Source organism: Streptomyces sp. NPDC089915 (assembly GCF_040684675.1).
Taxonomy (GTDB): Bacteria; Actinomycetota; Actinomycetes; order Streptomycetales; family Streptomycetaceae; genus Streptomyces.
On sequence record NZ_JBFBGN010000050.1, the window covers coordinates 1 to 44,713 of the forward strand.

At 73.2% G+C, this 44,713-nt stretch carries 40 protein-coding genes; 25 read left to right on the forward strand and 15 right to left on the reverse strand.

Annotation, left to right across the window (positions count from 1 at the left end):
* Positions 1–137: 137 nt before the first annotated feature.
* On the forward strand, positions 138–1,343 hold the full coding sequence (locus AB0O29_RS17235) for an SWIM zinc finger family protein (RefSeq protein ID WP_365152440.1): 1,206 nt from the start codon (positions 138–140) through the stop codon (positions 1,341–1,343).
* Here AB0O29_RS17235 and AB0O29_RS17240 read toward each other — a convergent pair.
* A complete protein-coding gene (locus AB0O29_RS17240) occupies positions 1,324–1,872 on the reverse strand; it encodes a hypothetical protein (protein ID WP_365152442.1) in 549 nt (182 codons plus the stop codon). The genes AB0O29_RS17235 and AB0O29_RS17240 overlap by 20 nt on opposite strands.
* Before the next feature lie 128 nt (positions 1,873–2,000).
* On the opposite strand from AB0O29_RS17240, the gene AB0O29_RS17245 reads away from it, so the two are divergent.
* Positions 2,001–2,681, forward strand: a complete 681-nt coding sequence (locus AB0O29_RS17245; protein ID WP_365152444.1) for a chaplin family protein — start codon at positions 2,001–2,003, stop codon at positions 2,679–2,681.
* Here AB0O29_RS17245 and AB0O29_RS17250 read toward each other — a convergent pair.
* A complete protein-coding gene (locus AB0O29_RS17250) occupies positions 2,674–3,333 on the reverse strand; it encodes a DUF2293 domain-containing protein (protein WP_365152446.1) in 660 nt (219 codons plus the stop codon). The two genes, AB0O29_RS17245 and AB0O29_RS17250, sit on opposite strands and share 8 nt — an antisense overlap.
* Before the next feature lie 141 nt (positions 3,334–3,474).
* On the opposite strand from AB0O29_RS17250, the gene AB0O29_RS17255 reads away from it, so the two are divergent.
* A complete protein-coding gene (locus AB0O29_RS17255; RefSeq protein ID WP_365152448.1) occupies positions 3,475–3,846 on the forward strand; it encodes a cupin domain-containing protein in 372 nt (123 codons plus the stop codon).
* 141 nt (positions 3,847–3,987) lie between these two features.
* Here the strand turns inward: AB0O29_RS17255 and AB0O29_RS17260 are convergent, their stop codons facing one another.
* On the reverse strand, positions 3,988–5,433 hold the full coding sequence (locus AB0O29_RS17260; RefSeq protein ID WP_365152450.1) for a WGR domain-containing protein: 1,446 nt from the start codon (positions 5,431–5,433) through the stop codon (positions 3,988–3,990).
* A 93-nt stretch (positions 5,434–5,526) separates the two neighbouring features.
* Here AB0O29_RS17260 and AB0O29_RS17265 point away from each other — a divergent pair, with 93 nt between their 5' ends.
* Positions 5,527–6,168, forward strand: coding sequence for a uridine kinase (locus AB0O29_RS17265; protein ID WP_365152452.1), 642 nt, complete (start codon positions 5,527–5,529; stop codon positions 6,166–6,168).
* Between the two features lie 24 nt (positions 6,169–6,192).
* Here the strand turns inward: AB0O29_RS17265 and AB0O29_RS17270 are convergent, their stop codons facing one another.
* Together AB0O29_RS17270 and AB0O29_RS17275 are read right to left on the reverse strand one after the other, a co-directional pair.
* Entirely contained in the window at positions 6,193–7,086 is an 894-nt protein-coding gene (locus AB0O29_RS17270; protein WP_365152454.1) for a PfkB family carbohydrate kinase, read from the reverse strand.
* Complete coding sequence (locus tag AB0O29_RS17275; protein ID WP_365152456.1) at positions 7,083–8,015, reverse strand: pseudouridine-5'-phosphate glycosidase; 933 nt, start codon at positions 8,013–8,015, stop codon at positions 7,083–7,085. The genes AB0O29_RS17270 and AB0O29_RS17275 overlap by 4 nt, the downstream gene beginning before the upstream one ends.
* Positions 8,016–8,172: 157 nt before the next feature.
* Here AB0O29_RS17275 and AB0O29_RS17280 point away from each other — a divergent pair, with 157 nt between their 5' ends.
* Entirely contained in the window at positions 8,173–8,547 is a 375-nt protein-coding gene (locus AB0O29_RS17280; protein WP_365152458.1) for a cupin domain-containing protein, read from the forward strand.
* Between the two features lie 15 nt (positions 8,548–8,562).
* Here AB0O29_RS17280 and AB0O29_RS17285 read toward each other — a convergent pair whose 3' ends face one another.
* From AB0O29_RS17285 to AB0O29_RS17295, 3 genes are all read right to left on the reverse strand, one after another.
* A complete protein-coding gene (locus tag AB0O29_RS17285) occupies positions 8,563–9,810 on the reverse strand; it encodes an MFS transporter (protein ID WP_365152510.1) in 1,248 nt (415 codons plus the stop codon).
* Positions 9,811–10,033: 223 nt separating this feature from the next.
* Positions 10,034–10,597: a methylated-DNA--[protein]-cysteine S-methyltransferase gene (locus tag AB0O29_RS17290; protein WP_365152460.1), complete on the reverse strand. Its 564-nt coding sequence runs from the start codon at positions 10,595–10,597 to the stop codon at positions 10,034–10,036.
* Between the two features lie 53 nt (positions 10,598–10,650).
* A complete protein-coding gene (locus AB0O29_RS17295; RefSeq protein WP_365152462.1) occupies positions 10,651–11,553 on the reverse strand; it encodes a glycerophosphodiester phosphodiesterase family protein in 903 nt (300 codons plus the stop codon).
* A 266-nt stretch (positions 11,554–11,819) separates the two neighbouring features.
* Between AB0O29_RS17295 and uvrB the strand changes: the two genes are divergently transcribed.
* From uvrB to AB0O29_RS17315, 4 genes are all read left to right on the forward strand, one after another.
* Complete coding sequence (gene uvrB, locus AB0O29_RS17300) at positions 11,820–13,961, forward strand: excinuclease ABC subunit UvrB (protein WP_365152464.1); 2,142 nt, start codon at positions 11,820–11,822, stop codon at positions 13,959–13,961.
* Between the two features lie 77 nt (positions 13,962–14,038).
* Positions 14,039–14,617, forward strand: coding sequence for a TerD family protein (locus tag AB0O29_RS17305; RefSeq protein ID WP_365152466.1), 579 nt, complete (start codon positions 14,039–14,041; stop codon positions 14,615–14,617).
* A 46-nt stretch (positions 14,618–14,663) separates the two neighbouring features.
* Positions 14,664–16,619, forward strand: a complete 1,956-nt coding sequence (locus AB0O29_RS17310; protein ID WP_365152469.1) for a TerD family protein — start codon at positions 14,664–14,666, stop codon at positions 16,617–16,619.
* Between the two features lie 271 nt (positions 16,620–16,890).
* The gene (locus AB0O29_RS17315) at positions 16,891–17,877 is read left to right on the forward strand and encodes a TerC/Alx family metal homeostasis membrane protein (protein ID WP_365152472.1); all 987 of its coding nucleotides are present in this window, start codon (positions 16,891–16,893) and stop codon (positions 17,875–17,877) included.
* Positions 17,878–17,892: 15 nt separating this feature from the next.
* Here the strand turns inward: AB0O29_RS17315 and AB0O29_RS17320 are convergent, their stop codons facing one another.
* From AB0O29_RS17320 to AB0O29_RS17330, 3 genes are all read right to left on the reverse strand, one after another.
* On the reverse strand, positions 17,893–19,209 hold the full coding sequence (locus AB0O29_RS17320; protein WP_365152512.1) for an MFS transporter: 1,317 nt from the start codon (positions 19,207–19,209) through the stop codon (positions 17,893–17,895).
* A gap of 144 nt (positions 19,210–19,353) precedes the next feature.
* Complete coding sequence (locus AB0O29_RS17325) at positions 19,354–20,010, reverse strand: MBL fold metallo-hydrolase (RefSeq protein ID WP_365152474.1); 657 nt, start codon at positions 20,008–20,010, stop codon at positions 19,354–19,356.
* A gap of 9 nt (positions 20,011–20,019) precedes the next feature.
* The gene (locus AB0O29_RS17330) at positions 20,020–20,715 is read right to left on the reverse strand and encodes a maleylpyruvate isomerase family mycothiol-dependent enzyme (protein ID WP_365152476.1); all 696 of its coding nucleotides are present in this window, start codon (positions 20,713–20,715) and stop codon (positions 20,020–20,022) included.
* A gap of 188 nt (positions 20,716–20,903) precedes the next feature.
* On the opposite strand from AB0O29_RS17330, the gene uvrA reads away from it, so the two are divergent.
* A complete protein-coding gene (gene uvrA / locus AB0O29_RS17335; RefSeq protein ID WP_365152478.1) occupies positions 20,904–23,840 on the forward strand; it encodes an excinuclease ABC subunit UvrA in 2,937 nt (978 codons plus the stop codon).
* Positions 23,841–24,057: 217 nt separating this feature from the next.
* Here the strand turns inward: uvrA and AB0O29_RS17340 are convergent, their stop codons facing one another.
* On the reverse strand, positions 24,058–24,711 hold the full coding sequence (locus AB0O29_RS17340; protein ID WP_365152480.1) for an NAD(P)H-binding protein: 654 nt from the start codon (positions 24,709–24,711) through the stop codon (positions 24,058–24,060).
* 65 nt (positions 24,712–24,776) lie between these two features.
* On the opposite strand from AB0O29_RS17340, the gene AB0O29_RS17345 reads away from it, so the two are divergent.
* Positions 24,777–25,388, forward strand: a complete 612-nt coding sequence (locus tag AB0O29_RS17345; RefSeq protein ID WP_365152483.1) for a TetR/AcrR family transcriptional regulator — start codon at positions 24,777–24,779, stop codon at positions 25,386–25,388.
* On the opposite strand, the gene AB0O29_RS17350 is transcribed toward AB0O29_RS17345, so the two are convergent.
* Positions 25,378–26,262 (reverse strand): carbohydrate kinase, encoded by an 885-nt coding sequence (locus tag AB0O29_RS17350; protein WP_365152485.1) that lies wholly within the window; start codon positions 26,260–26,262, stop codon positions 25,378–25,380. The genes AB0O29_RS17345 and AB0O29_RS17350 overlap by 11 nt on opposite strands.
* Before the next feature lie 82 nt (positions 26,263–26,344).
* Between AB0O29_RS17350 and AB0O29_RS17355 the strand changes: the two genes are divergently transcribed.
* A complete protein-coding gene (locus tag AB0O29_RS17355) occupies positions 26,345–26,776 on the forward strand; it encodes a Rieske (2Fe-2S) protein (protein ID WP_365152487.1) in 432 nt (143 codons plus the stop codon).
* Positions 26,777–26,817: 41 nt separating this feature from the next.
* Here the strand turns inward: AB0O29_RS17355 and AB0O29_RS17360 are convergent, their stop codons facing one another.
* Entirely contained in the window at positions 26,818–27,777 is a 960-nt protein-coding gene (locus tag AB0O29_RS17360) for a hypothetical protein (RefSeq protein WP_365152489.1), read from the reverse strand.
* A 234-nt stretch (positions 27,778–28,011) separates the two neighbouring features.
* Here AB0O29_RS17360 and AB0O29_RS17365 point away from each other — a divergent pair, with 234 nt between their 5' ends.
* The 13 genes from AB0O29_RS17365 to pgi all read left to right on the forward strand — a co-directional run bounded on the left by AB0O29_RS17365 (position 28,012) and on the right by pgi (position 43,703).
* Entirely contained in the window at positions 28,012–28,629 is a 618-nt protein-coding gene (locus AB0O29_RS17365) for a papain-like cysteine protease family protein (RefSeq protein WP_365152491.1), read from the forward strand.
* A 4-nt stretch (positions 28,630–28,633) separates the two neighbouring features.
* Complete coding sequence (locus tag AB0O29_RS17370) at positions 28,634–29,443, forward strand: hypothetical protein (RefSeq protein ID WP_365152493.1); 810 nt, start codon at positions 28,634–28,636, stop codon at positions 29,441–29,443.
* 142 nt (positions 29,444–29,585) lie between these two features.
* On the forward strand, positions 29,586–31,613 hold the full coding sequence (gene uvrC, locus AB0O29_RS17375; RefSeq protein ID WP_365152495.1) for an excinuclease ABC subunit UvrC: 2,028 nt from the start codon (positions 29,586–29,588) through the stop codon (positions 31,611–31,613).
* A complete protein-coding gene (rapZ, locus tag AB0O29_RS17380; RefSeq protein ID WP_365152497.1) occupies positions 31,610–32,557 on the forward strand; it encodes an RNase adapter RapZ in 948 nt (315 codons plus the stop codon). The genes uvrC and rapZ overlap by 4 nt, the downstream gene beginning before the upstream one ends.
* Positions 32,554–33,618 (forward strand): uridine diphosphate-N-acetylglucosamine-binding protein YvcK, encoded by a 1,065-nt coding sequence (yvcK, locus tag AB0O29_RS17385; RefSeq protein ID WP_365152499.1) that lies wholly within the window; start codon positions 32,554–32,556, stop codon positions 33,616–33,618. Before rapZ ends, yvcK begins: the two co-directional genes overlap by 4 nt.
* Positions 33,609–34,604, forward strand: coding sequence for a DNA-binding protein WhiA (gene whiA / locus AB0O29_RS17390; RefSeq protein WP_030237199.1), 996 nt, complete (start codon positions 33,609–33,611; stop codon positions 34,602–34,604). Before yvcK ends, whiA begins: the two co-directional genes overlap by 10 nt.
* A gap of 153 nt (positions 34,605–34,757) precedes the next feature.
* Positions 34,758–37,724: a M14 family zinc carboxypeptidase gene (locus AB0O29_RS17395; protein ID WP_365152501.1), complete on the forward strand. Its 2,967-nt coding sequence runs from the start codon at positions 34,758–34,760 to the stop codon at positions 37,722–37,724.
* A 209-nt stretch (positions 37,725–37,933) separates the two neighbouring features.
* Positions 37,934–38,941: a type I glyceraldehyde-3-phosphate dehydrogenase gene (gap, locus tag AB0O29_RS17400; RefSeq protein WP_365152503.1), complete on the forward strand. Its 1,008-nt coding sequence runs from the start codon at positions 37,934–37,936 to the stop codon at positions 38,939–38,941.
* A gap of 138 nt (positions 38,942–39,079) precedes the next feature.
* Entirely contained in the window at positions 39,080–40,294 is a 1,215-nt protein-coding gene (locus AB0O29_RS17405) for a phosphoglycerate kinase (protein WP_365152505.1), read from the forward strand.
* 6 nt (positions 40,295–40,300) lie between these two features.
* Positions 40,301–41,089: a triose-phosphate isomerase gene (gene tpiA / locus AB0O29_RS17410; RefSeq protein ID WP_365152507.1), complete on the forward strand. Its 789-nt coding sequence runs from the start codon at positions 40,301–40,303 to the stop codon at positions 41,087–41,089.
* Between the two features lie 121 nt (positions 41,090–41,210).
* On the forward strand, positions 41,211–41,444 hold the full coding sequence (gene secG / locus AB0O29_RS17415; protein WP_365152514.1) for a preprotein translocase subunit SecG: 234 nt from the start codon (positions 41,211–41,213) through the stop codon (positions 41,442–41,444).
* A 107-nt stretch (positions 41,445–41,551) separates the two neighbouring features.
* Positions 41,552–41,887: an RNA polymerase-binding protein RbpA gene (locus AB0O29_RS17420; protein ID WP_007263454.1), complete on the forward strand. Its 336-nt coding sequence runs from the start codon at positions 41,552–41,554 to the stop codon at positions 41,885–41,887.
* 163 nt (positions 41,888–42,050) lie between these two features.
* Positions 42,051–43,703: a glucose-6-phosphate isomerase gene (pgi, locus tag AB0O29_RS17425; RefSeq protein ID WP_365152516.1), complete on the forward strand. Its 1,653-nt coding sequence runs from the start codon at positions 42,051–42,053 to the stop codon at positions 43,701–43,703.
* A gap of 61 nt (positions 43,704–43,764) precedes the next feature.
* Here the strand turns inward: pgi and pgl are convergent, their stop codons facing one another.
* Complete coding sequence (gene pgl, locus AB0O29_RS17430; RefSeq protein WP_344154471.1) at positions 43,765–44,547, reverse strand: 6-phosphogluconolactonase; 783 nt, start codon at positions 44,545–44,547, stop codon at positions 43,765–43,767.
* Positions 44,548–44,713: the final 166 nt, after the last annotated feature.

Consider the following 44,713-nt stretch of genomic DNA (forward strand, 5'->3'; position numbering starts at 1 on the left):
ACCGTCGAAGACCGCATCGCCGAACTCCTCGAAACCAAACGCGCCCTCGCCGACGCCGTCCTCGGCACCGGCGAGACCGCCCTCACCGAACTCACCGACCGTCAGCTGGCCGACCTCGTCTCGCTGCGGAGGCCCGGATGATCACCGCGCGGGACGACCGCCGCCGCACGTTCGAGACCGTCCCCGCCGGGGTGGAGGCGGCCACCTGGTGGGGCCGGGCCTGGGTGCGCGCCCTGGAGGAGCGCGCTCCTGATGCCGCCCGGCTCGCCCGCGGCCGCGCCTACGCGGCCGAGGGCCACGTCGACGCGGTCACCGTCACCCCCGGCCGGATCGTGGCCTACGTCCGGGGCAGCCGGGTCCGCCCGTACCGCACGGAGCTGACCCTGGGCGCCTTCACGGACTCCGAGTGGGCCGAGGTGCTGGAGGCGGTGGCGGCCGATCCCGCCGCGCTGGCCGCCCTGCTGGAGCGGGAGGTCCCGCAGTCCCTCGCCGGGCGGATCCTGCCCGGCGTGGGCGAGCTCGGGGCGCGCTGCTCCTGCCCGGACCCGGCGCGGCCGCCCTGCAAGCACGCCGCCGCCCTCTGCTACCGGGCGGCCCGCCTCCTCGACGCCGACCCGTTCGTCCTGCTGCTCCTGCGCGGCCGGGGCGAGCGCGAGCTCCTCGACGACCTGGCCCGGCGCAACGCCGCCCACGCCGCGCGGGAACGGCCCGACGCCGCACCGGACTTCCCCGGCGTCCCGGCCCGCGCGGCGGTGGACCGCCGCGTCCTGCCCCCGCTGCCCGCCCCGCCCCCCGCGCCCGCGGGGGGGGGCGCGCCGCCCGCCTACCCGTCCGATCCGGCGGCCCCGGACCCGCTGGCCCTGGAGCAGCTCGCGACCGACGCCGCCGCCCGCGCCCTGGCCCTGCTCACCACGGGCGAGGACCCGATCGGCGGGCTCGGCCTGTGGCAGGACGCCGTCCGGCTGGCCTCCGCGCACCCGACGGCCGGCCTCACCGGAGCCGCCCGCGCCCTCTACCGCGACCTGGCCCGGGCCACCGGGCGGACCACGACCGACCTGGCCCGGGCGGCCGCCGCCTGGAGGCAGGGCGGGCTGCCCGCGCTGACCGTCCTCGACGAGCCGTGGGACCCGCCGGCCGGTCCCTTCGACCGGGCCCGTCCCGCCCTGCTCGCCGCGGGCCTGGGCTCCTTCCGCCCCGAGCGCAACCGGCTCACGGACCGCACCCGCCAGCTGCGGCTCGGCCGCGAGGGGCTCTGGTACGCGTACGAGTCCCGTCCCGGGACGGACGACTGGTGGCCCACCGGCCGCCCGTCCCCGGACCCGGTCAGCGCCCTGCGGGGCTGAGCCCGGCCGCCCAGGAGGACAGGGCGGCGAAATCGCGCTCGCGCAGGCCGTGCCGGGGCAGGACGCGCAGCAGCAGGGCCGGGGCCGGGTGGTGCGCGCTGACCCAGGCCCGGTCCTGTGGGGTGATCATGTCGTCGACCCAGGCGAAGGGGCGTCCGGCGGCCCATTCGAGGAGGTGGCGGGTCTTCCAGGAGAGGCCGTCCGGGTCCCGGGCGAAGAGCACCGGCCAGTCGACGACGGGCAGGTCGGCGGGCAGCCCGATGTGCGGGGAGATCAGGGAGTTGGCCTGGTGCGTCCAGGCGGTGGCCCAGGTGAGCTCGAAGGGCAGGGCCAGCAGGCGGGCGCCGTGCGAGGGGTGGAGGCGCACCCGCACGCCCCGCCGGGCGCGGCGGGACTCCGGGTCGCGGTAGGAGAGCCAGACGTCCGGGCGCATGCGGTGGCTCGTGTAGCCGCGCAGGCCCGCGGAGAGGGACCGGAAGGGGTTCAGCGGGCCGTCCACGTCCAGCAGGAGCAGTGGTCGTTCAGTCATGAGGTAGGCATTACCCAGTACACGATGGAGTGAAATGCCTACCGGCTCTATAACCCGAACGGGTTCACCGCGTTGTCTCCGGTACGGGCGCGACGCCCGTGCAACCCCTCCGGAAGGCAGGAAAGCCGATGCGTCTCAGTCGTCGGAACGGTGTGATCGCGGCGATGGCCGTGGGTGGCGGGCTGGCGGTGGCGGGCGTGGGCGGTCTCGCCCACGCCGACGCGGACGCGGGCGGCTCCGCCGGGCGTTCGCCGGGTCTGCTCTCGGGGAACCTGGTCCAGCTGCCGGTGCACGTCCCGGTGAACGTGTGCGGGAACACCGTGAGCGTGGCCGGCGTGCTCAACCCGGCCGCGGGCAACCGCTGTACCAACGCGGCCCCGGACGGCGGCCATCCCGATCCGAGGCCCTCCCATCCCGGGAAACCCGGGTCCGGCCAGGGGGGCGGGGCCCAGGCGGAAGGGCGCGGAAAGGATTCGCCGGGGGTGCTGTCCGGCAACGGGATCCAGCTGCCCGTCGATCTCCCGCTCAACGTCAGCGGCAACTCGGTGAGCGTCGTCGGCGCCGGCAACGGCTCCCACGGGAACACCTCCGTCAACGGCGAGACCCCCACCGGCGGCAAGCCGGCCCAGCCCCAGCCGCTGCCCCCGGTCGCCGAGCGGCCGGTCACCCCGCCGGCGCCGTCCCTGCCGCCCGGTGACACCTCGGCCCTCGCCCACACCGGGTCCGACGGGCTGGGCTACCTGCTGTCCGGCAGCGGCGCCCTGCTCCTCGGCGGGGTGCTCCTCTACCGCCGCTTCCGCGTCAGCTGACGGGCGCCGCGCGCCAGCCGTCGAGGATCGCGTCGATCCGCGCGGCCAGCCGGGCGCGGGCCTCGAACCGGTGCACGCCCGCCATCAGCAGCGCGTCGTACTCGGTGTCGGTGTGGCGCACGGCCGCCCGGACCGCCATCGACACCGCCTGCCCGTCCAGGGCCCGGCCCGCCGCCGTGCGGCCGACCCGGCCGCTGCCGCGCAGCGAGGCGTGGGCGGCGATCGCCCGCGCCCGCTCGGGCGGGCAGCCCGGGAACAGCCGCAGGATCTCGGCGGCGAACGCCGCCGTGAACCGGACGTCCTGGGCCGCCCGGCGCAGCCGGTCCCGCTGCCGGCGCCGGGCCCGGGCCTCGGCGTCCGCCAGGCAGGCCCGCTCGGCGCGGGCCAGGGCGGCGTCCTCGACCAGCAGCCCCTGCCGTTCGTAGCGCCGGCGCCCCCGGTGCCGGCGCACGACGACGGCCGACAGCGAACTGGCCTCCCGCGCCCGGCGGGTGAGCGCCGCGTCCCCGCGCGGCAGGTACACGAGGTGCCCGAGATCGGCGCAGTCCAGGCAGCGGGGCACCCCGGACTCGCGGACGACGTGCCGCAGGGGGCCCCGCCGGCACTCGGCGCAGTGGATCGGCCTCAGTGACTCGAAGACGACGAGACTCATGCCGTTGTGATACCGCCGACCGGACCCCATATCACCTTGTGGAGAAGGGTTATTGGGTATTCCGAAAATCTGTCCGGACCTGGTGACCTCCACCTAGCGTGAGCCGCCGAGGGCCGCAGGTGAGCCCGTGGAGGAGAGCACATGGGCGGACGGCAGGCGACCAGGGAACGGCTCCCGGGAACGAGGGTCCCCGCGGACCTCACGGGCCGGGAGGTCGTCATACCCCCCGGCGGCTGCACCGGCTGGCACTACCACCTCGTACCGCTGATGGCGGTCGTCGCCTCCGGCACCCTCACCCGGATCCTGGGCGACGGCGCCGTCGAGGTCCACACCGCCGGCGACACCTTCGTCGAACCCGAGGGCGACGACCACGTCCACCTCGGCCGCAACCTCGCCGCCGCCCCCGTCGTCCTCCACATCACCTGCGCACTCCCCGACGACGCCCCCTGGGCCGTCCCCGCCGCGCCCCCGCCGGGCGCCACCCCCTGCGGCTGCCCGGACCACACCCCCTGACCGCCCCGGGCGCCGCCCCCCGACGGCTCCCACGGCGCATCCCGCGACCGGTCACGCACCCCGCCCGGGCGCGGTGCCGTGGAGACCCCCGTCCACCACGGCACCGCCCCCGCGCGGGGCGGTACCGGCCCCGGCGGCCGGTCAGACCAGCCGGCGTATCTCCCCGCGGACCCGGTAGAAGCCGCCGCTCGCCGCGTGCAGCCCGTCCACCACGTAGCGGGCCCCGTCCTCCCGGATGCCGCGCGGGAACTGCACGTTCCAGCTCGGCTCGAAGCCGTCCGACACCACCTGCACCCGCATCCGCCCGCCCACCTGCACGCACTCGACGACCACGCCGCCCGAGGGGGCCGCGGCCACCGAGACCGTCGCCACCGCCGCGGGCGAGGCCGCCGGGGTGAACACCGGGAGCGCCGCGGCCGACTTCACGTCCACGGCGGTCGGCACGGAACCCCGCTGGGCCGCCGCGATCGCCGCCTCGCTCGCGTCCACGCACACCAGCGAGCCGTCCGTCGTCACCAGGTAGAGCCGCTCGTCCAGGTACTGCATCGACAGCGCGGAACCCCCGCCCGTGCCCAGCTTCCACAGCCGGCGCCCGTCGGCGTCGAAGCAGTACACCGAGGACGAGGAGTCACCCGCGAAGACGTGCCGGCCGTCCGGCGACGTCGCGCAGGAGTAGACCGCCGCGTCGCACGGGTACGAGGCCTCGACCGCGCCCGTCGCCTTCGACAGCCGCTGCACGGTGTTGCGCACCGTCCCCGCGTACACCGCGTCCCGCTCCTGCCAGCCGAACAGCACCCCGCCGGGCGTCCGCGTGTGCCACAACTGGCCCGTGCCGTCCGCCGCGTAGGCCGTGACTCCGCCGCTGTGGCCGTGGTACACCGCCCGCTCGTCCGCCCGGACCATCCAGGCGCCCCCGCCGGCGGACTTGCGCGACCACTGGTGCTCGTCCTCGTGGTCGATGACGGTCAGGCCGCCGTTCGCGTCCGAGACGTTGAGCACGCCCTCGTGGATGTCGAGCCAGTAGATGTCGACATCGGCCGCTATGCCGTACGCGCCGAACGGCACCTTGGACGACAGGTCGTACACCGTGCCGTCGTCACAGCCCGCGTAGATCCAGAACTCGTCGGCGACCAGGCACTTCACCCCGTCCGGCAGGGAGTACCGGGCGAGCACCTCGCCGCCGTGGCTGACGGTGTAGACGTCACCGGCCTGGTTGCCGACCCAGCAGCGGTCCTCGTCCACGTGGATGCCGAAGGCCGCCGAGCCGGTGCGGAACCGCCACAGCACCGGAGCCACCGCGCGGGCCGTCGACGGGGCAGACGCCACCTGGCGGCGGGTCACCGACCGCGCGGCCCGCGCCCCCCGCACCGCCGGCGCGTACCCCTTGCGGACCTTCTCGCCTATCTTCTTGGCCGCGGCCGCCCGGGCCTTCTCCACCGTCGGGAACGACGAGCTCTGCAGCTGGCCGGCCGCACCGATGCGGCCGTAGCGCACGGAGACGGCGAGGCCGTCGAGGGTCACCTCGTAGAACTTGTGCGCGGCGCCGTCCTCCTGCGACAGCTCCAGGTACGTCGTCTCCCGAGCCATGACAGACCCCTCCCCCAAGAGTCGGGCCGCCGGCTCCTGTCCGCCGGTGATCCCTCGTGAAAAACGCTAAGGGCGACCACTGACAATGGGCTGGTGAAGCTGGAAGCGATCACCTGGCAGCGGATGGCCGAGCGGCTCGCCGGCCACCTCGACGCGCCGCCCCCGGAGGGCGGCGCATGGCAGCGCGTGGGCGTCGACGGGGCGCCGGCGGCCGGCACCGGGGTGCTGGCGGGCGAACTGGCCGAAGCCCTGCGGCAGCGCGGGCGCTCCGCCCTGGTGGTGGCGGCCGGGGGGTTCCTGCGGCCGGCCTCGCTGCGGTTCGAGTTCGGACGGCAGGACGTGGACGCGTACCTCGGAGGCTGGTACGACACGGGCGCGCTGTGGCGGGAGGTCTTCGCGCCGACGGACCCTGACGGCAGCGGCCGCGTCCTGCCGGACCTGTGGGACCCGGTCACCGACCGGGCCACGCGCAGCCCGTACGTCGAACTCCCGGCGGGCGGGGTCCTGATCGTGCACGGGCCGCTGCTGCTGGGGCAGTGGTTCCCCTTCGACCTGAGCGTGCACATCAGCCTCTCGCAGGGCGCGCTGGCCCGGCGCACGCCGCCCGCCGACCACTGGACCCTCCCGGCGTTCGCCCGCTACGCGCGCGAGACGGACCCGGCGTCGGCGGCGGACGCCCACGTCCGGGCGGACGACCCCCGCCACCCGGCCTGGACCGGCCTCCGCCCCGCGTAGCGGACCCGGCTGCCGCCGTGCGGGTCAGGGGCGGCCGCCCAGGCGGGTTATCGCGCGGGCCGCCGCGCGGCAGCCCGCGCGGGCGGAGGCGGCCGGGTCGGCACCCGTGAGGCGGGCCGCCAGGAAGGCGCCGGTGAAGGCGTCGCCGGCGCCCGTGGTGTCCACCGCGTCCACCGGTTCCGCCCCGACCTCGGCCGTGATCCGGCCGCCCTCGGCGACGAGCGCCCCGCCCGTGCCCCGCGTCACCACCACCAGCGGCACCCGCCGGCTGAGGGCCTCGGCGGCCGCGGCCGTGTCCGGGAGGCCCGCCAGCAGCCGGGCCTCGTCCTCGTTCGGCAGCAGGACGGCGGCCCCCGCCACCGCCGACAGGAAGGCCTCGGGGCCCAGCCCCGCCAGGAACCCCGCCGAGGCGGGGTCCACGCTCACCGGCACCCCCCGCGTGCGCGCGGCCCGCAGCGCCACCAGGGCCAGCTCGCGGCTGGGCTCCGCGAAGAACAGGTAGCCGGACAGGTGGAGATGGGCCGCGCCGTCCAGCAGCGCGGGCGCCCAGTCGGCGGGGCACAGCCGCAGCGAGGCCCCGCTGTCCGTCAGGAACGTCCGCTCCGCGTCCGCCCCGACCAGCGCCACCACCGTCCCGGTGGGCTCGGCCGGGTCCACCACCAGCCTGGGCCGCACCCCCGCGTCGACCAGCGCCCGCTCGTGCCAGCGCGCCGACTCGCAGCCCACCCGGGCCAGGAGCCGTACCTCGGCGGTGCCCGTACGGGCCGCCCAGCAGGCCGCGTTGGCTCCGGCGCCGCCCGGCAGGGTGCGGATCCGGGCGGCGGTGTCGGTGGCCGGGGCAAGGGGCTCCCGGTGCACCGCCACCACGTCCGTGACCACGTCCCCGACGACCAGCAGCGCCCCCGGTGCCCCCGTCACGCCCGGGCCGCCCACGCCGCCGCGATCCGGGCCCCGAGCCGCACGTTGCCCCGTACCGCCGCCAGGTTCGCCTCCAGCGAGGCCCCGCCGGTCGCCCGGACCAGGTACTCCAGCAGGAACGGAGTCACCGCCTGCCCCGCGATCCCGCGCTCCCGGCACTCGGCCAGGGCCTCCGCGAGGACCCGGTCGTGCAGGACGGGGTCCAACTGGTCCGCCGCGGCGACGGGGTTGGCCACCACCAGGGCCGACTCCGGCCCGGCGACGGCGTCCTGGGCGGCCATCACCTCCGCCACCTCCTCCGGCCGCTCCACCGTCCAGTCGACCGGCTCGCCGGAGTCGGCCAGGTAGAAGCCCGGGAAGGCGCGGGTCCGGTAGCCGACGATCCCGACGCCGAGGGTCTCCAGCCGCTGCAGCGTGGCGGGCACGTCCAGGATCGACTTCACGCCCGCGCACACCACCGTGATCCGGGTCCGCGCCAGCAGCGACAGGTCCGCCGACTCGTCCTGGGTCCGCGCGAACTCCCGGTGCACGCCGCCCAGCCCGCCCGTGGCGAAGACCCGCAGGCCGGCCCGCGCGGCCAGGAGGGCCGTCGCCGAGACCGTCGTCGCGCCCGTGGCACCCGCGGCGAGGGCCGGGGCCAGGTCGCGGTGGCCGAGCTTGCGCACGTCCCCGCCCGCCGCGATCCGCTCCAGGCGGGCCTTGTCCAGGCCCGCGTACGCCACCCCGTCGACCACCGCGATCGTCGCCGGGACCGCGCCCTCCGTGCGTACGAGGTCCTCCAGCTCCAGACCCACCGCCAGATTGCGGGGCCGGGGCAGGCCGTGGGCGATGATCGTCGACTCCAGCGCGACGACGGGCCGGCGCGCGGCGAGCGCCTCGCGCACCTCTTCCGACAGGACCGGGACCTCGGATGCTCTGTGCTGTGGCATGTCCCCATCCATGGCACGGGACGCGCGCCCCCAAACGCGCCCCTCCCACTCCGGCGCGAAGCCGCCCCCCGGCTCGACGGAATGACGTGTGCGCCGCGTCCGCGCTGGACGCTCTGATCACCCCGTGGCCGGCGCGGCCGCCCTAGGCTGGCGCACCATGAGCACCAGTGACCACAGCGCCCCCGCCTCCTTCGCCGTCTCCGTCGTCGACGTCCCCGACGCCGAGCTGGAGGCCGAGGACCTCGACCCCGCGCAGATCCTCTCCGGGACCCCCGTGGTGACGGGCAGGGTGCTGTGGGAGTCCGAGGACGGCTCCCAGATCCGGGGCATCTGGCAGATCACCCCCGGGGTGGTCACCGACACCGAGGCCGACGAGCTGTTCGTGGTCGTCGCAGGCCGCGCCACCGTCGAGGTCGAGGGCGGTGCGACGCTGGAGCTCGGTCCCGGCTCCGCCTGCGTGCTCCGCGAGGGCGACAAGACCACCTGGACGGTCCACGAGACCCTGCGCAAGGCCTACCACATCAACCTCTGACGGCTCCCCGGCGCGCTACCGGGCGGCGGCCACCCGGTCGCGCCGGGCGGTGAACAGGGCCAGCCCCGCCATCGGCAGCAGCAGCGCGGCGCCGATGGCGTTCAGCCAGCCGTAGCCGGCCTGGGACATGACCAGGCCGGCGGCCGCGCCGCCCAGCCCCGCCGCCGCGTTCATCGTCAGGTCGCTCAGGCCCTGTACGGCGGCCCGCGCGGGCTGCGGCACCGAGTCGGTGAGCAGCGCCGAGCCGGAGACCATGCCGGCGGACCAGCCGAGGCCGAGCAGGAAGAGGCCGGCCGCGCTCTGGGCGTGGTTACCGCCGGCCGTACCGGCGAGCAGGGCGGCCATCGAGAGCAGCCCGGCCGCGAGGCCGATCACGGAGAACCGGCCGAGCCGGTCGGCGAGCCAGCCCATGACGGGCGAGAAGGCGAACATGCCCGCGATGTGCCCGCTGATCACCAGTCCGACCAGCTTGAGGCCGGCGCCGTGGTGGCCGAGGTCGACCGGGGTCATCACCATGATCGAGACCATGGTGGTGTGCGACACCGCGACGGTGAGCAGCGCGAGCCGGGCCCGGGGCGAGGCCTTGACGGCGGCGATCCCGGCGCGCAGCGAGCGGCCCTGGCGGGACTCCTCGCCGGGCGCGGCCAGCGCCCGCGCGGTCAGCAGCGGGTCCGGCCGCAGCAGGACGCCGAGCAGGGTGCCGGTGAGGACGAAGACGGCGGCGGCCCATACGAAGGGCCCCGCCGTCTGGGGTATGGAGGTGCCGGCGAAGCTGTCGCTGGCCGGGGCGGAGAGGTTGGGGCCGAGCACCGCGCCGATGGTGGAGGCCCAGACGACCACCGAGATCGCGCGGGCCCGCCGGTCGGGGGCGGCGAGGTCGGCGGCGGCGAAGCGGGCCTGGAGGTTGGCGGAGGAGGCGGCGCCGAAGGCGGCCATGCCCACCATGAGCAGCGGGAAGCTCTTCACGGCGGCGGCCAGCACGACCAGGCCGGCCCCGACCGTGCCGATCGCGTACCCGGCCAGCAGCCCCGCCCGGCGCCCCCGGGCGGTGGTCAGGGCGGCGAGCGGCAGGGAGACCAGGGCGGTGCCGATCACCGCGGCGGTGGAGGCGAACCCGGACAGGGCCTCGGTGCCGCTGATCTCGGTGGCCAGTACGGGGGCCAGCGCGATGCTGATGGGCACGCCCAGGCCGCCCAGCATCTGGCCGGCGATCAGCACCGCGGTGATCCGGCGCTGGATCCGGGGCAGCTCGGCGGCGGTCACGGGCGAGGCGGCTCCCCGGGCGGCGGGGGAGGCGGCGGGCGGGGTCGCGGGGGAGGCGCTCACGCCGGACACCCCCGTCGCGGGCACGCGGGCGGGAGGTCCGGGGCGAAACCGTGCGCGGCGGGGCCGCAGGCGGCGGGAGTAGTCACCGCCGCAGTGTCCCACCCCTTACCGCCCGGGGGAACCGGGCGGTAGCGGCCGGGCAAGATCCGGAAGAGACGGCCTAGAAGAGGGGCCGCGGGAGGACGCCCTCCAGCGCGAGCAGGGTCCGCTTGGCCTCCAGGCCGCCCCCGAAGCCCCCGATGCCGCCGTCGTTCTCCACCACGCGGTGGCAGGCCACCACCAGCGGCAGCGGGTTCGACCCCATGGCGTTGCCCACGGCCTGGGCCGCCCCCGGCTGCCCGACCCGGGCCGCCAGCTCCCCGTACCCGACCACCGAGCCGTAGGGCACCGAGCGGTCGAGCTCCAGCAGCACCTGGCGGTTGAAACCGGAGCTGAGCCGCCAGTCCAGCGGCAGGTCGAAGCGGCGCAGCGTACCGGCGAAGTACGCCTCCAGCTGGCGTATCGGCTCCGCCAGCAGGACCTCCCGGCCCGGGTCCGGCCGCCAGGCGTCGGCGCCGAGCCGGGAGACCAGGGAGTCGATCATCCGGCCGACCCGGTCCGGCCCGGCGTGGAACTCCACCCGGACCAGCCCCTCGGGGGTCGCGGCCAGGAGCAGGGGACCGATCTCGCTGGGGAGGACGGTCCATTCGAGGTGCGGCCCGCGCGGCCGCTCGGTGCTGTCCACGCCTCCACGGTACGGCCCCCCACTGACAGCTCCGCCCGCACCGCCCGCCGGGGCTAGAAGCCGCCCACGGCCCCCCGTACGACGTCCGGGGCGTTCGTGATGATCCCGTCCACCCCCATGTCGCGGACCTTGCGGGCCGTGGGCGCGTCGTCCACGATCCAGGTGTCCACCTCCATGGTCCTGCCGTGCGCCCCCCGGAGGCCGTGCACCGCCTTCACCCAGTCCGCCGAGATCGTCGTGTGCCACGGGTTGATCCGGTCCGTGAACTCCGCGTACCGGGGCAGGTCGGCCACGGCCGGGGTGCCCAGGAAGGCGGTGACCAGGTCCGGGCGCAGCCGGTGCACGATCCGCACGGAGTCGGCGCTGAAGCTCTGCACCACCAGGCGGCGCGCGACGTGGCTCTCGTCGAGCCAGCCCATCCCGTCCAGGAGCCCCAGCGTCTGCTCCTCGATCCCGGGGTAGAGCTCCGGCTTCTTGATCTCCAGCAGCAGTTTCTGCCGGTTCTGCTGGACCCGCTCCATGTAGGCGCGCAGCGTCGGCACCCGGGCTCCGGCGAAGCGCGGCGAGAACCAGCTGCCCGCGTCCAGCCGGGCGATCTCCGCCGCCGTGAAGTCCTTGACCCGCCAGGGCTTGCGGTCGGGGAAGACCTGCTCGGCGTCGGTGGTGCGGGCCAGGGTGTCGTCGTGGATCACCACCAGCTCGCCGTCCCTGGTCCGCTGGACGTCGTTCTCGACCCAGTCGAAGCCCAGCCGCATCGCCAGGTCGATCGCTTCGAGGGTGTTCTCGGGGGCGTACGCGGAGGCCCCCCGGTGGGCGTACACGGTGGGACCCAGGAGCCCCGTCGCGCCGGTGGCGGGTCCCGGCCCGGGGGTGGCGGCCGACGTCGCCCCGCCCAGCAGGGTCAGGGTGAAGCCCAGGAAGGCGGCGGCTGCCGCGGCGGCGGATCGGACGTACATGTGCGTTCTCCTCGGGTCGTGAGCCCTGTTCCTGCGTCAGACGGGTGCGGACCGGCAGTCGTTGTGGCTGTGCACTTCACGGCGGAGCGTTCCCCGCGATCATGGGCTCGCGGATCACACGGACGCCACCGAACTACGACAAACGGACCAGAAAGGAGGAGGCCCGCTCCGTCCGACGGACCCCTCGGGGGCCCGGCGCGGCCCCCGGACGGGTGCGGGGCGCGTGCGCGCGCCCGAGTGTCAGTGGGGGGCCGTACGGTGGACTCATGCGGCCCGTATCGAAGATCGAACGCACGGTGGCGCCTTTCGAGGTCGTCAGCCCCTACCAGCCCAGCGGCGACCAGCCGGCGGCCATCGCCGAGCTGGAGAAGCGCATCCGCGCGGGTGAGAAGGACGTCGTCCTGCTCGGTGCCACCGGCACCGGCAAGTCGGCGACCACCGCCTGGATGATCGAGAAGCTCCAGCGCCCGACCCTGGTGATGGCGCCGAACAAGACCCTCGCCGCACAGCTGGCGAACGAGTTCCGCGAGCTCCTGCCGAACAACGCCGTCGAGTACTTCGTGTCGTACTACGACTACTACCAGCCCGAGGCCTACGTTCCGCAGTCGGACACCTACATCGAGAAGGACTCCTCGATCAACGAGGAGGTGGAGCGGCTGCGCCACTCCGCGACCAACTCGCTGCTCACCCGGCGTGACGTGATCGTCGTGGCCTCCGTGTCCTGCATCTACGGCCTCGGCACCCCGCAGGAGTACGTGGACCGGATGGTCCCGCTCAAGGTGGGCGAGGAGACCGACCGGGACCAGCTGCTGCGCCGCTTCGTCGACATCCAGTACACCCGCAACGACGTGGCCTTCACCCGGGGCACCTTCCGGGTGCGCGGCGACACCATCGAGATCTTCCCGGTCTACGAGGAACTGGCCGTCCGCATCGAGATGTTCGGCGACGAGATCGAGGCCCTCTCCACCCTGCACCCGCTGACCGGCGAGGTCATCAGCGAGGACCGCGAGCTGTACGTGTTCCCCGCCAGCCACTACGTCGCCGGCCCCGAGCGCATGGAGAAGGCGGTCCGCGGCATCGAGGCCGAGCTGGCCGAGCGCCTCGCCGAGCTGGAGAAGCAGGGCAAGATGCTGGAGGCCCAGCGGCTGCGCATGCGCACCACCTACGACCTGGAGATGATGCGCCAGATCGGCTCCTGCTCCGGCATCGAGAACTACTCGCTGCACATGGACGACCGCGAGCGCGGCTCGGCGCCCAACACCCTGATCGACTACTTCCCCGAGGACTTCCTCCTCGTCATCGACGAGTCGCACGTCACCGTGCCGCAGATCGGCGCCATGTACGAGGGCGACGCCTCCCGCAAGCGGACCCTCGTCGACCACGGCTTCCGGCTGCCCTCCGCCCTGGACAACCGGCCGCTGAAGTGGGAGGAGTTCCAGGAGCGGATCGGCCAGACGGTCTACCTGTCGGCCACCCCCGGGAACTACGAGCTCTCCCGAGGCGACGGCTTCGTCGAGCAGATCATCCGCCCCACCGGCCTCATCGACCCCGAGGTCGTCGTCAAGCCCACCGAGGGCCAGATCGACGACCTGGTCCACGAGATCCGGCAGCGGGTGGAGAAGGACGAGCGGGTCCTGGTCACCACCCTCACCAAGAAGATGGCCGAGGACCTCACCGACTACTTCCTGGAGCTCGGCATCCAGGTCCGCTACCTGCACAGCGACGTCGACACCCTGCGCCGCATCGAGCTGCTGCGCGAGCTGCGCGCCGGCGAGTACGACGTCCTGGTCGGCATCAACCTGCTGCGCGAGGGCCTCGACCTGCCCGAGGTGTCGCTCGTGGCGATCCTCGACGCCGACAAGGAGGGTTTCCTGCGCTCCGGGACCTCCCTCATCCAGACCATCGGCCGTGCCGCGCGCAACGTCTCCGGCCAGGTCCACATGTACGCGGACCGGATGACCCCGGCGATGGAGAAGGCCATCGAGGAGACCAACCGGCGTCGCGAGAAGCAGGTCGCGTACAACACGGCCAACGGGATCGACCCGCAGCCGCTCCGCAAGAAGATCAACGACATCGTCGCCACCATCGCCCGCGAGGAGCTCGACACCGAGCAGCTGCTCGGCACCGGCTACCGGCAGTCCAAGGACGGCAAGGGCGCCAAGGCCCCGGTCCCGGCGCTGGGCGCGGCCGGCCGGGCCGCGGGCGGCAAGGGGGCCAAGGGGGCGAAGGCCGCCGAGGTGCCCACGGACCGTCCCGCAGCCGAACTGGCCGACCTCATCGAGCAGATGACCGAACGGATGAGGGGGGCGGCCGCCGAGCTCCAGTTCGAGGTCGCGGCCCGTATCCGGGACGAGGTGGGCGAGCTCAAGAAGGAGCTCCGGCAGATGCGGGAAGCGGGCCTCGCCTGACCCCGGGGCGGTCAGTAGGGTGTGGGCACAGCCGCAGGTACACGCTGCCTGGGGGAGGCTATGGAGAGGGGACGCGCGTGACGGTCAACATGACCAAGGGTCAGGCCATCAGCCTGGAGAAGCAGGGCGGCGGCACGCTGACCGCGGTCCGGATGGGCCTCGGCTGGCAGGCGGCCAAGCGCCGGGGGCTGTTCGGCTCCCGCACCCGCGAGATCGACCTGGACGCCTCGGCGGTGCTGTTCGCCGACAAGCAGCCCGTGGACGTGGTGTTCTTCCGGCACCTGCAGAGCGACGACGGCTCGGTCCGCCACACCGGTGACAACCTCGTCGGAGGCGTCGGCCAGGGCGGCGACGACGAGGCCATCCTCGTCGACCTCCAGCGCGTGCCGGTGCACATCGACACGATCGTCTTCACGGTGAACTCGTTCACCGGCCAGACCTTCCAGGAAGTGCAGAACGCGTTCTGCCGCATCGTCGACGAGACCAACGGCCAGGAACTGGCCCGCTACACCCTCGACGGCGGCGGCCAGTACACCGCGCAGATCATGGCGAAGGTGTCCCGGGCCGGCAGCGGCTGGCAGATGACGGCCCTCGGCAACCCGGCCAACGGCCGGACCTTCCAGGACCTGATGCCGGCGATCCTGCCGCACCTGTAAGCACGACGGGGAACAAGAGAACAACGCACGGGGGAGGGGCTGCACGATGACGGCCGAACTGGTCCGGGGGCAGAACCACCCCGTGCCCCACGGCACGGTGGAGGTCAGGGTCACCGCGGGAACCGCCCTGCTCGCACTGGCCTCGCTGGCCGACGAGCGCGGACGGCTCCGCGGCCCGGACGCCCTGGCGCACCCGGGCGCCCCCGCCCTGCCCGGGATCCGGGTGCCCGGCGAAGCCGCCGGCCGGCACGCCCTCGCCGTCGACCTCGACGCCGTCGCGCCCGAGGTCCACAGCATCGGCGTGCTCCTCGTCCTGCCCCCCGGCGGCCCGGCGCGCTTCGGGGCCGTCCCCGCACCGCACGTGGTGGTCGCCGAGCCGGGCGGGGAGGGGTTCGCCGCCTTCGCCCTCACCGACCTCGACGCCGAGACCGCCCTGACCGCCCTGGAGCTCTACCGCCGCCAGGGCGCCTGGAAGGTCCGGGCCGTCGGCCAGGGGTACGCGGACGGACTCGCGGCCCTCCTCGCCGACGGGGGACTGGCCGCCCCCGAGGCCGCCGCCCTGGCCGCCGAGGCCCTGCGCACGGCCGGACCCGGCGGAGAGGCCGAGCCCTCGCTCGCCTCCCCGCCGCACGCCCGGGGCCGGGACGCCGCCCCGCACCCGGCCGCGGCCGCCGCCCCCCAGCCGGAGCCCCTCCAGGCCCCCGCCACCCCCCACGCCGGCCCGCCCGGCCCCGCACCCGCCACCGCCGGGCCCGCCGAGGGCCGGCCCACCGTCGACTACGCCCACCCGCGCCGCCGCCGCACCACCGCCGAGGCACCCGAACCGGCGCCCCGCCCCGCCCCGGCCCCCGCCGACCCCGACGCGCCCCCCGTCCCCGTCGCCGGGGACGCCACCGGCTGGTCCATGGACGAGCGGCTCTACAACCAGGTCTGGGGCATGTTCGAGGACCTGGCCCGCACCGTCGCCGCCTACCGCGGCGCCGTCGACTTCGCCGACTCCCGCCTCGACCGCGAGCTGGACGAGGCCCTGTCCGACCCCCGCCACCGCCTCGGCGGCGCCGGCGGCGACGCCCGCGAGGCCGCCCGGGCCCGCCGCGACGACCTCGTCGCCCAGGCCCGCGCCGTCCTCGACCGCGACCTCGCCCAGCTCACCGCCGAGTCCGACGTGGTCGAGCCCGCGCTGCCGGCCGCCTACGCCCGCTGGGACAACCCCGTCTGGCACGGCGGCCACACCCCCGGGGAAGGCCCCCTCGCCCTGCGCCTGGGCGACCTCAGCCTGCCCGAGAGCCCCGGCCTGAAGATCCCCATGCTGATGCGGCTCCCCATGGAGCGCGGCCTGTGGATCGACAACGGCCGCACCGGCTCCGAGGCCGCCATGGCCATGGACACCGACCGGCTGCGCCGCGCCGCCATGGACATGGCCGTCGCCCACGCCGCCCGGCTGCTCGCCGTCCACCCCGCCGACCGGTTCTCCGTCCACGTCATCGACGCCGCCGGGGCCGGCGCGGCCGCGCTCGCCCCGCTCGTGGCCGCCGGGGTGCTCGCGTCGCCGCCCGCCGCCGGGGCCGCCGGGGTCGCCGAGACCCTGGAGCGGCTGACCCGCCGGGTGGACCTCGTACAGATGGCGCTGCGCGCCGGAGCGCCCGAGGACCTGCCCCCGGACCTCGACCCGGCCGAGCAGCTGCTCATCGTGCACGACTTCCCGCACGGCTTCGACGACCGCGCCGTCACCCGGCTGCGCTACCTGGCCGACGAGGGCCCCTCGGCCGGCGTGCACCTGCTGATGGTCGCCGACCGCGACGAGGCCTCCGCGTACGGGCCGCTGCTGGACCCCCTGTGGCGCTCGCTGATGCGGCTGTCGCCCGTGCCGGACCACCATCTCGCCGACCCCTGGGTGCAGCACGCCTGGACCTTCGAACCGGACCTGCCCCCGCAGGGCAGCCGGGTCCTCGACCAGACCCTGGAGCGTGTCGCGCGGGCCCGCCGGGCCGCCGGTCGATAGGCGCCCCATGACCGGTCGATGACCATCGGCTGACCCGTCCTTGGTGATCCCTTTACCTTTGACCCCCTCCGCGGGTACCCTGAGACCTGCGGAGGGGAGTATTCCTGCTATTTCCTGCGCGGCGTGCCCGTCAATACGGATCACTCGGTTCATTCGAACGGAGTAATCCCGGGGCGCCGGCCCGCGGCCCGCGAGCCGCCCGGGTGGAAGAGACCTCCGGCAGCGATGACGCTGACCATGTGCTGAGCCATCCGCCGGAGGCGTGAATACCGTGGACGTTTCGTTGACCCTATGGGTGCTGACCATCGTCGGTCTGGGCATCCTCATCGGCGCCGACTTCTTCATCGGCCGCAAGCCCCATGACGTGTCCCTCAAGGAAGCGGGCATCTGGACGGTCGTCTGGATCGTCCTCGCCGCCCTCTTCGGCCTCGGCCTGCTGTTCTTCGGCAACGGCCAGGCCTCCCAGGAGTTCTTCGCCGGCTTCATCACCGAGAAGTCCCTGAGCGTGGACAACCTCTTCGTCTTCGTCCTGATCATGGCGAAGTTCTCGGTGCCCTCCCACCTCCAGCAGCGCGTCCTGCTGGTCGGCGTGCTGATCGCCCTCGTCCTGCGCGCGATCTTCATCGCCGCCGGCGCCGCGATCATCACCACCTTCTCGTGGGTCTTCTACATCTTCGGCGCGTTCCTGATCTACACCGCCTGGAAGCTGATCCAGGAGGCCCGCAAGGACGAGGAGGAGGACGAGTTCGAGGAGAACCGCCTGCTCAAGTCCATCGAGAAGAAGTTCGGCGTCGCCGACCGCTACCACGGCACCAAGCTCTTCATCCGCGACAACGGCAAGCGCGTCCTGACCCCGCTGATGGTGGTCATGCTCGCCATCGGCACCACCGACGTCCTCTTCGCCCTGGACTCCATTCCGGCGATCTTCGGCCTCACCCAGGACCCGTACATCGTCTTCACCGCCAACGCCTTCGCCCTGATGGGCCTGCGCCAGCTGTACTTCCTCATCGGCGGCCTGCTCAAGAAGCTGGTCCACCTCAGCTACGGCCTGTCCGTGATCCTCGGCTTCATCGGCGTGAAGCTGGTGCTGCACGCCCTGCACGAGTCCGGGGTGCACGTCCCGCAGATCTCCATCCCGGTCTCCCTGGGCGTCATCTGCGGCGTCCTGGTGATCACCACGATCACCAGCCTGATCGCCTCCAAGAAGCAGGCGGCGGCCGAAGCCGCCGCCGAGCCGACCCGGAGCGTCGACGCCTGACCCGGTCCCGGGACGCTACGCGGGGGCGGCCGCTTCGGCCGCCCCCGCTCCCGCGTCCGCACCCGTACCGCCCCGGGCCCGCGCCGGAGCCGGGGCGGTCTCCGGGAGCAGGGCGAAGCAGCCGAGGCTGAGCAGGGCGACCGCCGTCAGGTACACCGCCACGCCCCACGGCGCGCCGGACCCGGCCGCCAGGGCCGTCGCCACGACCGGGGTCAGGGCGCCGCCCAGCAGCCCGCCCAGGTTGTAGCCGACGGCCGCGCCGGTGCAGCGGATCCGCGGCGCGTACAGCTCGGGCAGGTAGGCGCCGACCACCGCGTACATCAGGACCATCGCCAGCAGGGCGCCCACGCAGCCCACCGTCACCAGCAGCGGGTCCCCGCTGCTCAGCAGGGCCACGAACGGGAACATCCACACCGCGCAGGCCGCACTGCCCGCGAGGCACATCGGCCGCCTCCCCCAGCGGTCGCCCAGCGCCGCCAGCGGGGCCGTCACCAGCCCCTTCAGCAGGACGGCGGCCATCACCACCGCCAGCATCAGCGTGCGGTCCATGCCCAGGCGCCCGGTGGTGTAGGCCAGCGACCAGGTGGTCACCGCGTAGAAGACGGCGTACCCGACCGACATCGCCCCGCCGGTCAGCAGGAGCAGCCGCCAGTGGCCGCGCAGGACCTCCGGCAGCGGGGCCTCGGCCCGCCGGCCGGTCTCCGTGAGGGCCCGGAACTGCGGGGTCTCCTCCACCGACCGGCGCAGCCACAGCCCGGCCAGCGCCAGCAGGCCGGCGCACCAGAACGGCACCCGCCAGCCCCAGGCGCTGAACTCCGCGTCGCTCAGGAGACCGGACAGGGTCAGCGTCAGCCCGTTGGCCAGCAGGAACCCGGTCGCCGGGCCCATCTGCGGGAAGCTCGACCACAGCCCGCGCCGGCCCTCGGGGGCGTGCTCGGCGGTCAGCAGCACCGCCCCGCCCCACTCCCCGCCGAGCCCGAGCCCCTGGAGGAAGCGCAGCAGGAGCAGCAGGACGGGCGCGGCGATCCCGATGGAGGCGTACGAGGGCACGCACCCCACCGCCACCGTGGCCAGGCCCGTCACCAGCAGCGAGGCGAGCAGCACCGGACGGCGCCCGTAGCGGTCGCCGACGTGCCCGAAGACGACGGAGCCCAGCGGGCGGGCGAGGAAGCCGACGCCGAAGGTGCCGAAGGCGGCGAGGGTGCCCGCGAGCGGGGAGAACGAGGGGAAGAAGAGCGGGCCGAGCACCAGGGCGGCGGCCGTGCCGTAGACGAAGAAGTCGTAGAACTCGATGGCGGTGCCGACCAGGGAGGCAAGGGCGAGCCGCAGCATCGAGGGGGCGGAGGGCGGGGAGGGGTGGTGTCGCATGGTGCAGCAACTACCCCAGCCCGCCCCCTCGGGACATGCGTTCGGTCGAGGTCGACCGGAAGGAGCGCATGGCCGCACGGTGTTGACGGCGGCACATGCGCACGCGGGTCACCAGCCGCGCTCGCGCCATTCCGCGAGGTGGGGGCGCTCGGTGCCGAGCATGGTGTCGTTCCCGTGGCCCGGGTAGACCCAGGTCTCGTCCGGCAGCTGCCCGAAGATCTTGGTCTCGACGTCGTCGATCAGGCTGGCGAAGTTCTTCGCGTCGCCCCACGTGTTGCCCACGCCGCCCGGGAAGAGGCAGTCGCCGGTGAACACGTGCGGGTGCCCGTGCGGGTCGTCGTAGACCAGGGCGATGGAGCCGGGGGTGTGGCCGACCAGGTGGCGGGCGGTCAGCGAGACCCGTCCGACGGTGATCACGTCCCCGTCCTGGACCGGGACGTCCGTGGGGACCGGGATGCCCTCGGCGTCGTAGGCGCCCGCGTAGGTCCGCGCGCCGGTGGCGTCGACGACCTCCCGGAGGGCGCCCCAGTGGTCGCCGTGCTGGTGGGTGGTGACGACGGAGGCGATGCCGTCGTCACCGATCAGGTTCAGCAGCGTCTCCGGCTCGGACGCCGCGTCGATCAGGAGCTGCTCGCCGGTGGCCCGGCAGCGCAGCAGGTACGCGTTGTTGTTCATGGAACCCACGGCGACCTTCGAGATCATCAGGTCCGCGAGTTCGTGCACGTCGGCGGGACCGCCGACCTTCACCGCTCCGCTGTACGTCATGTCGGAATCCTAGAGCGCGGGGAGTTCGGGCACGGCGTCGCCGGCCTCGACGGTCAGGTGGGCGCCCTTGGCGCCGCGGCCGGCCAGCCAGCCGAGCAGCTCGTCCCGCGCGCCGCCGAGGACCACCGGGGTGCCCTCGGCGCCGCCCGTGCGCGCGACGACCGCGCCGTCCGGGAACCGGAGGGTCACCGGCGGGACGTCGGGGCGGCCGGACCAGCGGTCGGCGAGGAAGGCGATCTCCCGGTCGGCGAACTCCTCCGGGAGGTCGGAGAGCTCGTAGCCGACGTTCAGGTCGACGTGGTGGAGCTCGACCTCGACGAGGCGGCGGAACGGCACGTTCGCCGCCAGGTCGGTGACGCCGTTGCGCAGCTCGACCGTGCGCCGCCAGTCCTGGTCGGGCTCGGTGGTGGCGAGGAAGCGGGCCCCGGAATCACGGAGGTCCGTCAGGTGTTCTTCCAGGGACCGGCCGGCGTCGCGCTCGATGTCCGCGTCCCGGGCGGCGGCGCTCTCGTACATGGGGCGGCCCTCGAAGACGTTGACGAGGGCGTCGGCGTTGCGCGCCAGGTGGGCCAGGATGTGGCCGCGGGTCCATCCCGGGAGGTGTGACTCTTCGGAGAGGGAGGCGTTGTCCAGTTTCGCGACCGCGTTCAGCAGCCGTTCCGTGGCTTCACGTACAGAGGCCAGGTCGTGCACATGATCAGTCATGGATCCGAGCGTAGTGGCCCGGCGGCCTCCGCCACACGATCGGGTGAAGCCCTCTTGCGCGTGCCGTAAATCGAATGTGCGTGCTATACGCTCGGAAGTCCAGACCGACTCCATCGCAGAGGCGCCCCCCATACGCTGGACAGCCGGGGGCCCGTGCCCCCGCTCTCTCAAGAAAGGTGCGGACCGGCGTGACCGACCGTCTCATCGTTCGTGGCGCTCGCGAGCACAACCTGAAGAACGTCTCGCTCGACCTGCCCCGCGATTCCCTCATCGTCTTCACCGGACTCTCCGGCTCGGGCAAGTCCTCCCTGGCCTTCGACACGATCTTCGCCGAGGGCCAGCGCCGCTACGTCGAGTCGCTCTCGTCGTACGCCCGCCAGTTCCTGGGGCAGATGGACAAGCCCGACGTCGACTTCATCGAGGGCCTCTCCCCGGCCGTCTCGATCGACCAGAAGTCGACCTCGCGCAACCCGCGCTCCACCGTCGGCACCATCACCGAGGTCTACGACTACCTCCGCCTGCTCTTCGCCCGCATCGGCAAGCCGCACTGCCCCGAGTGCCGCCGCCCGATCTCCCGGCAGTCGCCGCAGGCGATCGTCGACAAGGTCCTCGCGCTGCCCGAGGGCAGCCGCTTCCAGGTGCTGTCCCCGCTGGTCCGCGAGCGCAAGGGCGAGTTCGTCGACCTCTTCGCCGACCTCCAGACCAAGGGCTACAGCCGGGCCCGGGTGGACGGCGAGACGATCCAGCTCTCCGAGCCGCCCACGCTGAAGAAGCAGGAGAAGCACACCATCGAGGTGGTCGTCGACCGCCTCACCGTCAAGGACAGCGCCAAGCGCCGGCTCACGGACTCCGTGGAGACCGCCCTCGGCCTCTCCGGCGGCATGGTGATCCTGGACTTCGTCGACCTCGCCGAGGACGACCCCGAGCGTGAGCGGATGTACTCCGAGCACCTCTACTGCCCGTACGACGACCTGTCCTTCGAGGAGCTGGAGCCGCGCTCCTTCTCCTTCAACTCGCCCTTCGGCGCCTGCCCCGAGTGCACCGGCATCGGTACGCGCATGGAGGTGGACCCGGAGCTGATCGTCCCGGACGAGGACAAGTCGCTGGACGAGGGCGCCGTCTCGCCCTGGTCGCTCGGGCACACCAAGGACTACTTCCAGCGGCTGGTCGGCGCGCTCGCCGGCGAGCTGGGCTTCCGCACCGACATCCCGTGGGCCGGGCTGCCGCAGCGGGCCAAGAAGGCCCTGCTGTACGGGCACAAGACCCAGATCGAGGTCCGCTACCGCAACCGGTACGGGCGCGAGCGCGCCTACACCACGGCCTTCGAGGGCGCCGTCCCGTTCGTCAAGCGGCGGCACTCCGAGTCCGAGAGCGACGCCAGCCGCGAGCGCTTCGAGGGCTACATGCGCGAGGTGCCCTGCCCGACCTGTGAGGGCACCCGGCTCAAGCCGATCGTGCTCGCGGTGACGGTGATGGAGCGGTCCATCGCCGAGGTCGCCGCGATGTCGATCAGCGAGTGCGCGGACTTCCTGGGCCGGATGAAGCTCGACGCCCGCGACAAGAAGATCGCCGAGCGGGTCCTCAAGGAGGTCAACGAGCGGCTCCGCTTCCTCGTGGACGTGGGCCTGGACTACCTCTCCCTCAACCGCGCCGCCGGCACCCTGTCGGGCGGCGAGGCCCAGCGCATCCGCCTCGCGACGCAGATCGGCTCCGGCCTGGTCGGCGTGCTGTACGTGCTGGACGAGCCGTCCATCGGCCTGCACCAGCGCGACAACCACCGGCTGATCGAGACGCTGGTGCGGCTGCGGGACATGGGCAACACGCTCATCGTCGTCGAGCACGACGAGGACACCATCAAGGTCGCCGACTGGGTCGTGGACATCGGCCCGGGCGCCGGCGAGCACGGCGGCAAGGTGGTGCACAGCGGCTCGCTGAAGGAGCTGCTGAAGAACACCGAGTCGATGACCGGCCAGTACCTGTCCGGCAAGAAGTCCATCCCCGTGCCGGACGTGCGCCGGCCCGTGGACGCGGAGCGCAGGCTCACCGTCCACGGGGCCAAGGAGAACAACCTGCGGGACATCGACGTGTCCTTCCCGCTGGGCGTCCTCACGGCGGTCACGGGCGTATCGGGCTCCGGCAAGTCCACGCTGGTCAACGACATCCTGTACACGCACCTGGCGCGCGAGCTGAACGGCGCGCGGTCCGTGCCGGGGCGGCACACGCGGGTGGACGGGGACGACCTGGTCGACAAGGTCGTCCATGTCGACCAGTCGCCGATCGGCCGGACGCCGAGGTCCAACCCGGCGACGTACACGGGTGTGTTCGACCACGTGCGCAAGCTCTTCGCGGAGACGATGGAGGCGAAGGTCCGCGGCTACCTGCCCGGGCGCTTCTCCTTCAACGTCAAGGGCGGCCGGTGCGAGAACTGCTCCGGTGACGGCACGATCAAGATCGAGATGAACTTCCTGCCGGACGTCTACGTCCCCTGCGAGGTCTGCCACGGCGACCGGTACAACCGGGAGACGCTGGAGGTCCACTACAAGGGCAAGTCCATCGCCGAGGTCCTGAACATGCCGATCGAGGAGGCGCTGGACTTCTTCGAGGCGGTCCCGACCATCGCGCGGCACCTGAAGACGCTCACGGAGGTCGGACTGGGCTACGTCCGCCTCGGCCAGTCGGCGCCGACCCTGTCGGGCGGTGAGGCGCAGCGCGTGAAGCTGGCGTCGGAGCTGCAGAAGCGGTCGACGGGGCGGACGGTGTACGTGCTGGACGAGCCGACGACCGGTCTGCACTTCGAGGACATCTCGAAGCTGATCAAGGTGCTGTCGGGGCTGGTGGACAAGGGGAACTCGGTGATCGTCATCGAGCACAACCTGGACGTCATCAAGACGGCGGACTGGGTCGTCGACATGGGCCCGGAGGGCGGCTACGGCGGCGGTCTCGTCGTCGCGGAGGGCACGCCGGAGCAGGTCGCCTCGGTCGGCGCGAGCCACACGGGGAAGTTCCTGCGGGACATCCTGGGGGCGGAGCGGATCTCCGACGCCGCGCCGGTTCCGGTGGCCCGGGCCGCGCGGAAGAAGGCCGCCCCGGCGAAGAAGACGGCCGCCCGGGCCCGCAAGGCGTAGCCCGTCTCCGGGGGGCGGGGTCGGGGGTTCCGCTGCGCGGAGCCTTCTCCCCGCCCCGCCCTTTCACCGTTTCCGCCTCAAACGCCGGCGGGGCTATGGACAGCCCGCGCGGCGTTTGAGCGCAACGGGGTCCGGGGCGGAGCCCCGGGGAACGGGCGAAGGGCGGGTAGGGGACCGGCCCCGCGCAGCGGTACCCTCGACCCCGCCCGGCCAGGGCCTACGCCGCGACGCCCACCGCGTGGCCCGTCGTCGTCGGGTCGGTCAGCGTGTCCAGGAGCGCCGTCGCCACGTCCGCGCGGGCGATCACCCGGCCGCCCGGGACGTTGGCGTCGAGGGCGCGCCGGTAGCGGCCCGCCCCGGGCCGGTTCAGCAGGCGCGGGGGCCGGACCACCGTCCACCGCACCCCGCTCGCCGCCGCGATGGCGGACTCCATGACCGCGAGGTCCGCGTACAGGTCGCGCAGCGCCCACCGGAGGAGGGGGTAGCCCACCTTCCGCAGGAGCACCCCGTCCCCCTCCGCGTCCGGCCCCAGCGGCGCCGCGCTGACCGCCGTGAGCCGACCGACCCCCGCCCGTTCCATCGCCGCGACGACCGACCGCAGGGCCGGCCCGGTGACCGGGTGCAGCCGGGCCTGCTTGTTGCTCGCGGAGCCCAGCGCCGAGACCACCGCGTCCCGCCCCGCCAGGACCGGCAGCAGCGCCGACTCGTCCGTGAGGTCCTTCACCACCGCCACCCGCAGCCGCTCCTGCGCCGGCACCTCCAGTCGTGCGGGGTCGCGGACGACCGCCGTCACCTCGTGGCCCGCGGCGAGGGCCTGCCGGACCACCTCGCGGCCCACGCCGCCCGTCGCTCCGAACACCGTGATCTTCATCCTGGGCCCCTGTCGACTGTGGTGGGTGAGTATTCACTCACCCCCGTGTCCACTAGGGTGAGTGAATGCCCACCCCGAAGTCAACCCGGCCCGCCTCCGAGCGGCTGCTGGACGCCGCCGAGACCCTCATGCGCACCATCGGTCTCGCCAACACCACCACCAAGGCCATCGCCCGCGAGGCCGGCTGCTCCGAGGCGGCGCTCTACAAGCACTACGCCAACAAGGAGGAGCTGTTCGTCCGCGTGCTGATGGAGCGCACGCCCAACGCCGGGCCGCTCATGGCCGCCCTCGACGCCGACGCGGGCCCCGGCGGGGACGCGCTCCGGGAGGCCCTCTCCGGCATCGCCCGGCACGCCTCGCTGTTCTACGCCGAGGCCATGCCGATGGCCGCCTCGCTGTTCGCCGAGCCCGCCCTGCTCACCCGCCACCGCGAGGGGGTCCAGGAGATCGGCGCGGGCCCGCACGTGGTGCGCGACGCCCTCGAAGGGCGGCTGCGCCGGGAGCTCGACGCCGGCCGGCTCAGGGCGGACGCCGACCCCCGCGCCGCCGCCGCGCTGCTGCTCGGCGCCTGCTTCCAGCGGGCCTTCTTCCTGCACTTCTCCGGCGCCGAGGTGGTCCAGCCGGTCGAGGAGTTCGCCCCCGCGCTCGCCCGGACCCTGTGGGCCGCTATCGGCTGAGCCCGAGCTCGGCCGTGTACGGGGGCTCGCAGCCCGCCCGGGTACAGGTGAGGGCGGCCGCGTGGGCGGCGTAGGCCAGGACGTCCGGCCAGTCCACCGCGGCCGGGTCCGCCCCGGCGAGCCGGTGCAGCAGCGCCGCGTTGACGGTGTCGCCCGCGCCGATGGTGTCCACGACCTCCACCGGACGGGCCGCCGCGCCGTACTCCGCCCCGTCCGCCGTCCACACCGTCAGCCCCGCCGCGCCCCGGGTCAGCACCACGGCCGAGGGCCCGGCCGCCAGCCAGTCCCCGACCCGGCCGCCCAGCCAGTCCGCGTCCTCCTCGGACAGCTTCAGCACGGACACGTACGGCAGCCGGGCCAGGAACCGCTCCCGGTAGCCCGCCGGGTCCGCGATCAGCGCCGGGCGGATGTTGGGGTCGAGCAGGGTCAGCAGCCCCCGCCCCGACTCCCGCCGCAGCAGGGCCTCGTACGCGCCCGCCCCCGGCTCCAGCACCAGCGAGCAGGTCCCGAGCGCCAGGGCCCGCGCCCCCGGGGGCAGCGCCGGCGGCAGGGTGAACAGCCGGTCGGCGGTGCCCTCCACGTAGAACCCGTACGCCGCCGAACCGTCCGGCGCCAGCGAGGGCACGGCCAGCGTGGTCGGCTCGGGCCCGCGCTGCACCAGCGAGAGGTCCACCCCGGCGGCCCGCAGCCCGGCGAGCAGCACCTCGCCGAAGCCGTCCCGCGACACCCGGGAACAGAAGGCGGCCCCGGCCCCCAGCCGGCCCAGCGCCAGGGCGGTGTTGTACGGTCCGCCGCCGGGCCGGGGCAGCAGCGCGCCCGGCGGCTCCGCCAGGGGCACGAGGTCGATCAGGGCTTCTCCGCCGACGACGATCACGCGGGGGAAGCTATCCCATCCGGCGCCGGTATGGTCGGGGGGGGCCCGCCCGGTGCCCACCGCCTCGTGCCAGGAGAACCGCATGTCCGCGTCCCAGCCCGCCGCCCGCCGTACCGTCCTCAAGGGCGCCGCCGCGCTCGCCGGGACCGTGGGCGCGGGGGCCTCGCTCGCCGCGTGCTCGACCGGAGGCGGCGGCGGCGCGGGCGGCCCCGCCGTCCCCAAGGAGCCGGTCGAGCTGGGCGCCGTCACGGAGGTCCCCGTCGGCGGGGCGAAGCTCTTCCGCGAGCAGAAGGTCGTCGTCAGCTGCCCGGCCGAGGGCCAGTACAAGGCGTTCAGCGCCCAGTGCACCCACGCCGGCTGCGTCCTCGACAAGATCGACAAGGGTGAGGGCAACTGCCCCTGCCACGGCAGCCGCTTCGACGTCACCACCGGCAAGGTGCTGCAGGGCCCGGCCGCCGAGCCGCTCCCGGCCGTCCCGGTCAAGGCGGAGAACGGCAAGCTGATCGCGGGCTGACCGCCGCGCGGCGCGGGCCGGGCGGGATCCGGCGGCGCGGCCTACCCCCAGTCCCAGGCGATGCCCAGGATCCCCGGGCGGACCTCCTGCTCCACCAGGTGCACCGCCCGGTGGCGCCCGCTCGGGGTGAGGTCGGCCAGGGAGGTGCGGGGGGCTCCCGCGGAGGAGCGGGCGAAGCGGTGGCAGCGGACCGGCAGGGCCGCCTCGTCGAAGCGGACCTGGAGCATGTACTGGCCGCCCGCGTAGCTGAAGCCGCGGACGTACTCGGCACTGCGCGCGCCCGTGCCGTCCTCGATCCCGTAGCCGAAGACGTACGTGTCCCCGCGCCGCAGCCGCGCGTCGAAGAGCAGCTCCGCCACCACCACCCCGGCCTCCGGGTGGCAGCGCACCCGGCCCGTGCGGCAGTTCTCGTACGCCGCCACCCGCACCCGGGCCGCGTCGCACCCCGGGTCGCCGTGGTGGACGGCGAGGTAGCGGTCCACGCCGTCGCGGTGGGCCCGGACGATCTGCTGGGACTCGCGCGTGCGCAGCTCGCCGTCCGGGCCGATGCGGACCCGCTCGTGGTGTCCGACCGAGTGCAGGCCGCCGTCCGCCGGGAGCTCCATCCCGGCCAGCAGCCGTTCCACCGCCGCGCCGACGCTCACCAGCGCCCGGTAGGGGCGGGCGGCGGGGCGGGCCGGTCCGGCGGCCGGGTCCGGTTCGGTCAGCAGGCTCAGCAGGGAGCCCTGGGGGAGGTCCAGGATCTCCTCCAGGGCGGAGACCGCCCGCAGCGACTCCCGGTGGCGCGGGCGCCGGGCGCCCTGCTGCCAGTAGCTGAGGCTGGTGACCCCGAGTTTGATGCCGCGCGCCGCGAGCCGGTGCTGGACGCGGTGCAGCGGCAGCCCCCGGGCGGCGAGGGCGGCGCGCAGGGCGAGGTGGAAGGGGCCGCCGCGCAGCAGCCGTCCGAGCTCCGCCGTGTCCGCGGTGGCCGGCGTGCCCGGCGTGTCGCCGGTCGGCCGCATGGCGACTCCTCTGTGAACGTTCACACGCGCCGGGGTGGGGTCCGGGCCGTGCTTCGGGGAGACCAGGTGGAACGAGAGCAACCGTTCACACCGCAGCCCCACCGTTCACACTGCAATGTCACCGCGTATTGAAGCGTGTTGACCTGATCGCGACAACACCCTGATGCTCCTCCACAGCGTCCGGACGCGCTCCTCACCCCCACACACCTGAGTCCCCACCTCGGGAGGAACGCGATGCGCAACAGAAGAGGGCGGCTGTCCCCGGCCGCCTCCCTGATCACCGCCCTGCTGCTCGTACTGCTGCCTTCGGGCCTCGGCGCCGGTACCGCCACCGCCGCCCCGGCCGCCGGCACGGGAGCCGCCTCGGCCCTGGCGTACAAGCGGCTCGACATCACCATGCAGGCCCAGCAGAAGAACAACTGGTGCTGGGCCGCGAGCGGCAACACCATCGCCACCTGGTTCGGCCGCAACTACAGCCAGAACCAGTTCTGCAACGCCGCCTTCAACCGCCAGCAGGGCACCGAGTGCCCCAACAACCAGGCCACGCTGGGCAACGTCCAGACGGCGCTGCGCTGGGCCGGCATCAACTCCGGCAGCTACGTCACCGGCTGGCTCCAGTACTCCACCGTGCAGACCGAGATCAACGCCAACCGGCCGGTCGAGACCCGGATCCAGTGGTCGAACGGCGGCGGCCACATGCACGTCCTCTACGGGTACGACACCGCCAGCAGCTGGGTCTACTGGGGCGACCCCTGGCCCTCGAACGACCGCTACAACTGGGCCTCCCACGCCTGGTACGTGGACAACGACACCTTCTCCTGGACCCACTCCCTCTACCGGATCGGGGCGTGACCGCGTGACCGCCAAGACCGCACGCGCCGCCGCCACCGCCCTCGCGGCCGCCGCCCTGGTCGCCGCCCTCGGCGGGCAGGCCGCCGCCGCGCCCGTACCGCAGCCGCAGACCGCCACCGCCGAGAACCGGGCCGCCGCGCACGCGGCGGCCGCCGCACCCGACACCCTGGCGACCCTGTCCCGGTTCTTCGCCCGGGAGGGGAAGGTCTCGGTCGCCGCCGCCCGGCCCCGGATCGAGGGGGAGGCCATACCCGTCAGCTACCTGGCGCCGGAGTTCGTCGCGGGCAAGCCCGGGGCACCGGTCGCCCGGCTGGAGTTCCTGGTGAGCGAGGCCGTCTCCTCGGACGGGCAGAAGGCGGCCCTGTGGACCGCGAAGACCGGGGCCGGATGGCAGGTCGTGAACATCGCCACCGGCGACGACGAGTTCCGCTACGCGGCCCTCGGAGCCGGGAAACTGCCCGGCGGGACCGTGTTCCGGGAACCGCAGACCGACTCCTGGTACGTCGCCGGGGGCGAGCGCGTCCTGCCGCTGGACGAGGACGCCGTAAGGGCCGTGGGCCCGGACGGGGTCTCGCTCGCGGCCTACCGGGCGCGGGTCGTCAAGGCCTACGGGGACAAGCTGCCGGGGTCCGCGTACGCCCAGCGGGGCCTGGCCGGGGGCTACGCCGAGGCGGGCCCGCCGGCCGGCCCCGGCGTCGGTGACGGCGCCGGCGGCGGGCCGGGGGTGGTGCTCGCCGGCGGGGCCGGGGCGCTGGCGCTGGGCGCGGCGGGGGCCGTCGCCCTGCTGCGGCGGCGCCGTACCGCCGGGGCCTGACCCCGGATCCCCCTCCCGCGGGGTCCGGTCCGGCCGCCGTGGCCGGTGCCGGGCCCCGCGGGGCGTCTCCGGGCCCTGAGGGGCCGGCTCCGGCGGGCGCCGGTGCGGTTCGTTGTCGTACGGCGCCAGTAGGGTGGGCGGCATGGCCGACCCTTCCAGCTATCGACCCAGGCCCGGGGAGATCCCCGACTCCCCAGGGGTCTACAAGTTCCGCGACGAGCACCGCCGGGTGATCTACGTCGGGAAGGCCAAGAGCCTGCGCCAGCGGCTGGCCAGCTACTTCCAGGACCTCGCCGGTCTGCACCCCCGGACCGCCACCATGGTCACCACGGCCGCCTCCGTCGAGTGGACCGTCGTGTCCACCGAGGTCGAGGCGCTCCAGCTGGAGTACTCCTGGATCAAGGAGTACGACCCCCGGTTCAACGTGAAGTACCGGGACGACAAGAGCTACCCCTCGCTCGCCGTCACCCTCAACGAGCAGTACCCGCGCGTACAGGTCATGCGGGGGCCCAAGAAGAAGGGCGTGCGCTACTTCGGGCCGTACGGGCACGCCTGGGCGATCCGCGAGACCGTCGACCTCATGCTGCGGGTCTTCCCCGTGCGCACCTGCTCCGCCGGGGTGTTCAAGAGGTCCGCCCAGATCGGCCGGCCCTGCCTGCTCGGCTACATCGGCAAGTGCTCGGCGCCCTGCGTCGGCCGGATCAGCCCCGAGGACCACCGTGAACTCGCCGAGGAATTCTGCGACTTCATGGCCGGCCGGACCGGCGCCTACCTCTCCCGGCTGGAGAAGGAGATGCAGGCCGCGGCCGAGGAGATGGAGTACGAGAAGGCCGCCCGGCTGCGCGACGACATAGGGGCCCTGCGCCGGGCCATGGAGAAGAACGCCGTCGTCCTCGCCGACGCCACCGACGCCGACCTGATGGCCGTCGCCGAGGACGAGCTCGAAGCGGCCGTGCAGATCTTCCACGTGCGCGGCGGCCGGGTCCGCGGCCAGCGCGGCTGGGTCACCGACAAGGTCGAGGCCGTCGACACCGCCGGCCTCGTCGAGCACGCCCTCCAGCAGCTGTACGGCGAGGAGAGCGGCGAGAGCGTGCCCAAGGAGGTCCTCGTCCCGGTCCTGCCCGAGGACGCGCCCGCGCTCGGGCAGTGGCTCGCCGAGCGGCGCGGGTCGCAGGTCAGCCTGCGCGTCCCGCAGCGCGGGGACAAGAAGTCCCTCATGGAGACCGTCCGCCGCAACGCCCAGCAGTCCCTCGCCCTGCACAAGACCAAGCGGGCCAGCGACCTCACCACCCGCTCCCGGGCCCTGGAGGAGATCGCCGAGGCCCTGGAGCTGGACGGCGCGCCCCTGCGCATCGAGTGCTTCGACATCTCCCACCTCCAGGGCGACGACGTCGTCGCCTCCATGGTCGTCTTCGAGGACGGACTCGCCCGCAAGAGCGAGTACCGGCGCTTCCAGGTGAAAGGTCGTGTCGGAGACACGCAGGTCTGGCACGGCGAGGGACAGGACGACGTCCGGTCCATGCACGAGGTCGTCTCGCGGCGCTTCCGGCGCTACCTCCAGGAGAAGCTGAAGACGGGGGAGTGGGCCCCCGAGGACGGCGAGCCCGAGGACGACGGGCGCCCCAAGCGGTTCGCCTACCCGCCGCAGCTCGTCGTCGTCGATGGCGGGCAGCCCCAGGTGGCGGCCGCCAAGCGGGCCCTGGAGGAGCTCGGGATCGACGACGTCGCCGTGTGCGGCCTCGCCAAGCGGCTGGAGGAGGTCTGGCTGCCCGGCGAGGACGACCCCGTCGTCCTGCCCCGCACCAGCGAGGGCCTCTACCTGCTCCAGCGGGTGCGTGACGAAGCCCACCGCTTCGCCATCCAGTACCAGCGCAGCAAGCGCGGGAAGCGCCTCAAGGCGGGGCCGCTCGACGAGGTGCCCGGCCTCGGCGAGAGCCGCAAGCACGCCCTCGTGAAGCACTTCGGTTCGGTGAAGAAGCTGAGACAGGCGACAATCGACCAGATCTGCGAGGTCCCGGGCATAGGCCGCAAGACGGCCGAGACCGTGGCCGCGGCCCTCGCCCGGGCCGTTCCCGCCGGTCCTGCCGTCAACACGGCGACAGGAGAGATCATGGAGGACGAGGCCCCCGCGCCCGCGGGGACGTCGTCCGAACGGGGGATCGAGCAATGACCGAGCACGAGACCGAGCACGACCGAGACGGAGCACAGGTGAGTACGGGCACGACAGCGGAGCCCGGCGACAACGCCGAGGCGGCCATCCCCGAGCTGGTGATCATCTCCGGCATGTCCGGAGCCGGCCGCAGCACGGCGGCCAAGTGCCTGGAGGACCTCGGCTGGTTCGTCGTCGACAACCTCCCGCCGGCACTGATCCCCACCATGGTGGAGCTCGGCGCCCGCTCCCAGGGCAACGTGGCGCGCATCGCCGTCGTCGTCGACGTCCGCGGCCGCCAGTTCTTCGACGCCCTGCGCGAGTCCCTCGCCGACCTGGAGGCCCGCGGGGTCACCCGGCGCATCGTCTTCCTGGAGTCCTCCGACGACGCGCTGGTCCGCCGCTTCGAGTCGGTCCGCCGCCCGCACCCCCTCCAGGGCGACGGCCGCATCGTCGACGGCATCGCCGCCGAGCGCGACCTGCTGCGCGAGCTGCGCGGCGACGCCGACCTGGTGATCGACACCTCCAGCCTGAACGTGCACGAGCTGCGCGCCAAGATGGACGCCCAGTTCGCGGGCGACGAGGAGCCCGAGCTGCGGGCCACCGTGATGTCCTTCGGCTTCAAGTACGGCCTGCCCGTCGACGCCGACCTCGTCGTCGACTGCCGCTTCATCCCCAACCCGCACTGGGTCCCGGAGCTGCGCCCCTTCACCGGGCTCAACGAGGAGGTGTCGGGCTACGTCTTCAGCCAGCCCGGCGCCAAGGAGTTCCTCGACCGCTACACCGAGCTGCTCCAGCTCATCGCCGCCGGCTACCGCCGCGAGGGCAAGCGGTACGTGACGATCGCGGTCGGCTGCACCGGCGGCAAGCACCGCAGCGTCGCCATGTCCGAGAAGCTCGCCGCCCGCCTCGCCTCCGAGGGAGTCGAGACCGTCGTCGTCCACCGGGACATGGGGCGCGAGTGACCGGACGGACCCTGCGGCTGCGCCGCCTGCGCCGTCTGACCCCCGCCCGGGGCGAGGACGGCGCGGGCCGCGCCGGCCGCCGAGGCGCGGCCAAGGTGGTCGCGCCCAAGGTCGTCGCCCTCGGCGGCGGCATGGGCCTGTCGGCCTCCCTCGCCGCCCTGCGCCGGATCACCGGGGAGCTCACCGCGGTGGTCACCGTCGCCGACGACGGCGGCTCCAGCGGACGGCTCCGCGAGGAGCTGAGCGTGCTGCCGCCCGGCGACCTGCGCAAGGCGCTGGCCGCGCTGTGCGGGGACGACGACTGGGGCCAGACCTGGGCCCGCGTCATCCAGCACCGCTTCCAGTCCCAGGGCGACCTGCACGGGCACGCCGTCGGCAACCTGCTGATCGTCGCCCTGTGGGAACAGCTCGGCGACCCCGTCCAGGCCCTGGACCTGGTGGGGAGGCTGCTCGGGGCGCAGGGCCGGGTGCTGCCGATGTCGGCGGTGCCGCTGGAGCTCCAGGCGCTGGTCAAGGGGCACGATCCGGCGCGCCCGGACGAGGTGGACACCGTCCGGGGGCAGGCCACCGTGGCCCTGACCCCGGGCGAGGTGCTCTCCGTCCAGGTCGTGCCGGGTGACCCGCCGGCCGTGCCGGAGGCCGTGGCCGCCGTGCTCGACGCCGACTGGGTGGTGCTCGGGCCGGGCTCCTGGTTCTCGTCCGTCATCCCGCACCTGCTGGTGCCGGAACTGCTCGACGCGCTCGCGGTGACGAAGGCCCGCAAGGTCCTCTCGCTGAACCTCGCGCCGCAGCCGGGTGAAACAGAGGGCTTCTCTCCGCAGCGTCATTTGGAGGTTTTGGCCCGACACGCCCCTAAACTCGCCCTGGACGTGGTGCTGGCCGACGAGGCCGCCGTGCCCGACCGCGAGTCCCTCGCCGATGCCGCCAAGCGGTTCGGTGCGGCGGTCGAGCTGGCGCCGGTGGCCAGGCAGGACGGCTCTCCGAAGCATGACCCGGAGCTGCTGGCCGCCGCGTACGACCGTATTTTTCGGATGCATGGAAGGATCGGCCCATGGCGATGACGCCCGCGGTGAAGGATGAGATCTCCCGCCTCCCCGTCACCCGGACCTGCTGCAGGAAGGCGGAGGTCTCGGCGATCCTGCGGTTCGCCGGCGGCCTCCACCTGGTGAGCGGCCGGATCGTCATCGAGGCGGAACTGGACACCGGGATCGCCGCCCGGCGGCTGCGCAAGGACATCCTGGAGATCTTCGGACACTCCTCCGACCTGGTGGTCATGGCCCCCGGCGGTCTGCGCCGGGGCAGCCGCTTCGTCGTCCGCGTCGTCGCGGGCGGGGACCAGCTGGCCCGCCAGACGGGCCTCGTGGACGGCCGGGGACGCCCCATCCGCGGGCTCCCCCCGCAGGTGGTCTCCGGGGCCACCTGCGACGCCGAGGCGGCCTGGCGCGGTGCCTTCCTGGCCCACGGCTCCCTCACCGAGCCGGGCCGGTCCTCCTCCCTGGAGGTCACCTGCCCCGGCCCCGAGGCAGCCCTGGCCCTGGTGGGCGCCGCCCGCAGGCTCTCCATCGCCGCCAAGGCGCGCGAGGTGCGCGGCGTGGACCGGGTCGTCGTCCGCGACGGCGACGCGATCGGCGCCCTGCTGACCCGCCTCGGCGCCCACGAGTCGGTGCTGGCCTGGGAGGAGCGGCGGATGCGGCGCGAGGTGCGCGCCACCGCCAACCGCCTCGCCAACTTCGACGACGCCAACCTGCGCCGCTCGGCGCGGGCCGCGGTCGCCGCCGGGGCCCGGGTCCAGCGCGCGCTGGAGATCCTCGGCGAGGAGGTCCCCGAGCACCTCGCGGCCGCCGGCCGGCTGCGCATGGAACACAAGCAGGCCTCCCTGGAGGAGCTGGGCGCGCTCGCCGACCCGCCGCTGACCAAGGACGCCGTCGCCGGCCGGATCCGCCGCCTGCTGGCGATGGCCGACAAGCGGGCCCAGGACCTCGGCATCCCCGGCACCGAGTCCAACCTGGACCTCAGCGAGGAACTGGCCGACAACATGGCCGGCTGAGCCGGCCGAGCGGTACCCCCTCACGCAGGGTGTCCGGGCCCGCACGGGTGAACCGTGCGGGCCCGGTCCCGTTTGTCCCGTTGACAGGTGCGTCGCCCGATCGTGAGCCTGGCCCCCGAACGCTTTCGTGGCTGACGACGCCCAGGGGGGCACATGAGGCAACGCGCGAGAACGATCCTCGCGGCAAGCGCACTCGTCATCGGAACCACACTGGCCGCACTGCCCGCCGCGGCCCAGGCTCGGCCCGCGCCCGGCGGCGCCCCCGGCGCCGACGAGGTACGGGTCTACGACGCGGACATCACCCGCGAGCAGGTCCCGCTCGTCCTCGCCGCCGGCCAGGACGCCCACGAGCTCACCGAGCGGGCGCCCGAGACCGGGACCGCGAAGGTCGAGCTCTTCCTCACCGGGGACCAGGCCAAGGGGCTCGCCGCCCAGGGGGTCAAGCTCGCCGAGCGCAAGGTGTCCGCCCAGGGGCTGGCCCGCACCGAGGCCGCCGGGGACGGGGTCTTCCGCCCCTACAGCGGCAAGGGCGGCCTCCAGGAGGAGATCCTGCGGACCGCGCAGCAGAACCCCGGCCTCACCAAGGTCGTCTCCATCGGCAAGACCGTCCAGGGCAAGGACATCCTCGCCCTCAAGGTCACCAAGGACGCCGGGAAGACCCGGGACGGCGACAAGCCCTCCGTGCTCTACATGTCCAACCAGCACGCCCGTGAGTGGATCACCCCCGAGATGACCCGGCGGCTGATGCACCACACCCTCGACAACTACGGCAAGGACGCCCGGATCACCAAGCTGGTGGACTCCACCGAGCTGTGGTTCCTGCTCTCCGCCAACCCCGACGGGTACGACTACACCTTCACCTCGGACAGCGCCCGGCTCTGGCGCAAGAACCTCCGAGACAACAACGGGGACGGCAAGATCACCGCGGTGGACGGGGTCGACCTCAACCGCAACTTCGCCTACAAGTGGGGCTACGACGACGAGGGTTCCTCGCCGAGCCCCTCCAGCGAGACCTACCGCGGCCCCAAGGCGCAGTCCGAGCCCGAGACCGTCGCCCTCGACTCCTTCGAGAAGCGGATCGGCTTCCGGTACGCCATCAACTACCACTCCGCCTCCGAACTGCTGCTGTACGGAGTCGGCTGGCAGGTCGCGACCCCGACCCCGGACGACGTGGCCTACAAGGCGCTCGCCGGCACCCCGGAGCACCCGGCCGTCCCCGGCTACTACCCGCAGATCTCCTCCGAGCTGTACACGACCAACGGCGAGGCCGACGGCCACGCGGCCAACGCCAACGGCGTCATGATGTTCACGCCGGAGATGACCACCTGCCAGACGGCCTCGGCGATCGACCCGAACGACCGCTGGAGGCCCGAGGACTGCGCCTCCGGGTTCAACTTCCCGGACGACGAGAAGCTGATCCAGCAGGAGTTCGCCAAGAACGTGCCCTTCGCGCTGTCCGTCGGGGAGAGCGCCGCGCACCCGGACCGGCCCGCCTCCTCCGTCGGGATGAGCGCCGCCGACTTCACCCTCGACCCCTTCACCACCTCCTACGCGGCACGCGGCGAGGACCAGACGGTCTCCGTCACCGCCCGCAAGGGGCTGAAGGACAAGCTGCTCAACTTCCGGATCAACGGCGGCCGTACGCACGACGACGAGCTCAAGGCCTGGAAGGGCGGCGACGTCTACGGCGGCGAGGACAACAACTGGTTCGACGAGTACCGGGCCAAGGTGGACGGCGCCAGGCCCGGTGACAAGGTCGAGGTCTGGTTCACCGGCCGCGACGGGGGCAGGCAGGTCTCCAGCGAGCACTTCACGTACACCGTGGCCGAGCGCCCGCGCGCGGACGTCCTGGTGATCGCGGAGGAGGGCGCGAAGGCGCAGTACGCCCAGAGCTACGTCGACGCGCTGCGGGCCAACGGGAAGTCCGCCGCCGTCTGGGACGTGGCCGTCCAGGGCGCCCCGCACCACCTCGGCGTGCTCTCCCACTTCCGCACCGCCGTCCACTACACCGGCGCCGGCGCCCCCGGCGGCCCCACCCAGCTCGCCGTCCGCGACTTCCTCAACGAGGGCGGCAAGCTCGTCGAGGCCGGTGAACTGGCGGGCGGCCGGGCCCGGGTCGGCCGCGCCCTGACCGACGACTTCAGCCAGTACTACCTCGGCGCCTACGCCCGGACCACGGTCAAGGCCCCCACCGGCTTCACCGGCGCGGGCACCCTCGCGGGGGCGGCCGGAGCGCTCGGCGGCGCGGCGGGCACCCCGGGCAACCCGCTCGACTCCCCGGGAGCCTTCAGCATCACCTCCGACACCCTGCCGCCGGCGCGGTTCCCGCAGTTCAAGAGCGCCCAGGCGGGCCAGTACGCCGGAGTCGTGAACCCGTACGCCCCCTACGCGGGGACCGGGATGGCCTCCGCCGTCCACGAGGACGACGACTGGAAGCGCCTGACCCGCACCGTCGACCTCACCAAGGTCACCGCCGCCGACCAGCCGAAGCTCAAGCTGGCCCTCAACTGGAACACCGAGGAGGGCTACGACCACGCCGTCCTGGAGGCCCGTACGGCCGGCGCGGAGGACTGGACCACACTCCCGGACGTGAACGGCTCGAGCTCGGCCACCGTCCCGGCGGAGTGCGGGGCGGGGTTCCTGATCAACGACCACCCGTTCCTGCGCCACTACCTGACCCTCGACGGCGGCGGCTGCTCACCCAGCGGTACCAGCGGGGCCTGGAACAGCTTCACCGGCTCCTCGGACGGCTGGAAGCAGGTCTCCTTCGACCTGAGCCCCTACGCCGGGAAGACCGTCGAGGTCTCCCTGTCGTACATCACCGACCCGGGTTCGGGCGGCCGCGGCGTCTTCGCGGACGAGGCGCGGGTCTCCGTGGGCGGCTCCGACCAGGCCGTCGAGGGCTTCGAGACCTCCCTCGGGGCCTGGACCGCGCAGGGAGCCCCGGCCGGAAGTCCCGATGTTCCGGGAGATTGGTCCAGGACCGGAGAGCTGTTCAAGTCCTTCGCGGCCGTCACTACGCGTGACACGGTCCTGTTCGGTTTCGGGCTGGAGCACCTGCCGGCCGCGACCGACCGCGCCCTACTGCTCGGTAAGGCACTTCGCGCACTGAACGGCTGATCAGCGACCCTTCCGGCACTCACGTTGAGTGACCGGGACCAAAGTCCCCGGGGTCCCTTGCCACGGCAGTGGTCCAGGGCTCCGGGGCGTGTCAGGCTCCGGCCGATTCCACTCCGAAGCTCACGGAGAGGTAGGGTCGTAAGCGGTCGGGGACATCCCATACAGCTCGCCGGCGGGACAGGCCGGCGCACCAACGAGGAGATCGGTTCGTGACGATCCGCGTAGGCATCAATGGTTTTGGCCGCATTGGCCGCAACTACTTCCGGGCGCTTCTCGAGCAGGGGGCCGACATCGAAGTCGTCGGTGTCAACGACCTGACGGACAACGCCACCCTGGTGCACCTGCTCAAGTACGACAGCATCCTGGGCCGTCTCAAGGCCGAGGTCTCCCACACCGATGACACCATCACGGTGGGCGACATGACCTTCAAGACGTTCGCCGAGCGCGACCCCGCGAACCTCCCCTGGGGCGAGCTGGGCGCCGACATCGTCATCGAGTCGACCGGCATCTTCACGAAGAAGGCCGACGCCGCCAAGCACCTCGCGGCCGGCGCGAAGAAGGTCCTCATCTCGGCCCCGGCCAAGGACGAGGACATCACCATCGTGATGGGCGTCAACCAGGACAAGTACGACGCGGCCAACCACCACGTCATCTCCAACGCCTCCTGCACCACCAACTGCGTGGCGCCGATGGCCAAGGTCCTCGACGAGAACTTCGGCATCGTCAAGGGCATGATGACGACGGTCCACGCGTACACGAACGACCAGCGCATCCTGGACTTCCCGCACTCGGACCTGCGCCGCGCCCGCGCCGCCGCCGAGAACATCATCCCGACCTCCACCGGTGCCGCCAAGGCCACCGCGCTGGTCCTCCCGCAGCTCAAGGGCAAGCTCGACGGCATCGCCATGCGCGTCCCGGTCCCGACCGGCTCGGTCACCGACCTCGTCCTGGAGCTCTCCCGCGAGACCACCAAGGAAGAGATCAACGCCGCCTTCCAGAAGGCCGCCGAGGGCCAGCTCAAGGGCATCCTCGACTACACCGAGGACGCGATCGTCTCCTCCGACATCGTGAACTGGCCGGCTTCGTGCACCTTCGACTCCTCGCTGACCATGGTGCAGGACGGTACGCAGGTCAAGGTCGTCGGCTGGTACGACAACGAGTGGGGCTACTCCAACCGCCTCGTCGACCTCACCGTCTTCGTCGGCGGTCAGCTCTAAGAACGTAGGGCAAGGCAACACCATGTGAGCACAGGGTCCGCTCGGCGCGATGAGGCGCCGTACGGGCCCTGTCGCTTGCCCCGTCCCATCCGCCCTGCACCGGTAACAGCCCTGTATGGGGACAAGGAGTAGAAACACATGAAGACGATCGACGAACTTCTCGCGGACGGCGTCGCCGGCAAGCGGGTCTTCGTACGCGCCGATCTCAACGTGCCGCTCAAGGAAGGCGTGATCACCGACGACGGCCGCATCCGCGCCGTCCAGCCCACCATCGCCAAGCTCGCCGAGGCGGGCGCCCGCGTGGTCGTCGCCTCGCACCTGGGCCGCCCCAAGGGCACCGGCACCGAGCCCGAGTTCTCCCTCGCCCCGGCCGCCGAGCGGCTCGGCGAGCTGCTCGGCACGGACGTCGCCTTCGCCACCGACACCGTCGGCTCCTCCGCCAAGGAGACCGTCGCGGCCCTCGCCGACGGCCGGGTCGCCGTCATCGAGAACCTGCGCTTCAACGCCGGCGAGACCTCCAAGGACGAGGCCGAGCGCGTGGCCTTCGCCCGCGAGCTCGCCGAGCTGGCCGACCTCTACGTCGGCGACGGCTTCGGCGCCGTCCACCGCAAGCACGCCTCGGTCTTCGACCTGCCCGCGCTGCTCCCGCACGCGGCCGGCTACCTCATCGCCACCGAGGTCGGCGTGCTGAAGAAGCTGACCGCCGAGGTCAAGCGCCCCTACGTCGTCGTCCTCGGCGGCGCCAAGGTCTCCGACAAGCTCGCCGTCATCGACGAGCTCCTCGGCAAGGCCGACCGCATCCTCATCGGCGGCGGCATGGCCTACACCTTCCTCTACGCCAAGGGCTACGAGGTCGGCATCTCCCTGCTCCAGAAGGACCAGGTGGACAAGGTCAAGGAGTACATGGAGCGCGCCGAGAAGAACGGCGTCGACCTCGTCCTCCCCGTCGACATCCTCGCCTCCGCCGAGTTCCCCGACATCAAGGGCGGGACCCCGGCCGTCTTCGAGACCGTCGACGCCGACAAGATCCCCGCGGACAAGGAGGGCCTGGACATCGGCCCCCGCACCCGCGAGCTGTACGCCTCGAAGATCGCCGACGCCGAGACCGTCTTCTGGAACGGCCCGGTCGGCGTCTTCGAGCACCCCGATTACGCGAACGGCACCCGCGCGATCGCACAGGCCCTCGTCGACAGCGAGGCCTTCACCGTGGTCGGCGGCGGCGACAGCGCCGCGGCCGTCCGGATCCTGGGCTTCGACGAGAACGCCTTCGGTCACATTTCCACCGGTGGTGGCGCCAGCCTCGAATACCTCGAGGGCAAGACGCTCCCCGGCCTCGCCGCCCTGGAGGGCTGAACCACAATGACGTCTGTCGAAAACGGCCGCACCCCGCTCATGGCGGGCAACTGGAAGATGAACCTCAACCACCTCGAGGCCATCGCCCACGTCCAGAAGCTCGCCTTCGCGCTCGCCGACAAGGACTACGACGCGGTCGACGTCGCGGTGCTCCCGCCCTTCACCGACCTGCGCTCGGTCCAGACCCTGGTCGACGGCGACAAGCTGAAGATCAAGTACGGCGCCCAGGACATCTCGGCGCAGGACTCCGGCGCCTACACCGGCGAGATCTCCGGCCCGATGCTGTCGAAGCTGAAGTGCTCCTTCGTGGCCGTCGGCCACAGCGAGCGCCGCCAGTACCACGGTGAGAGCGACGAGCTCTGCAACGCCAAGGTCAAGGCCGCCTTCAAGAACGGGATCACCCCGATCCTCTGCGTCGGCGAGGGCCTCGACGTCCGCAAGGCCGGCGGCCAGGTCGCGCACACCCTCGCCCAGGTCGACGGCGGCCTCAAGGACGTCCCGGCCGAGCAGGCCGAGACCATCGTGATCGCGTACGAGCCCGTCTGGGCGATCGGCACCGGCGAGGTCGCCACCCCCGAGGACGCCCAGGAGGTCTGCGGGGCGATCCGCGGCCGGCTCGCCGAGCTGTACTCCCAGGAGCTGGCCGACAAGGTCCGCATCCAGTACGGCGGCTCCGTGAAGTCCGGCAACATCGCCGCGATCATGGCCCAGCCCGACGTCGACGGCGCCCTGATCGGCGGCGCGGCGCTGGACGTGGACGAGTTCGTCAAGATCGTCCGCTTCCGCGACCAGTGAGTATGCGGTAGGGCCGATCCGTCGTACCCTTGCGGGGGCCGGGGGCTGCCGGCGCAGCCGTCGGCCCCCGCTTCCTCCCCGCAGCAGACGCAAGCCCAGAAAGTAGGAATCAGCCGTGGTTATGGGGTTCTCGATCGCCCTGGTCGTCTTCAGCGCTCTGCTGATGCTGCTCGTGCTGATGCACAAGGGCAAGGGCGGCGGCCTTTCCGACATGTTCGGCGGCGGCATGCAGTCCTCCGTCGGCGGCTCCTCCGTGGCGGAGCGCAACCTGGACCGCATCACGGTCGTCGTCGGCCTCCTGTGGTTCGCCTGCATCGTGGCGCTCGGCCTGCTGATGAAGTCGAACGGCAGCTGACGGTTCCGGCCATTTCGCCCGGCCCGCTCGGTCTTTACGTAAACTGAGGCGCCCACAGCGGGTATACCCTCACGCTGGGCGGCACCATCACGCAGGGAGTTACGACCGTGGCAAGTGGCAACGCGATTCGTGGAAGTCGGGTCGGAGCCGGGCCGATGGGCGAGGCCGAGCGCGGTGAGTCCGCGCCCCGTCTGCGCATCTCCTTCTGGTGCTCGAACGGGCACGAGACGCAGCCCAGCTTCGCCAGCGACGCGCAGGTCCCCGACACCTGGGACTGCCCGCGCTGCGGATTCCCGGCCGGCCAGGACCGGGACAACCCGCCCGCACCGCCGCGCACCGAGCCGTACAAGACGCACCTCGCGTACGTACGGGAGCGCCGCACCGACGCCGACGGCGAGGCGATCCTCGCCGAGGCCCTCGCCAAGCTCCGCGGCGAGATCTGACACGGCTTCGGCCGGGGCCACGCTCAAGAGTGACTGGGGGCCCGGCCCGTGGGAGTACGAATCCCGCGGGCCGGGCCCCTTTGTGTGCGTTGTCCCCCTTCGGATCCCTTAGGTTGGAGGCGGCGGGGCACAACAGGACGGAAGAAGTGGGTTGATGTCCGAGATGAACGCGGAAAGCCGTACGAGGCTGAACCGGCTGCCCGAGTGGAACGCGCTCGGAAAGCACCGGGAAGCGCTGGGGCAGACGCATCTGCGGGAGCTGTTCGAGACGGACCCGGGCCGGGGCACCGGGTACACCCTGCGGGTCGGCGACCTGCACATCGACTACTCGAAGCACCTCGTCACCGACGAGACCCTCACGCTGCTGCGCGAGCTGGCCGCGGCGACCGGCGTGACGGAGCTGCGGGACGCCATGTTCCGCGGCGAGAAGATCAACGTGACGGAGGACCGCGCGGTCCTGCACACCGCGCTGCGCGCCCCCGCGGACGCGGTCGTCGAGGTGGACGGCGAGAACGTGGTCCCCGCCGTCCACGAGGTCCTCGACAAGATGGCGGCCTTCTCCGGCCAGGTCCGGTCGGGGGAGTGGACCGGCTTCACCGGCAAGCGCATCCGCAACGTCGTCAACATCGGCATCGGCGGCTCCGACCTCGGCCCGGCGATGGCGTACGAGGCCCTGCGCGCCTTCACCGACCGCTCGCTGACGGTGCGGTTCGTGTCCAACGTGGACGGCGCCGACCTGCACGAGGCCGTACGGGACCTGGACCCGGCCGAGACGCTGTTCATCATCGCCTCCAAGACCTTCACCACCATCGAGACCATCACCAACGCCACCTCGGCGCGCGAGTGGCTGCTGGCGGGTCTGGGCGGCGACCAGGCCGCCGTGGCACGGCACTTCGTGGCCCTGTCCACCAACGCCGAGAAGGTCACCGACTTCGGCATCGACCCGGCCAACATGTTCGGCTTCTGGGACTGGGTCGGCGGCCGCTACTCCTTCGACTCGGCCATCGGGCTCTCCCTGATGATCGCGATCGGCGCGGACGCCTTCCGCGAGCTGCTCGGCGGCTTCCACACCGTGGACGAGCACTTCCGCACCGCGGCGCCCGAGGACAACGCCCCGCTGCTGCTCGGCCTGTTGGGCGTCTGGTACGGAGCCTTCTTCGACGCGCAGTCGCACGCGGTGCTCCCGTACAGCCACTACCTCTCCCGTTTCACGGCCTACCTGCAGCAGCTGGACATGGAGTCCAACGGCAAGTCCGTGGACCGCGACGGCAATCCGGTGGACTGGCAGACCGGTCCGGTGGTGTGGGGCACGCCCGGCACCAACGGGCAGCACGCGTACTACCAGTTGATCCACCAGGGCACCCGGGTGATCCCGGCGGACTTCATCGGCTTCGCCCGCCCGGTGGCGGAGCTCGAGCCGGCGCTGGAGGCCCAGCACGACCTGCTGATGGCGAACTTCTTCGCCCAGACCCAGGCGCTGGCCTTCGGCAAGACGGCCGAGGAGGTCCGCGCGGAGGGCGTCGCCGAGGCGCTCGTCCCGCACAAGACCTTCCAGGGCAACCACCCGACGACGACGATCCTCGCGGGTGACCTGACCCCGTCGGTGCTGGGCCAGCTCATCGCCCTCTACGAGCACAAGGTGTTCGTCCAGGGCGCCGTGTGGAACATCGACTCCTTCGACCAGTGGGGCGTCGAGCTCGGCAAGGTCCTCGCCAAGCGGCTGGAGCCGGCGCTGACCGAGGGCTCGCACGTGGAGGAGCTGGACCCGTCGACGCGGGCGCTGGTGGCCGCGTACCGGGAGCTGCGCGGGCGGTAGGAACGGCTGAGCGCCCCGTACCGGTCGGACGGCCGGTACGGGGCGCTCCGTGCTCCACGGCTCAGGAGGAGGCCGGCGGGTACAGCCCCGAGGGGAGCTTGGCCGCGGCGGCCCGGTCCAGCAGCCACAGGGTGCGGCTGCGGCCGTAGGCCTCGGCCGCCGGGGCCTGGACCCCGCCCGCCCCGCCGAGGGCGATGGCCACCGCGCCCGCCTTGTCCTCGCCGGCCGCCAGCAGCCACACCTCGCGGGCCGCGCGGATCGCCGGGAGGGTGAGGGAGACGCGGGTCGGCGGGGGCTTGGGGGCGCCGTGGACGCCGACGACGGTGCGCTCGGTCTCGCGGGCCGCCGGGTGCTCGGGGAACAGGGACGCCACGTGGGTGTCCGGGCCGACGCCCAGCATCAGCACGTCGAACCGCGGCACCGGGCCGTGGTCCTCGGGCGTGGCCGCCCGCGCCAGCTCGGCGGCGTACGCGGCCGCGGCGGCGTCCACGTCGGCCCCGTGCGGGCCGTCGGAGGCGGGCATGGCGTGCACGCGCGCCGGGTCCACCGGGACGGCGTCCAGGAGGGCCTCACGGGCCTGTACGTGGTTGCGCTCGGGGTCGTCGGCGGGGACGTAGCGCTCGTCGCCCCACCACAGGTCGATGCGGGACCAGTCGATCGCGTCCCGGGCCGGAGCCGCCGCGAGGGCCGCGAGGAGGCCGTTGCCGTTGCGGCCGCCGGTCAGTACGACGGAGGCGCTGCCGCGGGCGGCCTGCGCGTCCACGATCTTCGTGATGAGCCGGGCGGCTGCGGCCTGGGCCATCAGCTCCTTGTCCCGGTGGACGACCACCTGGGGAGTCGTCATGCCCATGTGCTGCCGCCTTCTTGGTAGTTCTGATGATGGTCACCCGGGGCTCCGCCCCGGACCCCGCGCCGTGCGCTCCGCGCCCGGTGCGCTCAAACGCCGCGCGGGCTGGAATTTCGCTGCGCGAAATCCAGCCCCGCCGGCGATTGAGGCGCGGGGGTCGGAC

What these genes read in the sequence shown, in the direction of transcription:
- secG (WP_365152514.1), top strand. Translation starts at nt 41,211, where the DNA reads ATGGGGTTCTCGATCGCCCTGGTCGTCTTCAGCGCTCTGCTGATGCTG.
- pgi (WP_365152516.1), top strand. Translation starts at nt 42,051, where the DNA reads ATGAACGCGGAAAGCCGTACGAGGCTGAACCGGCTGCCCGAGTGGAAC.
- uvrC (WP_365152495.1), top strand. Translation starts at nt 29,586, where the DNA reads ATGGCCGACCCTTCCAGCTATCGACCCAGGCCCGGGGAGATCCCCGAC.
- tpiA (WP_365152507.1), top strand. Translation starts at nt 40,301, where the DNA reads ATGACGTCTGTCGAAAACGGCCGCACCCCGCTCATGGCGGGCAACTGG.
- AB0O29_RS17275 (WP_365152456.1), bottom strand. Translation starts at nt 8,015, where the DNA reads ATGCCACAGCACAGAGCATCCGAGGTCCCGGTCCTGTCGGAAGAGGTG.
- AB0O29_RS17240 (WP_365152442.1), bottom strand. Translation starts at nt 1,872, where the DNA reads ATGACTGAACGACCACTGCTCCTGCTGGACGTGGACGGCCCGCTGAAC.
- AB0O29_RS17345 (WP_365152483.1), top strand. Translation starts at nt 24,777, where the DNA reads ATGCCCACCCCGAAGTCAACCCGGCCCGCCTCCGAGCGGCTGCTGGAC.
- AB0O29_RS17320 (WP_365152512.1), bottom strand. Translation starts at nt 19,209, where the DNA reads ATGCTGCGGCTCGCCCTTGCCTCCCTGGTCGGCACCGCCATCGAGTTC.
- AB0O29_RS17235 (WP_365152440.1), top strand. Translation starts at nt 138, where the DNA reads ATGATCACCGCGCGGGACGACCGCCGCCGCACGTTCGAGACCGTCCCC.
- AB0O29_RS17395 (WP_365152501.1), top strand. Translation starts at nt 34,758, where the DNA reads ATGAGGCAACGCGCGAGAACGATCCTCGCGGCAAGCGCACTCGTCATC.
- AB0O29_RS17250 (WP_365152446.1), bottom strand. Translation starts at nt 3,333, where the DNA reads ATGAGTCTCGTCGTCTTCGAGTCACTGAGGCCGATCCACTGCGCCGAG.
- AB0O29_RS17365 (WP_365152491.1), top strand. Translation starts at nt 28,012, where the DNA reads ATGCGCAACAGAAGAGGGCGGCTGTCCCCGGCCGCCTCCCTGATCACC.
- AB0O29_RS17295 (WP_365152462.1), bottom strand. Translation starts at nt 11,553, where the DNA reads ATGTACGTCCGATCCGCCGCCGCGGCAGCCGCCGCCTTCCTGGGCTTC.
- AB0O29_RS17330 (WP_365152476.1), bottom strand. Translation starts at nt 20,715, where the DNA reads ATGACTGATCATGTGCACGACCTGGCCTCTGTACGTGAAGCCACGGAA.
- rapZ (WP_365152497.1), top strand. Translation starts at nt 31,610, where the DNA reads ATGACCGAGCACGAGACCGAGCACGACCGAGACGGAGCACAGGTGAGT.
- AB0O29_RS17360 (WP_365152489.1), bottom strand. Translation starts at nt 27,777, where the DNA reads ATGCGGCCGACCGGCGACACGCCGGGCACGCCGGCCACCGCGGACACG.
- AB0O29_RS17280 (WP_365152458.1), top strand. Translation starts at nt 8,173, where the DNA reads ATGAGCACCAGTGACCACAGCGCCCCCGCCTCCTTCGCCGTCTCCGTC.
- AB0O29_RS17340 (WP_365152480.1), bottom strand. Translation starts at nt 24,711, where the DNA reads ATGAAGATCACGGTGTTCGGAGCGACGGGCGGCGTGGGCCGCGAGGTG.
- AB0O29_RS17355 (WP_365152487.1), top strand. Translation starts at nt 26,345, where the DNA reads ATGTCCGCGTCCCAGCCCGCCGCCCGCCGTACCGTCCTCAAGGGCGCC.
- AB0O29_RS17405 (WP_365152505.1), top strand. Translation starts at nt 39,080, where the DNA reads ATGAAGACGATCGACGAACTTCTCGCGGACGGCGTCGCCGGCAAGCGG.
- pgl (WP_344154471.1), bottom strand. Translation starts at nt 44,547, where the DNA reads ATGACGACTCCCCAGGTGGTCGTCCACCGGGACAAGGAGCTGATGGCC.
- whiA (WP_030237199.1), top strand. Translation starts at nt 33,609, where the DNA reads ATGGCGATGACGCCCGCGGTGAAGGATGAGATCTCCCGCCTCCCCGTC.
- AB0O29_RS17245 (WP_365152444.1), top strand. Translation starts at nt 2,001, where the DNA reads ATGCGTCTCAGTCGTCGGAACGGTGTGATCGCGGCGATGGCCGTGGGT.
- AB0O29_RS17310 (WP_365152469.1), top strand. Translation starts at nt 14,664, where the DNA reads ATGACGGCCGAACTGGTCCGGGGGCAGAACCACCCCGTGCCCCACGGC.
- AB0O29_RS17255 (WP_365152448.1), top strand. Translation starts at nt 3,475, where the DNA reads ATGGGCGGACGGCAGGCGACCAGGGAACGGCTCCCGGGAACGAGGGTC.
- AB0O29_RS17260 (WP_365152450.1), bottom strand. Translation starts at nt 5,433, where the DNA reads ATGGCTCGGGAGACGACGTACCTGGAGCTGTCGCAGGAGGACGGCGCC.
- AB0O29_RS17325 (WP_365152474.1), bottom strand. Translation starts at nt 20,010, where the DNA reads ATGACGTACAGCGGAGCGGTGAAGGTCGGCGGTCCCGCCGACGTGCAC.
- uvrB (WP_365152464.1), top strand. Translation starts at nt 11,820, where the DNA reads ATGCGGCCCGTATCGAAGATCGAACGCACGGTGGCGCCTTTCGAGGTC.